At 72.4% G+C, this 56,412-nt stretch carries 51 protein-coding genes and 3 pseudogenes (2 of these 54 only partly in view); 20 read left to right on the top strand and 34 right to left on the bottom strand.

Features of this window, described 5'->3' with window-relative positions:
- The 7 genes in view from MOTC310_RS28855 to MOTC310_RS28825 are tightly spaced (at most 52 nt apart) and all read right to left on the bottom strand, a layout consistent with a single transcriptional unit that may run on beyond the window.
- Window positions 1-325: the beginning of a glycosyltransferase family 2 protein gene (locus tag MOTC310_RS28855; protein ID WP_331304249.1), read on the bottom strand. 629 nt of this gene lie to the left of the window's left edge; the window shows 325 of its 954 coding nt (coding positions 1-325); it begins with the start codon at window positions 323-325; its stop codon lies beyond the left edge, outside the window.
- Between the two features lie 52 nt (window positions 326-377).
- On the bottom strand, window positions 378-1,220 hold the full coding sequence (locus MOTC310_RS28850; RefSeq protein WP_331304248.1) for a polysaccharide deacetylase family protein: 843 nt from the start codon (window positions 1,218-1,220) through the stop codon (window positions 378-380).
- Window positions 1,220-2,389, bottom strand: a complete 1,170-nt coding sequence (locus MOTC310_RS28845; RefSeq protein WP_331304247.1) for a DegT/DnrJ/EryC1/StrS family aminotransferase — start codon at window positions 2,387-2,389, stop codon at window positions 1,220-1,222. The genes MOTC310_RS28850 and MOTC310_RS28845 overlap by 1 nt, the downstream gene beginning before the upstream one ends.
- Complete coding sequence (locus MOTC310_RS28840) at window positions 2,386-3,417, bottom strand: NAD-dependent epimerase/dehydratase family protein (protein ID WP_331304246.1); 1,032 nt, start codon at window positions 3,415-3,417, stop codon at window positions 2,386-2,388. Before MOTC310_RS28840 ends, MOTC310_RS28845 begins: the two co-directional genes overlap by 4 nt.
- On the bottom strand, window positions 3,401-4,516 hold the full coding sequence (locus MOTC310_RS28835; RefSeq protein WP_331304245.1) for a DegT/DnrJ/EryC1/StrS family aminotransferase: 1,116 nt from the start codon (window positions 4,514-4,516) through the stop codon (window positions 3,401-3,403). Before MOTC310_RS28835 ends, MOTC310_RS28840 begins: the two co-directional genes overlap by 17 nt.
- Window positions 4,513-5,541, bottom strand: a complete 1,029-nt coding sequence (locus MOTC310_RS28830; RefSeq protein ID WP_331304244.1) for a Gfo/Idh/MocA family protein — start codon at window positions 5,539-5,541, stop codon at window positions 4,513-4,515. Before MOTC310_RS28830 ends, MOTC310_RS28835 begins: the two co-directional genes overlap by 4 nt.
- Before the next feature lie 13 nt (window positions 5,542-5,554).
- Window positions 5,555-6,103: an acyltransferase gene (locus tag MOTC310_RS28825; protein WP_331291770.1), complete on the bottom strand. Its 549-nt coding sequence runs from the start codon at window positions 6,101-6,103 to the stop codon at window positions 5,555-5,557.
- A gap of 345 nt (window positions 6,104-6,448) precedes the next feature.
- Here MOTC310_RS28825 and MOTC310_RS28820 point away from each other — a divergent pair, with 345 nt between their 5' ends.
- The 3 genes from MOTC310_RS28820 (at window position 6,449) to MOTC310_RS28805 (ending at window position 13,000) form a co-directional block, all read left to right on the top strand.
- Window positions 6,449-7,747, top strand: a complete 1,299-nt coding sequence (locus MOTC310_RS28820) for a polysaccharide biosynthesis/export family protein (RefSeq protein ID WP_331291771.1) — start codon at window positions 6,449-6,451, stop codon at window positions 7,745-7,747.
- Between the two features lie 97 nt (window positions 7,748-7,844).
- Window positions 7,845-10,202, top strand: coding sequence for a GumC family protein (locus tag MOTC310_RS28815; protein ID WP_331304243.1), 2,358 nt, complete (start codon window positions 7,845-7,847; stop codon window positions 10,200-10,202).
- A 1,970-nt stretch (window positions 10,203-12,172) separates the two neighbouring features.
- Window positions 12,173-13,000 carry a response regulator transcription factor gene (locus tag MOTC310_RS28805; protein WP_331304241.1) on the top strand — a complete coding sequence of 276 codons (828 nt, stop codon included), beginning with the start codon at window positions 12,173-12,175 and terminating at the stop codon, window positions 12,998-13,000.
- Window positions 13,001-13,252: 252 nt separating this feature from the next.
- On the opposite strand, the pseudogene MOTC310_RS28800 reads toward MOTC310_RS28805, so the two are convergent.
- The 3 pseudogenes from MOTC310_RS28800 to MOTC310_RS28790 all read right to left on the bottom strand — a co-directional run.
- A pseudogene (locus MOTC310_RS28800) lies at window positions 13,253-13,885 on the bottom strand (UDP binding domain-containing protein); the annotation flags it as partial.
- A gap of 1 nt (window position 13,886) precedes the next feature.
- Window positions 13,887-14,022: pseudogene (locus MOTC310_RS28795) on the bottom strand (Holliday junction branch migration DNA helicase RuvB); the annotation flags it as partial.
- A pseudogene (locus tag MOTC310_RS28790) lies at window positions 14,013-14,939 on the bottom strand (UDP-glucose dehydrogenase family protein); the annotation flags it as partial. The pseudogenes MOTC310_RS28795 and MOTC310_RS28790, both read right to left, overlap by 10 nt.
- 395 nt (window positions 14,940-15,334) lie before the next feature.
- Between MOTC310_RS28790 and MOTC310_RS28785 the strand changes: the two are divergent.
- The 4 genes from MOTC310_RS28785 (at window position 15,335) to MOTC310_RS28770 (ending at window position 17,021) form a co-directional block, all read left to right on the top strand.
- A complete protein-coding gene (locus MOTC310_RS28785) occupies window positions 15,335-15,556 on the top strand; it encodes a DUF6894 family protein (RefSeq protein WP_331291776.1) in 222 nt (73 codons plus the stop codon).
- Between the two features lie 153 nt (window positions 15,557-15,709).
- Window positions 15,710-15,889: a hypothetical protein gene (locus tag MOTC310_RS28780; protein ID WP_331304240.1), complete on the top strand. Its 180-nt coding sequence runs from the start codon at window positions 15,710-15,712 to the stop codon at window positions 15,887-15,889.
- 346 nt (window positions 15,890-16,235) lie between these two features.
- Complete coding sequence (locus tag MOTC310_RS28775; protein ID WP_331291778.1) at window positions 16,236-16,541, top strand: hypothetical protein; 306 nt, start codon at window positions 16,236-16,238, stop codon at window positions 16,539-16,541.
- 171 nt (window positions 16,542-16,712) lie between these two features.
- A complete protein-coding gene (locus MOTC310_RS28770; RefSeq protein WP_331304239.1) occupies window positions 16,713-17,021 on the top strand; it encodes a hypothetical protein in 309 nt (102 codons plus the stop codon).
- A gap of 14 nt (window positions 17,022-17,035) precedes the next feature.
- Here MOTC310_RS28770 and MOTC310_RS28765 read toward each other — a convergent pair whose 3' ends face one another.
- Window positions 17,036-18,061 carry a glycosyltransferase family 2 protein gene (locus tag MOTC310_RS28765; protein WP_331304238.1) on the bottom strand — a complete coding sequence of 342 codons (1,026 nt, stop codon included), beginning with the start codon at window positions 18,059-18,061 and terminating at the stop codon, window positions 17,036-17,038.
- 205 nt (window positions 18,062-18,266) lie between these two features.
- Between MOTC310_RS28765 and MOTC310_RS28760 the strand changes: the two genes are divergently transcribed.
- Window positions 18,267-19,124 carry a glycoside hydrolase family 16 protein gene (locus MOTC310_RS28760; RefSeq protein ID WP_331304237.1) on the top strand — a complete coding sequence of 286 codons (858 nt, stop codon included), beginning with the start codon at window positions 18,267-18,269 and terminating at the stop codon, window positions 19,122-19,124.
- A gap of 314 nt (window positions 19,125-19,438) precedes the next feature.
- Here the strand turns inward: MOTC310_RS28760 and MOTC310_RS28755 are convergent, their stop codons facing one another.
- Both MOTC310_RS28755 and MOTC310_RS28750 read right to left on the bottom strand, forming a co-directional pair.
- Window positions 19,439-19,669 carry a hypothetical protein gene (locus MOTC310_RS28755; protein WP_020091201.1) on the bottom strand — a complete coding sequence of 77 codons (231 nt, stop codon included), beginning with the start codon at window positions 19,667-19,669 and terminating at the stop codon, window positions 19,439-19,441.
- A gap of 54 nt (window positions 19,670-19,723) precedes the next feature.
- Entirely contained in the window at window positions 19,724-20,461 is a 738-nt protein-coding gene (locus MOTC310_RS28750; RefSeq protein WP_331304236.1) for a sugar transferase, read from the bottom strand.
- 211 nt (window positions 20,462-20,672) lie between these two features.
- Between MOTC310_RS28750 and MOTC310_RS28745 the strand changes: the two genes are divergently transcribed.
- Entirely contained in the window at window positions 20,673-20,825 is a 153-nt protein-coding gene (locus MOTC310_RS28745; protein ID WP_331291884.1) for a hypothetical protein, read from the top strand.
- A 174-nt stretch (window positions 20,826-20,999) separates the two neighbouring features.
- The gene (locus tag MOTC310_RS28740) at window positions 21,000-22,106 is read left to right on the top strand and encodes an acyltransferase family protein (protein WP_331304235.1); all 1,107 of its coding nucleotides are present in this window, start codon (window positions 21,000-21,002) and stop codon (window positions 22,104-22,106) included.
- Here MOTC310_RS28740 and MOTC310_RS28735 read toward each other — a convergent pair.
- A complete protein-coding gene (locus MOTC310_RS28735) occupies window positions 22,096-22,317 on the bottom strand; it encodes a DUF6894 family protein (protein WP_331304234.1) in 222 nt (73 codons plus the stop codon). The genes MOTC310_RS28740 and MOTC310_RS28735 overlap by 11 nt on opposite strands.
- Before the next feature lie 540 nt (window positions 22,318-22,857).
- Between MOTC310_RS28735 and MOTC310_RS28730 the strand changes: the two genes are divergently transcribed.
- The gene (locus tag MOTC310_RS28730) at window positions 22,858-23,892 is read left to right on the top strand and encodes a glycosyltransferase family 2 protein (RefSeq protein ID WP_331304233.1); all 1,035 of its coding nucleotides are present in this window, start codon (window positions 22,858-22,860) and stop codon (window positions 23,890-23,892) included.
- 4 nt (window positions 23,893-23,896) lie between these two features.
- Complete coding sequence (locus MOTC310_RS28725) at window positions 23,897-24,829, top strand: glycosyltransferase family 2 protein (RefSeq protein ID WP_331304232.1); 933 nt, start codon at window positions 23,897-23,899, stop codon at window positions 24,827-24,829.
- A 6-nt stretch (window positions 24,830-24,835) separates the two neighbouring features.
- Here the strand turns inward: MOTC310_RS28725 and MOTC310_RS28720 are convergent, their stop codons facing one another.
- The 13 genes from MOTC310_RS28720 to MOTC310_RS28660 all read right to left on the bottom strand — a co-directional run bounded on the left by MOTC310_RS28720 (window position 24,836) and on the right by MOTC310_RS28660 (window position 40,267).
- Window positions 24,836-26,968, bottom strand: coding sequence for a TonB-dependent hemoglobin/transferrin/lactoferrin family receptor (locus MOTC310_RS28720; protein WP_331304231.1), 2,133 nt, complete (start codon window positions 26,966-26,968; stop codon window positions 24,836-24,838).
- 181 nt (window positions 26,969-27,149) lie between these two features.
- Window positions 27,150-27,986, bottom strand: a complete 837-nt coding sequence (locus MOTC310_RS28715) for a heme ABC transporter ATP-binding protein (protein WP_331304230.1) — start codon at window positions 27,984-27,986, stop codon at window positions 27,150-27,152.
- Window positions 27,987-27,998: 12 nt separating this feature from the next.
- Window positions 27,999-29,045 (bottom strand): FecCD family ABC transporter permease, encoded by a 1,047-nt coding sequence (locus MOTC310_RS28710; RefSeq protein ID WP_331304229.1) that lies wholly within the window; start codon window positions 29,043-29,045, stop codon window positions 27,999-28,001.
- Window positions 29,046-29,069: 24 nt separating this feature from the next.
- A complete protein-coding gene (locus MOTC310_RS28705) occupies window positions 29,070-29,948 on the bottom strand; it encodes a heme/hemin ABC transporter substrate-binding protein (protein ID WP_331304228.1) in 879 nt (292 codons plus the stop codon).
- The gene (locus tag MOTC310_RS28700) at window positions 29,945-30,154 is read right to left on the bottom strand and encodes a hemin uptake protein HemP (protein ID WP_331304227.1); all 210 of its coding nucleotides are present in this window, start codon (window positions 30,152-30,154) and stop codon (window positions 29,945-29,947) included. Before MOTC310_RS28700 ends, MOTC310_RS28705 begins: the two co-directional genes overlap by 4 nt.
- A 540-nt stretch (window positions 30,155-30,694) precedes the next feature.
- Window positions 30,695-32,293 (bottom strand): SpoIIE family protein phosphatase, encoded by a 1,599-nt coding sequence (locus tag MOTC310_RS28695; protein ID WP_331304226.1) that lies wholly within the window; start codon window positions 32,291-32,293, stop codon window positions 30,695-30,697.
- Between the two features lie 270 nt (window positions 32,294-32,563).
- The gene (locus MOTC310_RS28690; protein WP_331291787.1) at window positions 32,564-33,409 is read right to left on the bottom strand and encodes a GGDEF domain-containing protein; all 846 of its coding nucleotides are present in this window, start codon (window positions 33,407-33,409) and stop codon (window positions 32,564-32,566) included.
- Entirely contained in the window at window positions 33,406-33,795 is a 390-nt protein-coding gene (locus MOTC310_RS28685) for a DUF1987 domain-containing protein (RefSeq protein ID WP_331291788.1), read from the bottom strand. The genes MOTC310_RS28690 and MOTC310_RS28685 overlap by 4 nt, the downstream gene beginning before the upstream one ends.
- Before the next feature lie 13 nt (window positions 33,796-33,808).
- A complete protein-coding gene (locus MOTC310_RS28680; protein WP_331291789.1) occupies window positions 33,809-34,363 on the bottom strand; it encodes a SiaB family protein kinase in 555 nt (184 codons plus the stop codon).
- 186 nt (window positions 34,364-34,549) lie between these two features.
- Window positions 34,550-36,400 carry an ABC transporter ATP-binding protein gene (locus MOTC310_RS28675; RefSeq protein WP_331304225.1) on the bottom strand — a complete coding sequence of 617 codons (1,851 nt, stop codon included), beginning with the start codon at window positions 36,398-36,400 and terminating at the stop codon, window positions 34,550-34,552.
- Between the two features lie 202 nt (window positions 36,401-36,602).
- Window positions 36,603-37,535 carry an ABC transporter permease gene (locus MOTC310_RS28670; RefSeq protein WP_012321500.1) on the bottom strand — a complete coding sequence of 311 codons (933 nt, stop codon included), beginning with the start codon at window positions 37,533-37,535 and terminating at the stop codon, window positions 36,603-36,605.
- Window positions 37,501-38,460 carry an ABC transporter permease gene (locus MOTC310_RS28665; protein ID WP_331291792.1) on the bottom strand — a complete coding sequence of 320 codons (960 nt, stop codon included), beginning with the start codon at window positions 38,458-38,460 and terminating at the stop codon, window positions 37,501-37,503. The genes MOTC310_RS28670 and MOTC310_RS28665 overlap by 35 nt, the downstream gene beginning before the upstream one ends.
- Window positions 38,461-38,476: 16 nt before the next feature.
- Window positions 38,477-40,267, bottom strand: coding sequence for a peptide ABC transporter substrate-binding protein (locus tag MOTC310_RS28660; protein WP_331304224.1), 1,791 nt, complete (start codon window positions 40,265-40,267; stop codon window positions 38,477-38,479).
- A gap of 320 nt (window positions 40,268-40,587) precedes the next feature.
- Between MOTC310_RS28660 and MOTC310_RS28655 the strand changes: the two genes are divergently transcribed.
- Window positions 40,588-42,009, top strand: a complete 1,422-nt coding sequence (locus MOTC310_RS28655; protein WP_331304223.1) for a M20 family metallopeptidase — start codon at window positions 40,588-40,590, stop codon at window positions 42,007-42,009.
- Between the two features lie 12 nt (window positions 42,010-42,021).
- On the opposite strand, the gene phnE (MOTC310_RS28650) is transcribed toward MOTC310_RS28655, so the two are convergent.
- The 6 genes from phnE (MOTC310_RS28650) to MOTC310_RS28625 all read right to left on the bottom strand — a co-directional run bounded on the left by phnE (MOTC310_RS28650) (window position 42,022) and on the right by MOTC310_RS28625 (window position 47,317).
- On the bottom strand, window positions 42,022-42,837 hold the full coding sequence (gene phnE, locus MOTC310_RS28650) for a phosphonate ABC transporter, permease protein PhnE (RefSeq protein ID WP_042671111.1): 816 nt from the start codon (window positions 42,835-42,837) through the stop codon (window positions 42,022-42,024).
- On the bottom strand, window positions 42,834-43,643 hold the full coding sequence (gene phnE, locus MOTC310_RS28645) for a phosphonate ABC transporter, permease protein PhnE (RefSeq protein WP_331304222.1): 810 nt from the start codon (window positions 43,641-43,643) through the stop codon (window positions 42,834-42,836). Before phnE (MOTC310_RS28645) ends, phnE (MOTC310_RS28650) begins: the two co-directional genes overlap by 4 nt.
- Complete coding sequence (gene phnC / locus MOTC310_RS28640) at window positions 43,640-44,473, bottom strand: phosphonate ABC transporter ATP-binding protein (RefSeq protein WP_331304221.1); 834 nt, start codon at window positions 44,471-44,473, stop codon at window positions 43,640-43,642. The genes phnE (MOTC310_RS28645) and phnC overlap by 4 nt, the downstream gene beginning before the upstream one ends.
- Window positions 44,474-44,493: 20 nt before the next feature.
- Entirely contained in the window at window positions 44,494-45,516 is a 1,023-nt protein-coding gene (gene phnD / locus MOTC310_RS28635; protein WP_331291798.1) for a phosphate/phosphite/phosphonate ABC transporter substrate-binding protein, read from the bottom strand.
- Window positions 45,517-45,707: 191 nt separating this feature from the next.
- Window positions 45,708-46,220 (bottom strand): cytochrome P460 family protein, encoded by a 513-nt coding sequence (locus MOTC310_RS28630; RefSeq protein WP_331304220.1) that lies wholly within the window; start codon window positions 46,218-46,220, stop codon window positions 45,708-45,710.
- Window positions 46,221-46,285: 65 nt separating this feature from the next.
- Entirely contained in the window at window positions 46,286-47,317 is a 1,032-nt protein-coding gene (locus tag MOTC310_RS28625; RefSeq protein WP_331304219.1) for an alpha/beta fold hydrolase, read from the bottom strand.
- A 433-nt stretch (window positions 47,318-47,750) separates the two neighbouring features.
- Here MOTC310_RS28625 and MOTC310_RS28620 point away from each other — a divergent pair, with 433 nt between their 5' ends.
- Complete coding sequence (locus MOTC310_RS28620) at window positions 47,751-49,364, top strand: winged helix-turn-helix domain-containing protein (RefSeq protein WP_331304218.1); 1,614 nt, start codon at window positions 47,751-47,753, stop codon at window positions 49,362-49,364.
- Window positions 49,365-49,376: 12 nt separating this feature from the next.
- Here MOTC310_RS28620 and MOTC310_RS28615 read toward each other — a convergent pair whose 3' ends face one another.
- Window positions 49,377-50,273, bottom strand: a complete 897-nt coding sequence (locus MOTC310_RS28615) for a LysR family transcriptional regulator (RefSeq protein WP_331304217.1) — start codon at window positions 50,271-50,273, stop codon at window positions 49,377-49,379.
- A gap of 117 nt (window positions 50,274-50,390) precedes the next feature.
- Here MOTC310_RS28615 and MOTC310_RS28610 point away from each other — a divergent pair, with 117 nt between their 5' ends.
- The 6 genes from MOTC310_RS28610 to MOTC310_RS28585 form a co-directional block, all read left to right on the top strand.
- Window positions 50,391-51,341: an ABC transporter substrate-binding protein gene (locus MOTC310_RS28610; RefSeq protein WP_331304216.1), complete on the top strand. Its 951-nt coding sequence runs from the start codon at window positions 50,391-50,393 to the stop codon at window positions 51,339-51,341.
- The gene (locus tag MOTC310_RS28605) at window positions 51,338-52,210 is read left to right on the top strand and encodes an ABC transporter permease (RefSeq protein WP_331304215.1); all 873 of its coding nucleotides are present in this window, start codon (window positions 51,338-51,340) and stop codon (window positions 52,208-52,210) included. Before MOTC310_RS28610 ends, MOTC310_RS28605 begins: the two co-directional genes overlap by 4 nt.
- A complete protein-coding gene (locus tag MOTC310_RS28600; protein ID WP_012321486.1) occupies window positions 52,203-52,985 on the top strand; it encodes an ABC transporter ATP-binding protein in 783 nt (260 codons plus the stop codon). The genes MOTC310_RS28605 and MOTC310_RS28600 overlap by 8 nt, the downstream gene beginning before the upstream one ends.
- Window positions 52,985-53,899, top strand: a complete 915-nt coding sequence (locus MOTC310_RS28595; RefSeq protein WP_331304214.1) for a polysaccharide deacetylase family protein — start codon at window positions 52,985-52,987, stop codon at window positions 53,897-53,899. The genes MOTC310_RS28600 and MOTC310_RS28595 overlap by 1 nt, the downstream gene beginning before the upstream one ends.
- Before the next feature lie 15 nt (window positions 53,900-53,914).
- Entirely contained in the window at window positions 53,915-55,678 is a 1,764-nt protein-coding gene (gene atzF / locus MOTC310_RS28590) for an allophanate hydrolase (RefSeq protein ID WP_331304213.1), read from the top strand.
- A 115-nt stretch (window positions 55,679-55,793) separates the two neighbouring features.
- Window positions 55,794-56,412, top strand: the 5' portion of a protein-coding gene (locus MOTC310_RS28585) for a dienelactone hydrolase family protein (protein WP_331304212.1). 389 nt of this gene lie beyond the right edge of the window; only the first 619 of its 1,008 coding nucleotides appear in the window; its start codon is at window positions 55,794-55,796; the stop codon falls past the right edge of the window.

Below are 56,412 nucleotides of genomic sequence, written 5' to 3'. Positions count from 1 at the left end.
CCAGAAGGGCGAGCTGGGGCCGGATGTTCGAGGGCATCCACGCGTCGTCGTCGTCGAGGAACGCGATGAACTCGCCGGTCGCCGCCCGGAGGCCGGCATTGCGCGCCGCGCTCGCCCCGCGCTTGGTCACCTTCATGTAGACCGCGCCGAACTCGGCCGCGATGCGGGGTGTCTCCGGCGCGCTCCCGTTGTCGCCGACCAGGATCTCGAAGGTCAGGTCGGGCGCCTCGAGGTGGCGGATGCTCGCGAGCGCGACGCGGAGCAGCTGGGGTCTGTTGTAGGTCGGTACGATCACCGAGACGCGCGTCTGGCCTGTCCTGTCCATCGATCCCCTCAGCCCCATCCTGTATCCATCGCGGGTCGGGCGCAGAGGCGCCTCACACCCATTCCTCCCAGGCGTCGAAGCGGCCGCGGAGCAGCCCGCGGAAGACGATCGCGTCGTCGAAGCGGGTCACGAAGGTGCGGGCGACCGTCCCGGCCGGGCGCGTCTCCTCGGCCTGGGCGTAGACCGTCCGGTAGCCGGCCTCCCGGGCGAGGCGGCCGGCCGCGGTGCTCCAGTTCATCGACTGACCCAGCGGGATGGCGAAGCTCGTGGGCACGATCCCGAGCCGGCGGCCGATCGTCTCGCGCGACCGCACCAGCTCGTCGGCCGCCTGATCCGGCGCGAGCCTGCCGAAATCCGGGTGCGTGACGGAATGGCTCCCGATCCGCGCGCCCGCGGCCGCCAGCGCCTCGACCTCCTGCCAGGACAGGTAGGCGTCGGAGCGGCCGGTCCCGATCGCCTCGCACCAGCCGGACACGACGAACAGGGACCACGGCAGGCCGAGGGCGCTCAGGATCGGGGCTCCGACGGTCAGGACCGACTTGCAGGCGTCGTCGAAGGTGATCGCGAGGTCGTGCGGTGCCCCGCCCGTCTCCGCGATCACCTCGGCCGGCACGAACCGGTAGCCGGCGCGGAGCGCCGTCTCGATCTGCCGCCGGAAACGGGCCGGGCTGACGTCGTTGACGCCGTAGCTCGGCTCGCCGAGGGAATGGTAGCAGAGGATCCGCCCCCCGGGCCGCACCCGCGTCCGCCCGCCGACCGCGAGGGCGTAGCGCTCGGTGGCCATGCGGGCCGCCGCCGCGCGGCCGCGGGTGATCCCGACCGCGCGGGCCGTCCGCTTCAGCGCGCGCAGCGTGCCGCGTCCGGCCTCGGCGACGAGAGGGACGGACGGGCTCATCACGCGGCGTCGTGGAGGTTTTCGCGCAGAACTTCGCGCAGGACGTCGCGCAGGGCGTCGACGACCTGATCCTGCTCCGCCTCCGTCATCGCCGCGTAGAGCGGCAGCAGGATCGCGTGGTCGCGCGCCCGCTCGGATTCGGGCAGCGCGAACCGCCGCGGCGCCTCCGCGTAGGGCGGCTCCAGATGCGCGCACATGATGCCCCGGCGGGTGGCGATGCCGCGGTCGAGCATCGCCTGCATCACCGCCTGCTGGTCCGCGCCGTCCGGGAGGCGGACGCAGTAGCTCTGCCAGTTGCTGCGCAGCCCCATCGGCTCGGGCGGCGGCGTCACCCCGGGCAGGTCGGCCAGCCGCGCGCGGTAGCCGTCGGCGAGGGCGCGGCGCCGGGCGATCAGGTCGGGCAGCCGCTTCAGCTGCTCCCGGCCGATGGCCGCCTGCACGTCCGTCATGCGGTAGTTGAAGCCCGCGATGGAATACTCCTCGACCACGACCCGGGCGCTGCCGTGGCGGGCGATGTCCGAGACGCTCATCCCGTGCTGGCGCAGCAGCCGGAAGGTCCGGTCCCAGTCGGGATTGGCGGTGGTGATCATGCCGCCGTCGCCGGTGGTCAGCACCTTGCGCGGGTGGAACGAGAAGCAGGCGATGTCGCCGGCCGGGCTGCCGACCGGCCGCCAGACGTCGCCCTGGAGCCGCTCGGAGCCGATCGCGCAGGCCGCGTCCTCGATCACCGGGATGCCGGACCGGCGCCCGATCGCCACGATCGCCTCCAGGTCGCAGGGCATGCCCATCTGGTGGACGCAGACGATCGCCTTCGTCCTCTCGGTGATCGCCGCCGCGGCGGCGTCCGGGGCCATGTTGAAGGTCGCCGGGTCGATGTCGACGAAGATCGGCGTGGCCCCGCACTGGGCGATGGCGTTGGCGGTGGCGATGAAGCTGTGGCTCACCGTCACCACCTCGTCGCCGGGGCCGACCCCGACGGCGAGGAGCGCGAGATGCAGCGCGGTCGTGCAGTTCGAGACCGCGCAGGCGTGGGGCGCGCCGACGGTCGCGGCGAACTCCGCCTCGAAGGCCGCGACCTGCGGCCCCTGGGTCAGCCATCCGGAGCGGACGACGGCGGCGGCGGCCTCGGCCTCGGGTCCGCCGACTTCGGGCTTGGCGATCGGGATCATGCCATCGCCCGCCGCAGGTGCTCGGAGCGGGACTCGTCCTGCCACCAGGCGACGAGGTCGGCGAGGCCCTCGGCGGCCCCGATCTTCGCCTCGAAGCCGATCAGCTCCTTGGCGAGGCGCGTGTCGCAGAGGCGCCGGGGCACCGGGTTCACCGCCCGCTCGGCCTCGTGGATCAGCGGCGTGCCGTCCCGGCCCATGATCCGGGTGAGGTGGCCGGCGAGGTCGACCAACGAGGTCTCGACGCCGGTGCCGACGTTGAGCACCACGTCGGTGGCCGGCGAGATCGCCGACAGGATGTTGGCCCGGGCGATGTCGCGGACGTGGACGAGGTCCATGGTCTGCAGGCCGTCGCCGAAGACGATCGGCGACTGGCCCTCGGCCAGGCGCTGCATCCAGCGAACCATGACCTCGGTGTAGCGGCCGGTCAGGTCCATCCGCGGGCCGTAGGCGTTGAAGTACCGGAGCGCGACGTAGTCGAGCCCATGCATCTCGTTGAACGAGCGCAGCAGGCCCTCGCCGAAGGACTTGGCGGCGCCGTACAGGGTCCGGTTGTCGTAAGGGTGGTGCTTCTCGGTCGTCGGGAAGACTTCCGCCATCCCGTACACGGAGGCCGAGGAGGCCATCACCACCTTGGCGACGCCGGCCTCGACGCAGCTCTCCAGCAGGTTGAAGGTCGCGGCGGCCATCACCTCGAAGGCGTGGCGCGGCTCCGCGGCGCACTGCGTGATCCGGAGGGCCGCCTGGTGAAACACCACGTCGGTGCCCTTGATCAGCGTGTCCATCAGGGCGCGGTCGCGGATGTCGCCCTGGACGAGGCGGACGCGGCCGGAGCCGAGGGCGTCCCCGAGATTCTCGGGGCGGCCGCGGATCATGTTGTCGATGGCCACGATCTCGTCGCAGCCAGCCTCGACCAGCAGGTCGATGATGTGGGAGCCGATGAAGCCCGATCCGCCGGTGACCAGGATCCGGGCCCCGCGCAGGTCGCCGCTGAACCGGCTCCCCTTGGTGACCTCACGCAGCTTGGGCATCGGCGACCTCGCAGTAGCTGGCGACGGCCCGGCAGACGGTGTCGATCTGCGCGGACGTCATCTCGGGGAACATCGGGAGGGACAGGGTCCGGGCGGCCAGCCGCTCGGTGACCGGCAGGCGGCCGGCGCCGTCGTCGAGGTGGCTGTAGGCGGGCTGCCAGTGGACCGGGACGGGGTAGTGGATGCCGGTGGCGATGCCGGCCGCGTTGAGGTACTGGCGCAGCCCCTCGCGGTCCGCCGTCGACACGGCGTAGACGTGGAACACGTGGTCGAGCCCGGCGGGGGCCGGCAGCTCCAGGCCGAGTCCGGCGAGCCGGGCGCCGTACTCCGCCGCCACCGCCTGGCGGGCGCGGGTCCAGGCCTCGAGATGCGGGAGCTTGACCCCCAGCACCGCGCCCTGGACGCCGTCCATGCGCAGGTTGAAGCCGTGGCGGACGTGGTTGTACTTGCCCTGCTGACCCCAGTCGCGCAGGCAGCGGGCCGCCGCGGCGAGGTCGTCCCGGTCCGTGACGATGGCGCCGCCCTCGCCGTAGGCCCCGAGATTCTTGCCGGGATAGAAGCTGAAGCAGCCGAGATCCCCGATCGTGCCGGCCTTGCGCCCGCCGCGCTCGGCGAGGTGCGCCTGGGCGGCGTCCTCGACGAGGGCGATCCCGTGGCGGCGGGCGATGGCGCCGAGCGCGTCGAGATCGGCCATCCGGCCGTGGAGGTGCACCGGCAGGATCGCCTTGGTGCGGGGCGTGATCGCCGCCTCGACCAGGGCCGGGTCCATGGTCCAGTTCACCGGGTCGATATCGACCAGGACCGGGGTGGCGCCGGCGTACAGCACCGCCGCCACCGTCGCCACGAAGGTCGACGAGACCGTGATCACCTCGTCGCCCGAACCGATGTCGAGGGCGAGCAGGGCGAGGTGCAGCGCGGCGGTGCCGCTGCTGACGGCGACCGCGTGGCGGGCGCCGCAGGCCTCGGCGAAGGCCGCCTCGAAGGCGCTGACCGCCGGGCCGAGGACGAAGTCGCCGCTGCGCAGGACGTTGAGGACCGCGGTCTCGACGTCGCCGCCGATCGCGGCGTACTGCGCCTTGAGGTCGAGGAAGGGGATCACGAGGCCCTCGCAAGTGGCATGAGGTCGATGGGGGTGCCGTTCTGGCGCAGGGAGCGCATGGCGGCCTCGAGCATCTCGACGACGCGCAGGCCGCTGTGGCCGTCGGTCATGGGCGCGGTGCCGTTCTCGATGGAATCGGCGAAGTGCTCGATCTCGACGATCAGCGCCTCGCGGAAGGACAGGTGCGGCGACCACATGTCCCCGGTCCGGTAGGAGACCATCAGCTCGGTGATGTCGTCCGTGCCGCCGCCGACGGTGACGCCGCGGTCGTAGACCTTGACCTTCTCGATCGGGTCGAGGTCGTTGTAGACGATCATCTTCTTGCTGCCGCCGATCAGCGTCTGCCGCACCTTCACGGGCGCGAGCCAGTTGACGTTGATCTGCGCGACGACGCCGCGCGGGTAGAAGACGGTCAGGTGGGCCATGTTCTCGGGGCGGCCGCTGAAATGGCCGGTGCCGCTCGCCGAGATCGCCACCGGGGCGAGGTCCAGGATGTGGTCGAGGATGGCGAGGTCGTGGACCGCCAGGTCCCAGATCACGTTCACGTCGCGCTGGAACAGGCCGAGATTCACCCGGGTCGAGTCGTAGTAGAACACGTCGCCGATCGCGTCGGTCGTGACGAGCTCGTGGATCTTCTCGACCGCGCCCGTGTAGACGAAGGTGTGGTCGACCATCAGCGTCAGGTTGCGCTTGGCCGCCTCCTCGATCAGCAGCCGGGCCTCGAAGGCCGAGGGCGTGATCGGCTTCTCGATGAAGACGTGCTTGCCGGCCCGCAGCGCGTGGATGGCGATCTCGAAATGCGAGCTCACCGGCGTCGCCACCATGACGGCGTCGATCGCGGGATCGGCCACGAGGTCGCGCCAGTCCTGATGGAGCTGCACGGCGGGGTAGCGCTTGCCGGCCCGGGCGAGCGCGGCGGGCGACTGGTCGGCGATGGCCACCAGCTGGCAGCGCTCGCTCTCCGAGGTGCACCGGGCGAGGTTCGGCCCCCAGTAGCCGTATCCGACGATACCGATCGAGATCATGACTGCGTTCCCCTCAAGCAACCTGCAGAGGCTCGGCCGGCTCGGGCCGCGGCGACTGGACGGATCGGGCGCGCGCGGCGCTCTCGGCGCGCTTGGTGCGCGTGTCGCCGACGACCCGCGCGGGGCATCCGGCGACGATGGCGAAGGCCGGGACGTCCCGGGTCACGACGGCACCGGCGCCGACCAGGGCGCCCTCGCCGATGGTGATCCCCGCCACGATGGTGGCGTTGGAGCCGATGGAGGCGCGGGCCTCGACCACGGTCTCGACGAGCTCCCACTCGCCGTCCCGCTTCAGGCTCCCGTCCGCGTTGGTGGCTTCCGGGTAGAGCTCGTTGGTGAAGACCACGCCGTGGCCGACGAACACCTCGGCCCCGATCGAGACGCCCGCGCAGATGAAGCTGTGCGAGGAGATCTTGCAGCGCGGGCCGATCCGGCTGCCGCGCTGGATCTCGACGAAGGGGCCGATGCGCGAACCGCTTTCGATCCGACATCCATAAATATTGACTAGATCCGGGTAGAAGATACCCACATCCGGTCCAATATCCGCATCGGTAATCGGCATACCCGCCGCTCCTTCCGCCGAACTTCTGTGCGTCAAAACTGCACAGAGCCGCGGACGGACGGGAACCCAGGCTTTCGATGCGGTTCGTCCGTCGAAAGGCGAACGGCGCCCATCCGGGGTGGCCCCTCCCGGCCCCGGCGCGCCCTTCGGGTCACGGGGCCTACGCCGAAAGGCGAAGCCCCCGCCCCGGCATGGATGCGCGCGCCCGCCATTTGGAGGAGTCCCGGCTGGCTCGGCCGTTACGCATCATGCCGTCTCAGCCCTCATGAGCCCGTGAGGCCGGCGCGCGGTCCTGCCGCTCGATCGCCGCGCCCGGGCTCCGGGGGCGAGCCAAGGGGACGATGCGTGTCGAAGACGTCTACGAAGACCGCGGCCAACCGCGCCACCACCCGCGCCGCCCGCGCCGGACTCGCGGCGTGCCTGCTCGCCCTGTCGGCGCTGCCGGCGGCCGCGGAGTACCGCATCGGCCCCGGCGACACGATCGAGGTCACGGCCCTCAGCATCCCCAGCTTCAAGCAGGAGGCGACGGTCTCCACCGACGGCACCGTGATGGTCCCGCTGCTCGGGGACGTGCCGGCCGCCGGGCTGACCGTCGCGGAGCTGCGCCAGAGCCTGCAGAAGTCGCTGCCCGCCAAGGCGGTGCGGCAGCGCAACTCCGAGGGCAAGGAGTCGATCGCCGTGCTCGAGCCCGACGAGATCGGGGTACGGATCTCGAAGTACCAGCCGGTCTACCTGAGCGGCGACGTGACCAAGCAGGGCGAGCACCCGTTCCACCCGGGCATGACCGTGCGGCAGGCGATCGCCCTCGCGGGCGGCTACAACCTCCTGCGGTTCAGGATGGAGAACCCGGTCGTCGAGACGGCGAATCTGCGCGCCGAGTACGACAGCACCTGGGCGAGCATCCAGCGGGAATCCGCCACGATCTGGCGCCTGAAGGCGATCGTCGCCGCGTCGCGGGGCGACAAGTCCGCGCCGCCGCCGGACGCCGCTCCGGGCAGCCGCGCGACTCCCGCGCAGAAGCTCGCCGAGCAGCAGCTCCGGGTGCAGATGACCGACATCGCCAAGGAGAAGGACCACCTGCAGCGCTCCCTCGCCCGGACGCAGACGCAGTTCGCCAGCCTCAGCGAGCAGCAGAGCAAGGAGAAGGAGGGCGTCACCGCCGACGCCGAGGAGTACGACACGGTGCGCGCGCTGTTCCAGCGCGGCGCGGTGGTCACGACGCGCCTGACCGACGCGCGCCGCGCGGTCCTGCTCTCCTCGACCCGCGCCCTGCAGACGACGGTCCAGCTCACCCAGCTCGAGCGCGACAAGAGCGAGGTCGGCCGCAAGCTCGAGCGGGTCGACGACGTGCAGGCCATGGACGCCCTGGAGAAGCTCCAGGTCGCGGAGAACAACCTGGCGACGTTCCGGTCGCGCCTGAACAGCATCAACGACAAGCTGGTCTACACCGGCGCCCTCCGGGCCCAGCTCCTGTCCGGAAGCCGCGCGCGGGCGACGATCGCGGTCTTCCGGCAGAGCGGTCCGGCCAAGACGCAGATCGACGCCGCCGAGGACACGGAACTCCTGCCGGGCGACGTCGTGGAGATCGCGCTCAGGCCGGATCCCGCCATGCGGGGCGTCGGCGACGGGGCCGGCCAGAACTGACCCACCCGCCCCGGCTCGACGCGCCCATCGGGCCGAGTCGGCGTCCCCCTGACGGAGAGCGCCCCGAGGCGGTGACCGCCGCGGTGAGGAGAGAGCCATGAACCGACACTCGACCAGCGCGTCCTTCCTGCCGATCGGCGCGACCCGCCCCGGCGGGACCGGAGCCTGGCGCGGCCAGCACTTCTCGCCCGAGACGGAGGCCCAGGTCTCGATCCTGACCATCGCGCGCCAGAACTGGCGGTCGATCCTGGCCCTGGCCGCCGTCGGGCTGGTCTGCGCCGGGATCTACGTCGCGACCGCGCCGGCCATCTTCACGGCCCGGGCTCGCGTCTACATCGAGAGCCGCTCCAGCCCGGTGACGGCCCGCGACACGCCCAATGCCGGGACCCCGCTCGAGATCGCCGAGGTCGAGAGCCAGGTCGAGTACATCCGCTCGGAGAAGATCGCGCTCGCCGCCGTGCACAGGCTCGACGCGTCGGCCCTGCAGGATCTGGCGGTGCCGACGCACCCGCTCTTCGCGAAGGTCCGGGAGTTCGTGAAGGCCGCCAAGGCGCTTCCCCTCCGGCTGATCGGCGCCGAACGCCCGGTCCTGGACCCCGCCCCCGTCAGCCCGGACCTGCGTCAGGCGCGGACGCTGCGCGAGAACGTCGAGGCCAGCCGCATCGGCGCCGCCTACGTCATCGAGGTCGGCTACAGCGCCGACAATCCCGCCACGGCGGCTTCCGTCGCGAACGCGGTGGCCGAGGCCTATGTCAGCACCGAGCTGGAGAACCGGGCCCAGGTCTGGAAGGTCGCCGGCGAGTGGATGCTGCCGCGCCTGAAGGAACTCCAGCAGCGCGCCAGCCAGGCCTCGCGCGAGGCCCAGACCTACAAGGCCGAGCACACCATCATCGACCTGGGCAAGCGCGGCCTCGTGGGCGAGCAGCAGGTGGAGGAACTCAACACCGCCGTGGCGGCCGCCCGGTCCAAGACCGTCGATGCCCGCGCGGTGCGCGACCAGATCCGCGGTCTGCTCGATTCCGACATCGCCGATCCGGGGATCACCGAGGCCTTCAAGGACAGCGTGATCATCCAGCTGCGCCGGCAATATGTCGACCTCGTCCAGCGCGCCGACGACCTGAAGCGCCGCCTCGGCCCCGACCACGAGGCGGTCCAGGCGATCCAGCGGGACATCCAGGCGGCCAAGCAGTCGCTGCGCACCGAGCTCGAGCGCCTCGCCGTGTCCCTCGACCACGATTACGAGGTCGCCAAGGCGCGCGAGGACAGCATGACGGCGGCCTTCGACGCCCTGATCTCGAAGACGCTGATCATGAGCAACGCCCGAGTCAAGGCGAAGGAGCTCGACCGCACCGCCGAGACCTACGACCAGATCTACACGAACCTGCTCCAGCGCTACATCGACGCCGTCAACCAGCAATCCTATCCGCAGCCCTCCGCCCACGTGATCACGCCCGCGACCGTGCCGGAAGCCCCGAGCGCGCCCCGCGGCAGCCTGATCATGCTGCTCGGTCTCCTGGTCGGCACCGGGTTCGGCGTGAGCGGCGCCTTCGCGCGGCACTGGTTCGACCGGACGATCCGCACGCCCCGGCAGCTGACCGGCCACGGCCTGACCTGCCTCGCCGCCCTCCCCGAGCTGCGGCGCGAGCCCGGCTTCCGGGCGGCACTGGCGCTGGCGCAGGCCCATGCCAACGAGGCGCAGCGCCCGGCCAGCGTCGAGGCGTTCCGGGCGAGCGCCGTGCGGTTCATGCCGCAATCGGTGTTCGTCGAGCGCCTGCACAGCCTGAAGGCCCACGTCCTGGGCAGCGACCGCCGCGGCCCGGTCTTCGCGATCGGCGTCACCTCGGTGGGGGCGGGCGCGGGCAAGACCCTGTTCGCGAGCAATTTCGGCCAGCTCCTCGCCCGCGCCCGGTCGAGCTCCGGCCGGGTGCTGATGATCGACGCCGACGTGCGGCAGGCGACGCTCTCGCGGCTCAGCCAGGCCACCGAGCAGCGCGGCCTCCTCGACGTGCTCGCCGGCCGCTGCTGCGCCACCGAGGCGGTCCGCCCCCAGCCCGGCGAAGTCCGCCTGCTCGCCTGCGGCAACCGTCACCCGAACGATCCCCATTTCAGCGATCTGATGACCCCGGAGGGCGTCGCGGCGGTTGTCGGGGACGGACGCTCCGCCCTCGACCGCGTCGTCGTCGACCTGCCGCCGGTGGACGAGCTCCCCACCCTGCGGCCGCTCCTCGACGGGCTCGACGGCCTGATCATCGTGGTCGAGGCGGGCCGGACGAGCATCGACGACGTCGCCGCCGCCGTGCACGATCTGGAGTCGAGCGGCAGCACCGTGCTGGGCATCGTGCTCAACAAGACCAATGACGGGCCGGCGGTCCGGCGCGGCGGCTTCCGCAGCGCGCTGACCCGCTGGGCCACGGCCCGGCACAGCGCCCGCGGCGCCACCCGGGCGGCCTCGTGACCGGCCCNGTGACCGGCCCGCTCGCCGAGGGCCTCGACCCCGTGGCGGCCTTCGCGCCGGCCCCGGTCGCGCCGGCCCCGGCGCTCGGGGTCTCCGCGAACACCTCCGCGAACACCTCCGCGAGCACCTCAGCGGCCGCGCGCGGCCGCCGCGTCGCCTTCTTCGGACATGACAGGGCCGAGCCCACGGTCCGGAAGCGGATCGACGCCATCCGGGAAGCCGGGTGGTCGGTCATCGTGTACGCCTTCGAGCGGGACCGCCCGGGCGGGGTGCCGGCCGAGGCTCCGGTGGCGGACGACATCGTCCCGCTCGGCCTGACCGTCGACCGCAACTACGCCCGCCGCCTGCCGCGCCTCGCCGTCGGCATCGTGCGGGCGCTGCGCCGCCGGCGCGACCTGCGCGCGGCGGACGTGATCTACGTGCGCAACCTCGACATGGCCCTCGTGGCCTGGACCTCGGCGCGCCTCGCCGGGAGCCGGGCGCGCCTCGTCTACGAGGTGCTCGACATCCAGCGGCTGATGGTCCGGCCGGACGCTCCGGGGCGGGTCGCCCGCGCGATCGAGCGCTGGCTCCTCGGCCGGAGCGACCTCCTCGTCGTCAGCGCCCCGGACTTCATCGACCGGTATTTCCGGCCCGTCCAGGGCTTCGCCGGCGCGTGGCACCTGCTCGAGAACAAGGTCATGGGCCACCGGCTCGGGGAGGTGGCGACCCGGCTCGACCGCACCCGGACCGCGGAGCCGCCCTGGGTGATCGGCTGGTTCGGGACCCTGCGCTGCCGCCGGAGCCTGACGATTCTGGCCGCCATCGCCGACGCCCTCGGCGACTCGGTGCGGATCGTCCTGGCCGGGCGCCTCTCCGAGGAGGACATCTCACCGCGCACCCTGGCGGACACGCTGGACGGCCGCGCGAACATGTCGTTCCGCGGTCCTTACGCGAATCCCCGAGATCTTCCGGAGATTTACAGCGGGATCCACTTCAGTTGGGCAGTCGATTACCTCGATGACGGACTGAATTCGGACTGGCTCCTGCCGAACCGGCTCTATGAGGGCGGCCTGTGCGGCGCCCTGACGCTCGCGCGCGCCTCGACCGCCACGGGACGCTACACCGTGGCGGAGCGCCTGGGCTGGGCGTTTCCCGAGCCGCTCGCGGAATCGGTGACGGCGTTCCTGCGGACGCTGACGCCGGCGGCCTACGCGGAGCGACATGCCGGCCTGCTCGACCGCGACCTCGCCACGTTCGTCGATGTCGACGGCATGCGCGATCTCCTGCTCCGGCTGGACTAGCCCCTCGCCTCCGCGGCGGGTGCGGAGGCCGCGACGGACCCGCCGGTGATTCGCCCGCCGTGCGGGACGGCGCACCGGGCGCCTCTCCTCCCCCCGGCGGGTGCCGTTCGGTACAGCACCGCACCAACGAAATCAGTACTCGGACCCCAAAATGGTAAAAGGCCGTGTCCGCGCGTCGCCTTCTAGCGTCAGCCGCGTAATGTCACCCTGCACCTCTCGAATACTCTCTCCCCGAATACCTAAATCCCATCCAGGCCACCGAATTGCGGCCGAACCTTCAGCAAGACACCTTGGCAATAAGCGGCGGCAAACAGGACGACGTTTCCATATTCCTAAATCCGGACTTTGAGCGACTACATTCGGAAAGATCTTGAATCAATCCACCGACGGGCCGCGACTGACCTTGCGAATGCATCCCTCCATCAGCATCGCATCGCGCAATCAAACAAATTACCGTGTACGTACGTAGTGCGCGATGATTGTATTTAGCCCTGCAATTTAAGCGTTTAGATTCAGATAGGGTATTTACAGACGATTTTACGAAAGCTAGCATTGTATCCGTGGTCATCGGCAATCGCCTCAAGGCGACCGACGCCACCGCGTATCTCAGTGTCACGCCGTCGGCGAGCGCATTGGGTATCCCGTCATCGCTGACATTCGGCTTCCTTCGAAAGGAGGTAATTCTCTATGGCCAGTCTTGGTACTCGAGACGCGCTCACCGTCGTTGAGCGGGACACGGCCGAAAGCCGCGGCGGCTTTTCGGGTGCACATGCCGGAGACAACCCGGTCGTCGTCGAGCAACGGGACCAGTCCCGGGGCCGCTCCAGCCGCATCGTCATCATCGATCGACGGCAACTCGTCGGCCGATGCCTCGCCGCCTCTCTCAGTGAGGCCGACCGGCAGACTTCGTTCGAAGTCTTCGCGGACATCGAATCGTGGAAGCGGCAGAAGCCGTTCGTCCCGGCGAGCGTGGTCGTGCTCTGCCGGCCGGACGGCAACCTGACCGAGACCGAGTGGACCGAGATCACGCGGGAACTGGCGTTCCTGCAGGGCGAGGCCGGCGCTCCGCCGGTGGCCGTCATCTCGGACGGCGAGAATCTCGACCAGATCGTGCGGATCATCAAGCTCGGCGTCAAAGGCTACATCCCGACGACGACCTCCGTCGACATCGCCCTGCAGGCCCTCCAGCTCGTGCAGGCCGGCGGCGTCTACATCCCGGCCGAGTGCCTCCTGCCCCTGCTGGCCAACATCAAGGTGGACGAGCCGGTCGAGGCCGGGGACGAAGACATCTTCTCGCCGCGGCAGCTCTGCGTGGCGCGGGCACTCCGCAAGGGGACGCCGAACAAGATCATCGCGTACGAACTCAACATGTGCGAGAGCACCGTGAAGGTTCACGTCCGCAACATCATGAAGAAGCTTAAGGCCAAGAACCGGACCGAGGTCGCCTACCTGACCAACAAGTACTTCCTCCGGGAAGATTCGAGCCTGGCGGGCGTGAAGGCCCCGGCGGCCTGATCGCTCCGGCGTCGGCCCCGCCGCGGCGGGGCCGCCCTGGCAGAACCTCGTTCCGGCGCGGCCGGACGGAGCTTCGGGGTCTCCTCTCGGACCGCCTGTTCGGGCGGCCCGGGAGGGGACCCGTTTTTCGTCGGACACGCCGCGAGGCGGCGGACCGCCCGCATGGCGGCGCGGACTGCGCCGCCGGACAGGCCCGCGGACCGGATCCGATCCGGACCGGACCGGTCGTGCGAAGGATCGCCGGGCCGCGCCTCAGGCGGTCGCGGCGGCGGCGTCCGCAGCCGACAGGATCTCGGCCCCGTCCCCGGGCTCGGCCGGGCGGCCGACGCTGGTGTAGGCGAAGCCGTGAGCCCGGACGTCGCCGGCCCGGTAAACGTTGCGGAGATCCACGAGGACCGGTCGCTGCATGGCCGCCCGCAGCCGGTCGAGATCGAGCGCCCGGAAGGCGTTCCATTCGGTGACGATCACCACGGCGTCGGCGCCCTCGGCACAGTGATAGGCATCCTCCGCGAAGGCGACGCCGGGCATGAGCGGCCGCGCCTGCTCCATGCCCTCCGGATCGTAGGCGCGGACCACGGCGCCGGCATCCTGCAGGCCGGCCACGATCGCCAGCGAGGGCGCGTCGCGCATGTCGTCGGTGTTCGGCTTGAAGGTCAGCCCGAGCAGCGCCACCGTCCTGCCCCGCACCGAGCCGCCGCAGGCCCTGATCACCTTGCGCGCCATGGCGCGCTTCCGCTGGTCGTTGACCGCCACCACCGTCTCGACCAGCCGCAGCGGCGTGCCGGCATCCTGGGCGGTCTTGACCAGCGCCAGCGTGTCCTTGGGGAAGCACGAGCCGCCGTAGCCCGGCCCGGCATGCAGGAACTTCGACCCGATCCGGTTGTCCTCAGGCTCAGGTACTTGCGGTCCATCACGTCGAGCCCGGCCCCGTCCACGTCGAGCAGCTGCAGCGCCCGGTCGGCGATCGCCCGCGTCACCGTCTCGGCCTCCGCCACCACCGCGAAGTCCCGCACCCGCCGCAGGCCCTGATCACCTTGCGCGCCATGGCGCGCTTCCGCTGGTCGTTGACCGCCACCACCGTCTCGACCAGCCGCAGCGGCGTGCCGGCATCCTGGGCGGTCTTGACCAGCGCCAGCGTGTCCTTGGGGAAGCACGAGCCGCCGTAGCCCGGCCCGGCATGCAGGAACTTCGACCCGATCCGGTTGTCCAGGCCGATGCCCCGCGCCACCGCCTGCACGTCCGCGCCCACCGCCTCGCACAGGTCCGCGACCTCGTTGATGAACGTGATCTTGGCCGCCAGGAACGCGTTCGCCGCGTACTTGGTCAGCTCGGCCGTCCGGCGGCTCATCGCCACGATCGGCGCCTGGTTCAGGTAGAGCGGCCGGTAGATCTGCTCCATGACCGCCGCGGCCCGCGGCTCGTCGGTGCCGACGACGATGCGGTCGGGGCGCTTGAAGTCGGCGATGGCGGCGCCCTCGCGCAGGAATTCGGGGTTCGACACGACCGCGAACTGCGCCTCGGGATTGGTCTCGCGGATGATGCGCTCGACCTCGTCGCCGGTGCCCACCGGCACGGTCGACTTGGTGACCACCACGGTGAAGCCGCGCAGCGCGCGCGCGATGCTCCGGGCGGCCGCGTAGACGAAGCTCAGGTCGGCGAAGCCGTCGCCGCGGCGGGAGGGCGTGCCCACCGCGATGAACACGGCGTCGGCCTGCCCGACCGCCGCCTCCAGATCGGTGATGAAGGACAGGCGATCCTGGCGGACGTTCTCGGCGACGAGGACGTCGAGGCCCGGCTCATAGATCGGCATGCGGCCGGCATTCAGCGCGTCGATCCGGCCGCGGTTGCTGTCGACGCACACGACCGTGTGGCCGAAATCCGCAAGGCACGCGCCGGAGACCAGACCGACATAGCCCGATCCGACCATCGTGATGTTCATGGATCCCTCGCCGCGAGCGCACCGACGCTCGGGTCTACGGCGGGCCGACGGGGCCACCAACATCATATCTTAGGCGTACGCCACTCTGCCGATCCGGCGTAGCGGGGCGATTCGGCCCGGCCGGTCCGAACCCGGCGCGGCCCGACCCGCACCCGCGACCGGGCCGCGCCCGACATCGCCATCCGGCCATCGCGGCGGCGGGACGGCTACGCCCTTCGGCGTATCCGGGGCCGCGGGTCGACGATCCTGCGAACATTTCCCCGGCGCATCACCCGAATTGTCAAAGACAGGCTGCTTTTTCCCGACCGCTTCGTCCGGGAACGCGGACGGCTGAGATGCTAGCCTCGATCTATAGAACTGAACTCCCCGAAGAGTTCCGGCGGAGGAGAACACTGTTGGCGGCGCGTTTCTACTTCGAGATCGCAAATGCCGAGGAGACGATCCACGACCTGGTGGGGGTGGAGGCTGCCGGCCTCGAGGAAGCCCTGCTCGAGGCGCGCAGCGTGATCGCCGAGATGGCCGACGAGATTACGGGAAATGGCCGGGAGCCGCCCTGGACTCTCCTCGTGCGCAACGAGGACGGCTGGCTGGTCGGCCGGCTGCCCATCCGGAAGTGACGGCCGGCGCCGCGCGGCCAGCCGCGGGTCGCGGCCGTTAAGGTATCGTTAACGGATCGTCCGGAGGATCGGGTCAGCCCTCGAACCGTGGCAGCCATGGCCGGAATGCCCCTCTCCCAGAACGTCCCGCAGGCTGCTCGGCAGGCGGATGCGATGGCTGCCCAGATGGCGCTGGCCGCCCACGCCCTGCGGGTGCGCGGCGATGCCGGGACCGCGGAAGCGCTCCTCGCGATGGCGCGGCACAACCGGATCCTCGGGCTCAAGCTGCGGATCGAGCAGGGTCTGGCGTCGCGCGGGGATCGCGCCGAGCGTCACGCCAGCGCCGGCCGGTAGCGGCTCCGTCGCCGACGAGGCGGGACGGGCCGCGCGACGGATGGTCCGGACGGACTCGGCCGGCCGACGATCCGCCATCTGCCCGCGCCGGGGCCGCCCTCGCGGGCGCGGGCCGATCCCGGCGCGCGGGATCCCTCTCACCGCCGCCGCGGTCGCGCGGCGCGGCCGCGATCCGGCCGGGCCGCCGACCTGCACAACGGGCCGGACCTTCGGCCGGGCGGCGGGCCTGCCGGTGGCCGCCCGAATGCAGGACGGCGTCCACATCGTCGATAGGGCGTGTCGGTTGGCGCCGAACGCGGCGCGTGATAGAGTAATCAAATAACCTCCGACAGGAAATTCAGTCGTCGTGTCGACCCCGGACGCCGGACATTCTGAGGTCAGCACGACCCTGGCGCTGGACATGGTGGGGCGCGCCTATCTGGCCCTCGCGCTGCTCTACGAGACGGCCCATCCGGGCGAGTTCGGCGGCGTTCAGCAGAAGATCCGCACGTTCGTCGAGGACAATTTCCGCATCATCCAGGAAACAAGCCGCAACGAGAGCATGACAACCGGCACGGTCGACGGCGCCTTTCAACTTGTGAACAGCGTCCTCTCCGAGGTCGAGAACAAGATCGCCACAATGATCCGCCCGACGCGACAGATGCGCGGCTAGACGATACCTTGAACTGACGCCCTCTACTCAGCGACTGTTGCAGTCGAGCCATGGCCGCCGATAAACGGCCCCGCGCCATAGGGGAGCGAAAATTGCACTGCCTCCCAACATCGACAGTCTTCGGCGGGCATGTTACCCGGCGAGAGGGGCAGCAATAAATTATCAAGCACGATGATGGGCAGTGACAATTGCGATCGGGGGGCCCGCAGTGCGGATGTCGCGCTCGAGGTTCTCGTCCGAGCCTATCACGCCCTCGCGGTGGTCTACGAGTTGTCCAGCCCCGGCGCCTACGCGGCGCTCCACGGCAAGATGATGCCCTATCTGCTGGACAGTTTCCGGCACGGCACGGCGCCGGACGCGGTCGATCCGGATCTGGACGCGACGTTCTCGACCGCCCTGGAACGGGTCCGCAGCGCGCTGGACGACGTCCGGTCCGACGTGGCGGCCGTGCGCACGCGCAAGGAGGAGCGCGACCGCTGAGCCGACGCGCCGGCTCAGCGCGCCGGCTCGAGGCGGTGCTCCGGCCCGAGGAGCAGGCGCGGACCGGTCTCCCGATCCGGCGCGGGAGCCGGCACGAGGCGCGCCAGCTTGGCGGCCAGGGTCACCGACAGGATGTGGCGCCACGCCAGGGGCGTGCCGAGCAGCTCCCGCAGGGCCGCCGCGTAGCCCTGGGCGCGCCGCCGGTCGAGGACGCGCCGGTGCTGCCAGCGCTTCGCCGTGGCGGCGCGGTGGGCCCTGAGGGCCGCGCGGGCCTCCGGGGCGAGACCCGGCCGGGCCAGCATGGCGTCGTCGAAGGCCAGCATCGCCCCGAGGTCGTCCGTCCGGTGCTGCGCGCTCAGCGAGTCCGACCGCTCGACCGCCACGTAGCCGCAGGGCGCCGTCACGGCGAACACCGCCCCGGCCGCCAGCGCCTCGACGTAGAGGGCGTAATCCTCCCCGAGCCGCAGCCGCGCGTCGTAGCGCAGCCCCTGCCGGTCCAGGAAACCCCGCCGCATGATCGGCTTCAGGAAGCCGAGTTCGCGCCGGAACGCGCCGGGGCGGGCGATGTTGCCGGTCACGAAGGCCGCGAGGGTGAGCCGCTGCGGCCGCCCGGGGCCGGTGACGAGGCCGGCGGCGGAGGCCGCCTCGCCACCGCGGACCATGACGATGTCGTCGGCGATCAGATCCCAGGTCCGGGGCGCGGACAGGAGACGGCCGAGCCTGCCGTCGAGGAAGTAGTCGTCGGCGTCGAGGATGCACAGCAGCGGGGCGGTCGCGGCCGCGATGGCCCGGTTCCGGGCCTCGGCGGGCCCGACATTCTCGGCGAGCCGGATCACCTGCAGGCGGCCCGAGCCGTCGTCGGCCGACGCGGCGGCCGCGCCGGTCCGGTCCGCGGAGGCATCGTCCACCACGATGACCTCGGCGACCTCCGGCTGCCGGAGCGCCGAGGCGATGGCGATCGCGATCGTGTCCGCGGCGTCCCGGGCCGCGACGATGACGCAGACCTCCGGGACGGGGGACGAGGCCTCTAAGCTGCGCACCGGACGACTCCGCGACTCTCCGGCCGATCCGCGCCGCGGCCGGCCCGCCGGCACGGTAGGGCGACCTCGGCGCGGCGCGCGAGATCGTCCGAAAGGAGGGGGCCGCCCTCGGGCCGGATCGTCCGAATGATCCCCGGCCGGCGGCGCCCCCGTCGCTACGATGCGCGCCGCCGCGATCCTGCGGTGACTGGTTGAGGACGTGCGCATGACGATCTGGTCCGGCCCGGGCCGCCACCTCTGCGTGGCGGCGACGCTTCTCCTGCAGGCCTACCCCGCGAGCGCGGGCGAGACCGCCACGCCGCCGGCGGCGGCCCCGGCCGCCGCTCCGGCCCCCGCTCCGGCCCTGCAGGGCGGCGCATCCTTCGTGGAACTCTTCAGCACCCTGAACGACCGCCGCTGGTACGTCTCGGACGGCTGGGTCAACGGCGACTGGCAGGGCTGCACGTGGTCGAAGCACCGCGCCCGGATCGCGACGCCCGGCGAACTCTCCCTGTCCCTGACGGACATCACCTATAAGGAGCGTCCCTTCAGCTGCGCTGAGATTCAGACCCGCGAGCGCTACGGCTACGGCACCTACGAGGTCCGGATGCGGGCCGGGACCGGGTCCGGCATGGTCTCGGCGTTCTTCACCTACAACGCCCCCGAGAACGGCGACCGCAGCACGAACGACGAGATCGACTTCGAGTGGCTCGGCAAGGACACCAGCAAGGTCCAGCTCAACTACTTCGTCGGCGGCGTCGGCGAACATGTCAGCCTCGACGCGCTCGGCTTCGACGCCGCGACCACCACCGCGGACTACGCCTTCGAGTGGCTGCCGGACCGCCTGCGCTGGTACGTCAACGGACGCCTGCTGCGCGAGGTGCGCGGCACGCCCGACCGCCCGATCCCCTCGCATCCGAGCAAGATCATGCTCAGCGTCTGGTCCGGACAGGGGCCGGATTTCGCGTCCTGGCTCGGACCGACGGAATATTCGGGGCAGCCGGTCACCGCGCTGGTCGAGCGGGTCGCGTTCACCCGGATGGGCGATCCGTGCGGCTTCAAGGGGTCGATCGCCTGCCGATAGCCGCGCCGGCGGGCGGGGAGCGCGCCGGACACCGCTTCGCGCACGGCCCCGCAGATCGCCTCTCCCATCGCCCCGGACACCGGAACCGAGACTGGGCGGGGCTAAATCTTGGCGGGGCTAAATCTTAACGTCTCCGCGGCAGGCTGGGCCCTCGAATGAGCCCGGAGCCACGCGATGCATTGGTCGAGCCTCGTCATCGCCGCGTACGCCGCCGGCTTCGTGGAGTTCTGGCGCCTCTGCCGCGAGGCACCCGCCGCCGAGGAGGATCCGGCCTGACGTGTCCGCGTCGCCGGGCCGTACCGGGCCCGGGCGGTTCACCGCTCGTTGGCGATGGGCCGCAGCAGGGCGCCGAGCAGGAAGGCCAGCTGCCCGCAGACCAGCAGCGCCGTGCCGCGCCGCAGGCAGGCGCCGGCACTCAGGTTGTAGACGAGGAGGCCGTAGCCGACCTCGGCCGCCACGATCGGGACGAAGACCAGCAGCCGCCAGACCGAGCCGAAGCGGCCCAGCATCACGCCGAGCAGGGCGTTGAGCATCATGCCCTTCATCGGCGCGCTCCGGGGCGGGCGCGGCGAGCGCGGCGCGGCCGCCCTGTCATGACCCTAGCGGCTGCCGCGCTGGCTCAGCACGGCCGGGACCGTCTTGAGCAGGATGGCGATGTCGCGGCCGAGGCTCCACTGGCTGGCATAGGCGCAATCCAGGGCGACGCGCTCGGCGTAGCCCGTGTCGCTGCGCCCGGAGACCTGCCACAGGCCGGTCAGCCCCGGCGGGACGGAGAAGCAGGCGGTGAAGTCGGCGCCGTAGCGCACGACCTCCGCCTGGACGATCGGCCGCGGTCCGACGAGGCTCATCTCGCCGCGCAGCACGTTCCAGAGCTGCGGCAGCTCGTCGAGGGAGGTCTTGCGCAGGACGTGGCCCAGCGCCGTCACGCGGGGATCGTGGGTGAGCTTGAAGGAGGCCTCCCACTCGGCCCGGGCCTCGGGATTCTCGGCGAAGTGCCGCGCCAGCACCGCGTCGCCGTCCGGAACCATGGTCCGGAACTTCAGGCATCCGAAGGGGCGCCCGTACCGGCCGAGGCGCCTGTGGCGGAAGATCGGCGACCGGCCGTCGCTCCCCCAGATCAGCAGGGCGATGAAGAGCAGCAGGGGCAGCAGCAGGAACAGCGCCGTCAGCGCGATGGTCGCGTCGAGGACGCGCTTCATCGCCCAGCTCACCCGGAGGCCGGGACCAGCCTGCCGCGGGGCCGGCAACGTCTTGACCAACGCCTCGTTCAGCGTCTCGACCATTTCCTGCGGCGTCGACGGCTCGATCGGCGTCGGGGTCCCAGCCGGGCGCAACATGTCGGCTCCTTGACTCGGGGCGAGACGGGGTCGGAACTTGCGGAGCGACGCGCGCACCCGGCCGGTTCGGCCAGCGTCGCCGCGGCCGGCTTCGGCGGCTCTCGGCCGGTCCGAAGGGGCGTCGAGCGCAGGCGGAACCCTTGCGACAACACTGGGCCCACGACAGGTTCGGCAACAAGACGGCCGCCGATCCATCAATGGAGGTAAGTCGTTGCTGGTCGTGCTGGTCTTCGCTGCGCTGATTGGAGGAGCGACCGGCTTCGCGGTGGCGCTCTCGCAGGGATTCCTGGTCGCGCTGCTGGCCGCCCAGGTCGCGGCGGCCGCCTCCGTCGGCCTCGTCGTCCTGCTCGCCCGGCGCCGCTGACGGCCCCGCCGGGCAGCAGGACCGCTTTCGGGGAGGTCCGCTCCCCCGATCGAGGTAGGATCCCCCGCGCGAGGCCCGGTCTAGGGTGGGGTATCCGGCCCTCCCGGCCGGATCCGGCCGCGCGGGCGCGCTCTGCCCCGACGCGGCGCGGCCGATCATCGGACGGGACGCGCCTTGGCCCCTTCAGAGCGCCGCATCATCGGGTTCGACGGTCTGCGGGCCCTGGCGTTCCTGATGGTCTTCGTCAGCCACAAGGCGCCGAGCCCGAGGACCGAAGCCCTCGGCACGACCGGCGTGTGGCTGTTCTTCGTCCTGAGCGGCTTCCTGATCGTCCGGATCCTCGCCGCCGCCCGCACCGCGGTGGAGGCGGGCGCGTCGACGCCGCTCGGCAGCCTCGGCCTGTTCTACCGGAACCGCGTCGCCCGGATCGTGCCGGTCTACTACGTCTTCCTGCTCGCGCTCTACACGGTCCGCCCCGGCGACCCGGCCAGTCTCGGCAACGACGCATTCAAGCTCGCGACGTGGTTCTACGTCACGAACTTCTACATCGAGCAGAACGGCTGGGGGACCGAACTCGGCCACCTCTGGAGTCTCGCCGTCGAGCAGCAATTCTACCTGCTGTTCGCGCCGGCGGCCCTGTTCCTGCCGCGGCGCCGTCTCGGGGCGCTGTGCGGGATCCTGGTCGGGGTCAGCGTCCTGACGCACGGCGCCCTGTGGTGGGCGGGCGCCGGGCCGAGAGCCTTCGACGTCGACACGCTGGTCAATCTCGGGCTGATCGCGCTGGGCGGACTCGCCGGCCTGCGCACGCGGCCGCTCCCGGCCTGGCTCGCCCGCGACGCCGCCCTCGTGGGCGTGCTGGTGCTGTTCGTGACCCTGCCGCTCGTGATCGCGCCGACCGGCTGGTGGCTGGTTCTCGGCCGTCTCAGCGGCGTCCTGGCGGCGCTGCTGCTGCTGCAGGTGATGCAGGCGCGGGACGGTCGCGCGGTCGCCCTGCTGGAGAACCCGGTGCTGCGCCGGATCGGCGTGATCAGCTACGCCGCCTACCTGTTCCACGTTCCGCTCCACGCGGAGCGGGTGCTGGGGCTCGTCGGCATCGATGTCGCCGGACCGCGCTCGGTCTCCATGGCGCTCGACCTGCTGCTGACGCTGCTGCTGGCTGAGATGTCGTGGCGGCTCCTGGAGCGGCCCGCCCGCCGGCTCCTGCGGGCCCCGCGCCGATCAGCCCGCGCTCCTCTCCCGCGGCGGCGGTCACCGACCCGGGCGCCCCGATTCAGCCCTTGATCGGCAGCCGGCCGACCACCGCTCCGGTGGCGTCGCGCACGACGAGCGTCCACGCGCCGTCCGGCCCCGCGGCCTCCAGTTCACCCGCCATTTCGTCGATCACGCTGCGGGCCTCCGCCAGCGCCTCGGCCAAGTCCTCGGCTTCCACGCCCTGCGCGTCGCGGATCGTCTCCTCGCCGTTCTCGATGTCGAAATAGAAGCGACTGGGCACTCATCTCCTCCCTGAATGCTGCCCTCGGGAGGGCCCTTGGATACTACCTACGTAGTTCGCCCACGTCCGACAATGCTCAGTAGGAGACATAAACCTTAACAAATATCAAAACTGTTTTCGGCAGTTGCGTTGCAATAATGCCGAGATTCCAGCCAAATAATCCATTATAGGTATCGCCGATCACCCTTCCGGCCGCGTCGGCAATGGCGACGCGCGGTGACGGGCCTCAGGGGCGTTCGACATGGCAGCCTCCGGCGATTCGGGCCTCGAAAAAGATTCTCCCGCCACGGCGGAGAGAAAACAAAAATTGCGCCTCCATGTCCGGACGATCCTGGCGAAGGGCCTGACCCTCCGGAATCCTCGTCCCGCCGGCGACACGCCCTCCGACACGCACTGAGAGCTGCCGGCCGTCGGCACCATCCCCCGCAATGGGAGGGGATGGCCGCCGCCCTACGCCCTTTGAGCGTCGTGCGCGCCGATGGCTTCCGGCCAAAATCGGGGGCGGTCTCGGAGGCCGCGCCCTGCGGCCCAGGAAGCGCGATGGCGGATCAACTCTTGTCCGATGCCCGGGGCACGTTCGTGGATGTCTCGTTCATCATGGCCGCGCACGACGCGGCGCCCTGGATCGAGACCGCCGTCCGGTCCGCCCTGGCCCAGACCGGGGTCGCCGTGGAGGTCGTGGCGGTCGACGACGGCTCGCGGGACGGGACAGCCTCCGCGCTGGCGCGCTTGGCGGAGGCCGATCCGCGCGTCCGCGTGATCCCCCTCGCCGGGGCCGGACCGGGTGCCCCCCGGGGCCCGTCGAGCGCCCGGAACGCGGCCCTGAACGCCGCGCGGGGCCGGTGGATCGCGATCCTCGACGCCGACGACCTGATCCTGCCCGACCGCACCCGGACCCTGCTCGACCTCGCCCTGGCGGCGGATGCCGACATCGTCGCCGACAACCCGATCCCGTTCACCGACATGTTCGACCCGCAGGGGCCGGGCATGCTGGAAGGGGGCCGGGAGCCGTACCTGTTCGAGATCGACCTCGCCAAGTACATCGCCTGCAACCAGCTGCTCAGCCGGGTGACCAAGCTCGGCTACCTCAAGCCCATGATGCGGGCCGAGATCCTGCGCCGGCACGGGATCCGGTACGACGAGGGCGTCCGGATCGGCGAGGATTTCCTGCTGTGCCTGGAAGCCCTCGCGGCCGGGGCGCGATTCGTGGTCACCACCTACGCGGGCTACGGCTATCGGCGCGGGCCGAGCTCCCTGTCGCACCGGCTGCGCCAGGCCGACATCGCGCGCCTCGACGCGGCCTTCGCGGCCCGGGCCGAGCACGGCCGCCTCGCGGAGGCCAGGGCGCGGTCCGCCGAGATCCGCCACGGCAGCCGCGCCTATCGCGACGGCCTCGCGACGACGCGGCGGATCGCCCAGGTCATCGAGGCGGCCCAGGCCGGGCGGTGGCTGGAGGGCGCGGCGCTGGCGCTCCGGCATCCCCGGACCTGGCGGTTCCTGGCCGCGACGCTGCTGGCGGCGGCCGGCAAGCGCCTGCGGCCCAGGCCGCACGCCCTCCCGATCGGACAGAGGTAAGACGATGCGCCTGTGCATCTGCATCTGCACCTGCGAGCGGCCGGTGGGGCTGGCGCGCCTGCTCAAGGCCCTGGACCAGCAGCGGCTCGGCAGCCTCGCCGAGACCGCCCTGCGCATCCTGATCATCGATAACGGGCGCAGCCGCGCCGCCGTCCCGGTGGTGGAGGCCTACCGGGCGACAGGCCGCTTCCCCGTCACCTACGCCCGGGAGGAGACCCGCGGCCTCGCCGCGGTCCGCAACCGCAGCCTCGCTGAGGCCTCCGCGACCGGCGCGGACTGGGTCGCGCTGATCGACGACGACGAGTTTCCCGACCGGGACTGGCTCCACAACCTGCTCGAGACCGCCCTCGCCTCGGGCGTCGCGGCCTGCATCGGGCCGGTCGTGCCGTTCTTCGACCGGGTTCCGCCCGCCTGGGCCGCCGCCGGAGGCTTCTTCGCCAAGCGCCTGCCGGTCCGCGACGGCTTCGTGGAGGACGGCTACACCGCCAACGCGCTCCTGGACCTGCGGGTGATCCGGGCGCTGGGCCTGTCCTTCGACATGCGCTTCAACACCCTCGGCGGCGAGGACACGTTCTTCTTCCGGTCCCTGCTGCTCGCCGGGCACCGGATCGCCTGGGCCGAGACGGCCCTGGTCTACGACAGCATCCCGACGCACCGGATGCGGGTGCGCTGGCTGCTGGCCCGCTGGTACCGCAGCGGCAGCGTCGAGGCCTATCTCGGCCGTCTCCGCCCGGAAACGGTGAGCGGCCGGCTCGCCAACGCGGGCCGCGGCTTCGCGCGCCTCGGCGGCGGCCTGCTGCGACTCGGGATCGCCGGCCTGTCGCTCAGGCCGGCGACCCTGATCGGCGGCGGCTACACGCTGTGCCGGGGCGCCGGGCTGCTCGCGGCCGTGATCGGCCTGAGCTACCGGGAGTACCACCCGTCGCGCTACCGCTAGCCGCGCCTACCGGGTCACGAACGCGACGCTGAGCGACGCCTTGGCGACGAGGCCCGGGCCCGCCAACGCGTCGCGGTAAGCGCGGTAGCGCCGGTCGAGGGCGTTCTGGACGACGAGATCCGCGGTGATCCGTTCGGTGGCCGCGTAGGTGGCGAAAAGGTCCACCAGCCCGTAGGCCCTGGTGGCCCGGCTCCGGGCGGCGGGCAGGTCGGAGCGGGCCTCCACCAGGGTCAGGCGCGTGCCCACGACCAGCCGGTCGGCGAGGAAGCGCAGGCCCAGCGTCGCGCCGATCCGGTCCGGCGGCACCGTGAGCAGGCTCTCGCGGCTGGCGCGGTCGCGGCCGTCGACATGGGTGGCGGCGAGCGACACGAAGCCCCTGCCCCAGTCGTAGACCCCCTCCAGCTCCGCGCCCGACAGGTCGGCCCGGGCGACGTTGCGGTACTGGTAGGATCGCGCCGGGATCACGCAGGGGAAGCGCCCGGGCCGGGCGGCGCAGATCGAGGCCGGGACGCCCGGAATCACCGGGACGTAGTAGGCGGGCCCGACGGCCTGCACGTCGATGAAGCCGTCGACCGCCGTGTCGAACACGGCGAGCTTGGCCCGCAGCGCGTCCTCCGGCCCCCGCACCCGGTCGGCGCGCAGGTTGGCGCCGCCCTCGACGGTGCGGGCCACCTCCGGCCGCAAGGCCGGGTTCGGCAGGATCGCGAAGGCCGGGAACGGGTGGATGCCCCGCATCAGCGTCTCGGTGATCGTCGGGGCGCGGTAGCCCTCGGCGTAGGTCCCGTAGATCTCGAGGCCGTCGAGCGGCGCGACGCCGACCGTGATCTTCGGCGAGATCCGCGCGCCGCTGGCGCGATAGGCCCCGCCGTCGAGCCGGTAGCCGTCGTGCCGGAGCGCGCCGACGATCCGAAGCCACGGCGCGGCGCGGATCTCGTCCTGGAGGAAGGCGCCGGCCAGCGCCCGTCGCCCCGACGGCGTGAAGGCCGCGCCGAAGCCGCCGGCCTGGTCGGCGGTCCGGACGCGATTCGCCACGCCGTCGCCGCCGAGCGTGAGCGCGTGCGCGACCGGACCGGTCTCGAACCGGGCGGTGTTGTGGGCGTCGAAGCCCGCGGTGGCGAGGTCGTAGGTCAGGCGGTCGCCGGCCCGGGTGCCGAGCCGGCCGTAGAGGCCCCGCGGAGAGTCCTGCAGGAAGGTCAGCGCGTCGCGGGTCGTGGTCGCGTAGCCGTCGAGGCTGAGATCGACGAGCGGCACGTCCGGCCGGGCGAACCGGTAGCCGAACGTGTAGGTGTCCGCCTGCACGGCGTTGGCGAACCGGGCCCCCGCGCCGGTATCGCCGCCGTTGACGAAGGCGAATCGCTGCAGCAGCGCCGTGGCGTGGAGCGCGTGACCCTCCGCCGGCCGGAGGGTGAGCTTGGCGATGCCCGCGTTCAGGTCGCTGCCGGTGTCGGGCACCGGCAGGCCGGCACCGTCGCGATAGGGCGCGGTGTCGCGGAAGACGAACTGCCCGAACAGGTCCGCGACGGTGCCGATGCGGGCGCCGAGCGCCGAGCTGTTCACGAAGCGCTGGCCGTTCGTGCCGAAGCCCTGCTTCTGCACGGAGCCGGCGCTTTCGCCGGGGGCCAGGATGTCGTCGATCGACCGGGTGCGGAACGCCGCGACGCCCCCGATGGCGCCGGAGCCGTAGACCGTCGCGGCCGGCCCGCGGGTGATGTCGACGCCGCCGACGAGCTCGGGATCGAGGTAGAACACGCCGTCGGCCCCGTGGCCCGAGACCTGGAAATCCTGCCGGGCGCCGTCGATCAGGACGTTCACCCGGCCGAAATCCTGCAGGCCGCGGATGTTGATCGCCTGCGCCGGGTCGTTCCGGTTCTCCTGGGTGGTCACGCCGGGCACGTCGCGCAGCACCTCGGACAGGCGCCCGGGCTGGAGACGGTCGAGCGCGGCCCGCGGGATCACGCTCGTGCCCGCCAGGGCGTCGACGGCCGGGACGGCGGTCTTCGTCGCGGTGACCGACAGGGTGTCGAGGCCGGTCTCGGGCTCGGCGCGCGCGGCCGGGCCGGCCTCCTCCGCCCCGGCACCCGGCAGGGTCGCCAGCGCGACGCCGAGGGCGACGAGCGCCCGGTGGAAAGTATAAGCCATGATGACAGCCGCCCGCGCACAGTCTTTCCCGAGAGCTGGCTGGCGTATGGCTGGCTTGCTGAAGCTTTTCTCACCGATCGCGACAGAGATGCGCAACAGGCGTTTCCGGGATTGCTGGCCCGCGCGCCGCGCAGGGCGCCGCCGCGCGGGCCGGACGCCCTCCGGGACCTGCCAAGTCCGGTCAGTCCCGCGCGGGACCGGACGCGTCGCGGTCCGCATCCCTGTGCGGCAGCAGGAAGGGCTGGCCGCCCGCGGGCACCCGGCCGACCGGCCAGCGGACGCCGAAGACCCCCGCGATCAGGTCGTCCGTCAGGACCTCGACCGGCCGCCCGCCGGCGACCAGCCGGCCCCGGTCGAGGACCAGCAGCCGGTCGGCATAGGCGGCCGCGAGGTTGAGGTCGTGGAGGATCGCCACGACGGCGACGCCGGTCGCCGCCAGCCCGGCCGCGGCGTCGAGCAGCGCGCCCTGGTGCCGGAGGTCGAGGCTCGCGGTCGGCTCGTCGAGGAACAGCACCTGCCGGTCCGCGACCGTGCGGCCGGCCTCCAGCTGGCAGAGCACGCGGGCGAACTGCACCCGCGCCTGCTCCCCGCCCGAGAGGGTCGGGTAGGCGCGGTCGGCGAGATGGGCCACGTCGGCCCGCGCGAGGGCGCGCGCCAGGATCGCCGACCGGTCGCGGGCGCCGAGGCCCCGGCCGATACCGTCGAGGCCGATCCGGGCGACCTCGGCCGCCGCGAACGGGAAGGCGAGGCGCGCCGCCTGCGGCAGCACGGCCCGCAGCGCGGCGAGCCGCCAGGGCGGGATCGTCTCCACCGGCGCGCCGCCATAGGCGACGCTGCCCTGGGTCGGGCGCAGCGCCCCGCTGAGGAGACGCACGAGAGTCGACTTGCCGGCCCCGTTCGGGCCGACGATCACCTGCAGGGTGCCGGCCTCCACCGCGAGGGAGACGTCGCGCACGAGGTCGCGCCCCGCCACCGTGACGGTCAGGCCGCGGGCCGTGAGCGGGGCCGGATCAGGCATCGTCAGGCATCGTCAGATCTCGTCCCCCTGCCCGCGGCCGAGGAGCAGCCACAGGAAGACCGGCGCGCCGACCAGCGCGGTGACGATCCCGATCGGCAGCTCGGCGGGCGCGGCGACGAGGCGCGCCACCGCGTCGGCGAGGACCAGGAAGGCGCCCCCGAGGAGGGCCGAGGCCGGCAGCAGCAGCCGGTGCCCCGGGCCGATCAGGAGCCGCAGGGCGTGCGGCACCACGAGGCCCACGAAGCCGATCACCCCGGCAGCGGCCACGCTGGCGCCGACCGCGACCGCCACCAGCACGATGCAGGCGCGCTTCAACCGCTCCACCGGGACGCCGAGATGGAACGCCTCGGCCTCGCCGAGGACGAGCGCGTTGAGGCCGCGGCCCAGGAACGGGACCGCGATCAGGACCGGCAGGATCAGCGGCGCCGAGGCCGCGACCTTGGCCCAGGTGGCGCCGCCGAGGCTGCCCAGGGACCAGAAGGCGAGATCGCGCAGCTGCCGGTCGTCGCTCACGAAGGTCAGCAGGCCGGTCAGCGCGCCGCTCAGCGCCCCGAGGGCGATCCCCGCGAGCAGCATCGTCGCCACCGCGGTGCGCCCGGACCGGGTGGCGAGGGCGTAGAGGAGAAGGGTCGCGCAGAGGCCGCCGAGGAAGGCCCCGGCGGGCAGCGCGGCGTAGGGCAGCGGCCCCGGAAGCCCCAGGGCGGCGAGGATCCGGTCGCCGAGCACGATGATCACGGCTGCGGCGAGCCCCGCCCCGGACGAGACTCCGACCAGCGCCGGGTCGGCCAGGGGATTGCGGAACAGCCCCTGCATCAGCGCCCCCGAGACCGCCAGCACGGCCCCGACCATCAGCCCCAGCAGGGTGCGGGGCAGGCGGATCGAGAGGATCACGAGCCCGTCACGGGCGCGGGCCGGGTCGCTCCCCTCCCCGATCAGGACCGCGAGGACCCGCTCCGCCGGGATGCGGATCGCCCCGAGGCTCACGGAGAGCAGGGCGGCGGCCAGCGCCAGGGCCGCCAGGATCCCCAGCACCCAGGGCGCGGCGGACCGCCGGCTCACGCGCCCCGCCCGCCGGCGCGCGGCTCAGTCACGCGGCAGGTCCGGGTAGAGCGCCCGCATCAGGTCGGTGGCGGCCTCGGGCGTGCGCGGCCCGAAGCCGAGGAGGTAGAGGCCGTCCATGGCCACCAGCCGGCCCCGCGCCGCCGCCGGCGTCTCGCCGAGGGCCGTGCCGGGGGCGAAGATGCTCTCGGCCCTCGGCGGCTCGGGGCCGTTCTGCATCATCACCACCGCGTCGGGGGCGGCGGCCACGATGGCCTCGTCGGTCATCGGCTTGAAGCCCTCCAGCCCCGCGGCCGCGTTGGCGATGCCCGCCAGGGTCAGGATGCCGTCCGCCGAGGAGCCGGCGCCGCCGACCACGGTCCGGCCGCCCTGGACCGACAGGACGACGAGGGCCCGGGCCGCCCGGGCGATCCGGGCGCGCCGCGCCGCGAGGTCGGCGAAATGGGCGCGGACCTCGGCCTCGAGGACCTCGGCCTCCCGCTCCAGGCCCGCGAGGCGCCCGACCGTCTCGATCTTGTCCAGCACCCCCTCGGGGCTCGGCGGCTCCGTCACCGTCTCGACGCGCAGCCCGGCCTCGCGCAGCTGCGCCAGGACCGCGGGCGGCCCGGCGCCCTCGGCGGCGATGATCAGATCGGGCTGCTGCGCCAGCAGGCCCTCGGCCGAGAGCGCCCGCAGGTATCCGACATTCGGCTTCTCGCGCAGCGCCTCGGGCGGGTAGAGGCTGGTCGTGTCGACCGCCACGATCCGGCCGCCGGCGCCGAGCCGGTAGAGGATCTCGGTGACGGCCCCGCCCAGGGCGGCGATTCGGGTGGCCGCCTGCGCGGCGGCGGCGCGCGGGGCGAGCGCCCCGGCAGCGGCGGCGGCTAGGAGCGCGCGGCGGGACAGAAGGCCGGGGGCGCTCATTTGGTCAGGATCAGCTTGTCGCTCGCGGTCACGCGCAGGCGATACGCGTGGCCGGCGTGGCGGATGACGATCTCGCGGCGCCCCTGCAGGAGGTGCGCGGAGCCGATCTCGCCCGCCGCCTCGGAACGCGGAACGGGCTGCGCCGCGCCGGGCCCGGCGCGGGTGCCGCCCGGAACGCTCTGCCCTTCTCCTTCGGCACACAACATGGACCGGTCGCTCCAGATCTGCTCTCTGTAAATTTTCAAATGAGAGAATGGTATCGACAGAAAAGCAGCCTAACGGCAATCGATCGCGCGCGCCACCCCGCCGCAAGAGCGCCGTTTTACTTGAGAAATCGGCAGCCAACGGCGGACGATCTCGCTACTTGGTTCCGGAAATCGTCGCACGCGCGTCTGTGGCCGGTTCCAGGCGGCGGACATTGGTACAGGCGGCGTCCGCGGCGCAGGCGGGCCGCCCGAGGCCGGAACCGGAATGAGAGGGGCTTCGAAGCGCCTGTTCGCGCCCGGCGCGGCACGACAGAGGGACGCCTCTCATCCTGAGAATCCGCACAGCGGCCTCGACGGCGGGCTCCAGGGACCGCGCGGCCGGCCGGACGGCTCCTTCGAGGCGCCCGCTGCGCGACCGCGACGGCTGTCCCGGGCCCAGGAGTGGCGCAGGCCGGATCGCCTGCCCGACGTCGATGCTGGATCGATCGATGCGCCGCCGGCGTCGTCGGCCCCGGCGCGGCGCCGGGATGACCGGGCGCCTCAGGCGGCCGCCGCTCCGTCCGGAGGAAGCCGGAACGCCACCAGGGTCATGTCGTCCCGCCGGGCCTCGGCGCCGCGATAGGCGTCGAGATCGGCCTCGAGGGCGGCGGCCTGGGCGGCGAGGGGCAGGTCGGCGTGGCGCAGGAGGCTGTCGGCCACGCCCCGCTGGCCGAGGAGCCGCGGCGCCCGGTCCGGCGCCGCGCGGCCCATCTGGTCGGTGATGCCGTCCGTCATCAGGTAGAAGGTGGCGCCCGCCACCGGCACGGCGATGTCCGCGAAGATGTCCTCCGGCTGCACCGCCCGGGCGGTGCGCGGGTAGCCGAGGCCCCGGCGGCCGCCGCGGACGCGCTCGGCCACGCCGTCCCGGACCACCGTGAGGGACAGGCCGGCGCCGGCGAAGTGCAGGGTGCGGGCCGTCCGGTCCCAGACGCAGAGACCGCAATCGAGCCCGTCATCCGATTCGGCGCCGCGGCCGTCCTGGCGGAGCTGCGTGCGGACCATCGCGTCGAGCCCGGCCAGAATCGCGGACGGCGCGCGCAGGCCGCGCTCGTGCAGCAGCCGGTCGAGGGCGGTCGCGACGATCAGGGTCAGGAACGCGCCGGGCACGCCGTGGCCGGTGCAGTCCGCCACCGCGATGACGCAGAGGCCGTCGATCTCCTCCAGCCAGAAATAGTCGCCGCCGACGACGTGGAGCGGCTCCCACAGCACCGCGACCTCGACCCCGGCGCCCGCCAGGGCGTTCCGGTCCGGCAGCACCGAATCCTGGATGCGCCGCGCGTAGCCGATGCTCTCGATCACTTGGCGGTTGGCGCGCTCCAGCCTGTCGTGGGCGCGCTCCAGCTCGACGAGGAGCTGCTTGGCGGCGTCGCCGCTCCGCAGGCCCTCGACCATGCGGTTGAAGGCCTGACTGATGACGTCGATCTCGTTGCTCGGCCGGTAGGCGCCGCCGAGCTCCACGGTCGTCCAGCGCTTGTGCTCGATCTCCCGCATGGCGAGGAGCAGCCGCATCAGCGGCGCCATGACGTGGCGGCGCACGGTGGCGTGCAGGGTGATCACGAAGGCGATCATCAGGCCGACGCTGGCGCCGAGGGCGAGCATCACCTGCCACGCCGCGCTGTCCCGCAGGGCCTTCGTGGAGACCGTGACGGTCAGGCTGCCCGCCGGGCCGGCGGGGCCGGGCACCGACAGCTCGGCCTGGGCCGAGAGGGTGGTCCAGTCCCGCCCGGAAGGCGCCGCGCCCGCCGTCCCGACGACGTGGCCCGCGGCGTCGCGCAGGACGGCGTGGCGGACATCGGGCTCGGCGGCCAGGGCCTTCAGCGGCCCGTCATAGGCGTCCGGGTCGTGCGCCCAGCCGGGCCGCGCGATCGCCGCGGCGGTGAGGCGGGCGAGGAGCTGCGCCCGGTCGTCGTACAGGCGCAGCTGGTCGGTATAGGTCACCCAGGCGATCCCGAGCTGGGTCAGCAGCAGGAGTGCGCCGATCACCGGGTAGATGCGCAGGAACAGGGTGTGGGACAGGCTGTCGAGGTCGCGGCCCCGGGCCGCCCCGCGCAGGGCGCCGGGCTTCATCAGCTCGTCCGCGGGCGCGCCCGCGGCCAGCACGTCGGCGAAGCCGCGCTTCGACAGGGGGTCGCCCCGGCGGATCGGGCCGGCCCCGCGCAGGCCGCCCGCCCGCGCGCCCGGCGGCGCCGGCGGCCGGGCCGGGATCGATGTCGGCGAAGCCGAGCTGCGCCAGGGCGTCCCCGGTCCTGAGCGGTCGCGCGCCGCGGATTCCCCCGGCGGGGCGCGGGTTGTCCAGGGCCGTGTCAGGTCCGCTCACGCGACGTCACTCCGTGTCACAGCGGTTCCGCGCCTGAGCCGGGCGGCGGCGCCTCAGGCCAGGGACGCGCCCGGCTCGGCCGCGCAGCGCACGCAGTCGCGGCCGGCATGCTTGGCGGCGTATAGCGCCGCGTCGGCCCGCCGGAGCGTGGCCGACATCGACTCGCTCGGGCCGAATGCCGCGAGGCCGATGCTCACCGAGATCGGCAGCGGCCCGTGCTCCAGGCGCACCGGCCGCTGCGCCACCGCCACGCGGAGCTGCTCGGCGATGGCCTGCGCCTCGGCCTGCACGGTGCCGGTGACGAGGATGGCGAATTCCTCGCCGCCCATGCGGCCGATCACGTCGACCGCGCGCAGGCTGTCGCGGCAGGTCTCGACGAAGGCCTTGAGGACCGTGTCGCCCGCGCTGTGGCCGTAGCGGTCGTTGATCAGCTTGAAGCGGTCGAGGTCGAGCATCAGCACGCTGGAGGGCGTGTCGCCCGACTGGGTCCGGGCCCAGACCTCCTCGCAGATCTGCAGGAAGCGGCGGCGCGACAGGGCGTCGGTGAGGTGGTCGGTGTCGGCGAGGCGGCGGAGCTCGGCCTCGAGGCGCGCCCGGTGCTCGATCTCCGCCGAGAGGGCGTCGTTGAGGTGCCGCAGGGCGCGCTGCTGCTCGGCGAGCCGCTGGTTGGCGCGGTGCAGGTCGAGCTGCATCCGGTCGCTCAGCCGCACCAGCCGGCGCTGCTCGTGGTAGCTGCGCCGATAGGCGCCGGCGAGCTCCCGCACCCCGTCGCCGACCTCGGCGAGGCGGGCCAGCATCACCTCGGAGCGGCCGAGGACGGCCTCCTCGGTGTCGAACAGGCTGAAGGCGTCCGCCGGCTCGGACAGGAGATCGTGGGCCGGCGCCCGATGCGCGCTCACGCGGGGACGCTCGCGATCATCTCGAACCGGGCATGCGCGAAATCGGCCGCGAAATCCTCGCCGGCCTCCTGGATCACGTCGTCGTCGGCGCCGAACATCCAGCGGATCGTCACCGGGCGACCCTCGGCGGCAGCGTCCTCCAGGGGCATGAACAGGTTCATCAGCGCCTTGGCGCTCGACGAGTTGAAGTAGGCGAGCTCGACGTCGAAGGTGATCGGGCTCGCCTCGGTCGCCGCGAGGTGGCCGCGCAGGGCCTGCAGCAGCGGGCCGAAGAACGCGGCGGCGTCCTCCGGGTAGGATTCGCCGCGCAGGACGAGGCGCCCCGACGCGAAGTCGAAATCGACCTCGGGCGATCGCTCGGTCCGGGTCAGCGTGATGCGGTCCATGTCCGTGCGGTCCTCAGATGAAGGCCTTGAGGCAGAACAGGCTGCGCTCCGCGCCCAGATCCTGGAAGTCGTACTCGACAGGGGCGCTCGACCGGCGGGCGATCTCGATCAGTCCGATGCTCCCGCCGAGGCTGCCCTCGTCCGGCGGCTGGCGCAGCTTCTCGCGGTAGACCTTCTTGAGTTCGTCGTTCGACAGGCCGGAGATCTCGTCGAGCCGCTCGCGCAGGCGCGGGACCTCGGTCTTGCCGACCTCGTTGCCGCAGACCACGAAGAACCGGCCCTCCTCGGTGCCGACCGCGATCATCCCGGCGCTGACCCGGGCGGGGCCCGGCGGCTCCGCGGGCGCGACCTTGTCGGCGGAGTAGCGGATGACGTTCTGGGCCTGCTCGACGAAGATCGAGAAGACGCGCTTGGCGACCGCGGCGTCGGTCTCCTCGTGCCGCATGCGCAGCTTCAGCACTTCCCCGAGCGAGAACAGGATGTTCTCCGACAGGTCTCCGCCGAACGACAGGATCACGCCGCTGCGCTTCGACGCCTCGTGGAAGGACCTGAAATCGCTCGCGCGCAAGGAAGCCTCTCGACCGCTTCATCGCGGCAACACACCGCGTGTGTAGCGCCCACATTAATGTGGAAATAATCAATGATTTCTTACCGGTACTGATCGCTTTCTGAGCAAGACTGCTCGTATATCGAGCAGCGCCGCAAGCTTTACGCTGCGATCCGTCCCGTTGCCGCGCGACGCCCGAAGAAGGGCTCAGGCGGCCGCGCCTCGGAGCGTGCTTGCGTCCCAGTCGGCGCCCCAATCCTGCACGACGTGGCCGGGCGCGACCTCCCGGTAGAGCCGCTCCGGCGCCACGTAGTCGGGGGCCCGGATCGGGCTGCGGATCTCGTCGTCCGGCAGGGCGTGCCGCTCGCCCCGGCGGGCCGGGTCCGGGACCGGCACGGCGGCCAAGAGCTTCTTGGTGTAGGGGTGCTGCGGGTCGCCGAAGATCGCGGCCCGGGGGCCGATCTCCACGATCTCGCCGAGATACATCACCGCCACCCGGTGGCTCACCCGCTCCACCACCGCCATGTCGTGCGAGATGAACAGGTAGGCGAGGCCGAACTCCGCCTGGAGGTCGAGCATCAGGTTCACGACCTGCGCCTTCACCGAGACGTCCAGCGCCGAGACCGCCTCGTCGGCGACGATCAGGCGGGGGTTCAGGGCGAGCGCCCGGGCGATGCAGATGCGCTGGCGCTGGCCGCCGGAGAACTCGTGCGGGAAGCGCCCGGCGGTCTCCGGGGGGAGCCCGACCCGCGCCAGCAGGTCCTCGGCCCGCCGCCGCGCCTCGCGGGGCGTCGCGAGGCGGTTGATCAGCAGCGGCTCCGCCACCGCCGCGCCGACGCTCAGGCGCGGGTCGAGGCTGGCGAACGGGTCCTGGAAGATCATCTGCATGCGCTGGCGGCGGGCGCGCAGGGTCTTCGGGTCGAGGCCGGTGACGTCCTCGCCGTCGAGCAGGACCGAGCCCGACAGCGGCTCGACGAGGCGCAGGATCGCGCGGCCGGTGGTGGACTTGCCGCAGCCGGATTCGCCGACGAGCGCCAGGGTCTCGCCGGCCGCGAGGCTGAACGAGACCCGCTCCACCGCGTGGACGCGGCCGGTCACGCGGCCGAGGAGCCCGGAGCGGATGTCGAACCGGGTGGTCAGGTCGCGCACCTCCAGCACCGGGCGCTCGGCGCCCCGGACGGTGTCGGGGGTCTCGGGCGTCGGCGCCGCCAGGCCGGTGGCCCGGTCGACCACCGGGAAGCGCATCGGGCGCGGGCGGCCCGCCATGGTGCCGAGGCGCGGGACCGCGGCCAGCAGCGCCCGCGTGTAGGGCTCTGCGGGCGCGTCGAAGATCCGCGCGGTCGGGCCGGCCTCCACGGCGCGGCCCCGGTACATCACCACGGTGCGGTCGGCGATCTCGGCGACCACGCCCATGTCGTGGGTGATGAACAGGACCGACATGCCCTCCTCGTCCTGCAGGCTCTTGATGAGGTCGAGGATCTGGGCCTGGATCGTGACGTCGAGCGCCGTGGTCGGCTCGTCGGCGATGAGGAGCTTCGGCCGGCAGGCGAGCGCCATGGCGATCATCACCCGCTGGCGCATGCCGCCGGAGAAGCGGTGCGGGTACTCGTGCAGGCGCGACCGGGCGGCCGGGATCCGGACCTTGTCGAGGAGCCGGAGCGCCTCCGCCTCGGCGGCGGACCGCGACAGGCCCCGGTGCCGGATCAGCGCCTCGGCGATCTGGAAGCCGATGGTCAGGACCGGGTTCAGGGAGGTCATCGGCTCCTGAAAGATCATGGCGATGGAATCGCCGCGCACCCGGCGCATCTCGGCCTCGGGGGCGGCCAGGAGCTCGCGGCCTTCGAAGCGCACGCGGCCGCCGATGCGGCTCGCGTCCCGCGGCAGGAGGCGCAGGATCGACAGGGCGCTGACGCTCTTGCCGGAGCCGGATTCGCCGACGAGCGCCACGGTCTCGCGCGGGCCCACGTCGAACGAGACGCCGTGCACGACCTCGCGCCAGCGCCCGTCCGAGCGGAAGGACACGGTGAGGTCGGAGACCGAGAGGATCGGGTCGGTCACGGGCTTCACTCCTGATCCATCCTGGTTTGGCCCCGGGAGGGTCCTCCCGGCAGCGCCCTCATCCTGAGGTGCCGGAGCGCAGCGGAGGCCTCGAAGGAGCCCTCCAGCCGGCCGCGCGATCCCTGGAGCCCTCCTTCGAGGCGGCTGCGCCGCACCTCAGGATGAGGGGCTTGAATGGGAGATCCCATGGCGGACAGGCCTCCTACAGAACCCGCCGCGGATCGAGGGCGTCGCGCAGGCCGTCGCCGATAAAGTTGATCGACAGCACCGTCAGGAAGATCGCCCCCCCCGGGAACAGCGCCCAGTGCGGCGCGACGTCGAGGTGGTCCTTGGCGTCGAACAGGAGCCGCCCCCAGGTCGGGATGTCGGGCGGGAAGCCGAGCCCCAGGAAGGACAGGGTCGATTCCGCGATGATCGCGGACGAGACCTCGATGGAGGCCGCCACGATCACCGGACCCAGCGCGTTCGGCAGGATGTGGCGGCGCACGAGGTGCCCGGTCGTCGCGCCCTGCGAGCGGGCCGCCTCCACGAACTCCTTCTCGCGCAAGGACAGGAACTGCGCCCGCACCAGCCGGGCGACCGGCATCCAGCGCAGGCCGCCGATCACCGCGACGATCATCAGGAACACGCCGCCCTGGCTGCCGAACACGGCCTTCAGGCTGTCGCGGAACAGGTAGATCACGAGGAGCAGCAGCGGCAGCTGCGGCAGCGACAGGAACAGGTCGGTCAGCCACATCAGCACCGGGTCGAGGAACCGGCGCGACATGCCGGCGAGCGCGCCGACCAGCACGCCGATCAGGCTCGCCACCGCCATGGCGGCGAAGCCGACCGCGAGCGAGATCCGGCCGCCGTAGATCATCCGGGCGAGCAGGTCCTGACCGAGATCGTCGGTGCCGAACGGGTGGTCCCAGGACGGGCCCTGGAGCTGGGCCGCGAAGTCGATGTCGTCGATGGCGACCGGCCAGAGCAGGCCGCCGAACACCACGCCGGCGACGAGGAGCGCCAGCACGCCGACGCTGGCGAGCGCCAGCCGGTGCCGCCGGAAGCGCCGCCACGTCTCCCGCCCCGGCGAGGCCGGCGCGCGGGCGACGGGCACCGCCTCATCGGAGGGCGATGCGAGGGTCGAGCCAGCCATAGAGCAGGTCCGCGACGAGGTTGAACAGGATGACGAGGCCGGCGAACACGAAGGTCACCGCCATCACCACCGGCGTGTCGTTGGCCAGCATGGCGTCGATCAGCAGCGAGCCGATGCCGGGGATCCGGAAGATCTGCTCGGTGACGATGGCGCCGCCGAACACCGCCGGGATCTGCAGGGCGACGAGCGTCACCACCGGGATCAGCGCGTTGCGGGCGATGTGCCGGCGGGTCACCGTGCCCTCGGTCAGGCCCTTGGCCCGGGCCGTGGTGACGTAGTCGAGGCGGGCGACGTCCAGCGCCGAGGCGCGAACGTAGCGCGTGTAGGAGGCGGCCTGGAAGAAGCCCAGCACCGCCACCGGCATGATCGCCTGCCGGACATTCGCCCAGACCCAGGGCAGGCCGGAGCCCGGCAGGTCGGCCTGGTAGACGAAGGGCAGCCAGCCGAGCTTGATCGAGAACAGCAGGATGAACAGCAGGCCGGTGAAGAAGGTCGGCAGCGAGAAGCCCACGAAGGCCAGCGTGTTGGCGACCTGGTCGGCGAGCGAGTAGGGCCGGCGCGCCGCGGTGAGGCCCACCGGCACGGCGATCAGCAGCGCCAGCACCTGGGAGGAGCCAACGATGAACAGGGTCGTCGGCAGCCGCTGCAGGATCAGCGTGTCGACATTCACCCGGCTCGCGAACGAGAAGCCCCAGTCCCCCTGCAGCATGGCGGTGAGCCAGTGCAGGTAGCGGGTGAGGATCGGGTCATCGAGGCCGAACTTGACGCGCAAAGCCGCGCGCACCTCCGGGGGCACGTTCGGATTGCTGGCGAGTTCGCCGAACGGGTCGCCCGGCGCGAGCGCCAGGACGGTGAACAGGATCAGGCTGATGCCGAGCAGGCTCGGGATCGCGATCAGGAGGCGTCGCAGGATGTAGGCGCCCATGGCGCGGCGCTCCCGCTCAGGCCTCCCGGTACCAGTCGGGCAGGAACGACAGGTCGTTGTCCCAGCCGCTGCGGGGCGCCGTGAGCGTGGCGCCCACCGCCGAGACCTCGGCGCGGTGGATCAGCGGCAGCACGTTCTCGGAGACCGCGAGGTCGTTGCAGGTGATCAGCAGCGCCGCGCGCTTGACCGGGTCGAGCTCGCTCTGGGCGGCGTTGTAAGCCTTGTCGTAGGCGTCGTTGCGCCAGCGCACGACGTTGCGGCCCTGCCACTTGTTGGCCTTCTGGGCCACCTCCCAGGAGGCGTACATGAGCAGCCAGATCGCCGGATCGGCCTGGGTCATGCTGTAGGCGTACATCTCCATGTCGGCGTAGAAATGCGTGCAGGTGTCGGGGTTGGCCGGGTCGGAGGAGAAGAACACCGAGCCGGTCACCGATTTCAGCTCGATCTCGATGCCGGCCTTGGCGGCCGCCTGCTTGATGATCGCCTGCGTCTTCTGGCGCGGCGCGTTGATCGAGGTCTGGAAGACCAGCTTGAGCTTCTTGCCGTCCTTGGCGCGGATGCCGTCGGAGCCCTTCTTCCAGCCGGCCTCGTCGAGGAGCGCGTTGGCCTTGGCCGGGTCGAAGGTGAAGCTCGTGTTCTTGGAGACGAAGCGCTCCGGGCCGTTGACCGTGTTGGCGGTGGGCTTGCCGGTGCGGCCGTAGATGTAGGTCTGGATCGACTTGCGGTCGACCAGCAGGTTCATCGCCTGGCACACCTTCGGGTCAGAGAAGGCGGGGTGCTTGGTGGTGATCGAGGCGCGCTCGCCGTCGACCTCGACGTTCGGGTCGGTGGCGTTGAGGAGCAGGAACTCGAGCTTGCCGCCGTAGACGACGTCGACCCGGCCCTTGCCGCCGGTCTCCAGGCGCTTGAGCACCTCGTCCTCGATCAGCATGTTCCAGGCGTAGTCGTACTCGCCGGTCTGGAGCACGGCCCGGGCGGCCGAGACCGCGTCGCCGCCGCCCTTCATCTCGATCGTGTCGAAATACGGCCGGTTGGGCAGGTGGTAGTTGGGGTTTCGCTCCCCGCGGACGATGTCGCCGGGCCGGAACTCCACGAATCGGTACGGGCCGGTGCCCACGGGGGCGAGGTTCTGCGGCGCGTCCCGGGACTTGGCGCCGCTGTAGGGTCCGAACAGGTGCTTCGGCAGCACCATCCCGACGATGCCCACGAAGGCGTCGCACCAGTAGGGCGTCGGCTTGTCGAACAGAACCCGGACGCTGAGGTCATCGACCTTCTCGACCTTGCAATCCTTGTAGGAGCCGGCCGTCACCGCCGCCGTGGCGGGGTCGCGAGCGTATTCCCAGGTGAAGACGAGGTCGTCGGCGGTGAGCGGCTTGCCGTCGTGCCACGTCACGCCGGGCTTGAGCGTCCAGACCACCGAGCGTCCGTCGGCGGCGAGCGCGCCGTTCTCCTTCGACGGGATCGCGGCGGCCAGAACCGGCACGAGGTTGCCGTCCGGGTCCCAGGCGGCGAGCGGCTCGTAGAAGATCCGCGAGGCGTCCTGGTCCTTGGTGCCGATGGCGAAATGCGGGTTGATCAGGGTCGGCGCCTGCCACCAGAGCAGCTTGAGCGCGCCGCCGCCTCCGGCCTTGGTCGGCTTGTAGCCGGAGCGGATATCGGCCGCCATCGCGACCCCGTTGCCGGCCAGCATCAGACCGGCCATGGGCGCGGTGAGGCCGACAGCCACCATCCGCTGCACGAAGGCCCGCCGCGACAGGCGGCCGTCCTTCACCCGCCCGATGAGGCCGCGCAGATCCCGCTCGTCCATGTACGCATCCCGTTTACCGCCACGCGCGGCACAGCAACATTGCGGTGGCGGCCTTGGCAAGGGGCGGGCCAGTGACGGTTCAATCGGAACGTGTGCGGGATGCGCGTTTCGCACAGCCGCGTGGCCCCAACCGTGCATACGAGCGGGCGGACGAAGGGCTCGCGCCGTATCCGTCCCTGCGAGCACAGCGAAGCGGTCCAGCGGCGCCACGCTTCCCGAGGGCGCGCAACCCTGGGTCGCTTCGCTGCGCTCGCGATGACGGCGTGGCAACCGCTATGGTGCCCCGGACCCCGATCAGCGCAACGCCCGGAGACGACACGATGGACAACCGCAACGCCGTGTGGCGCCACGTCGACGCGCAGACGGAGCGGCTGATCGCCCTGTCCGACCGGGTCTGGGGCATGCCGGAGGTCTGCTACACGGAAGCCCGCTCCTGCGCCGAGCACGTCGCCGAGCTGCGCCACCAGGGTTTTCGCGTCACCGAGCAGGTCGCCGGCATCCCCACCGCCGTGATGGGCGAGGCTGGGGACGGAGGGCCGGTCATCGCCTTCCTCGGCGAGTACGACGCCCTGCCGGGCCTGTCGCAGGAGGCGGGCGTCGCCGAGCACCGGCCGGTGGAGGCGGGGGGCCACGGCCACGGCTGCGGCCACAACCTCCTCGGCTCGGCGGCTCTGCTCGCCGCCACCGCCCTGAAGGACTGGCTCGCCGAGACGGGCACGCCCGGCCGCGTGCGCTACTACGGCTGCCCCGCCGAGGAGGGCGGCGCCGCCAAGGCCTTCATGGTCCGCGCCGGCGCCTTCGCGGATGCCGACATCGCGATCTCCTGGCATCCCGGCAGCTTCTGGGAGGTGGCGCCGCCGGTGGCGCTCGCCAACACCCGGGCCGACTTCGTCTTCACCGGGCGCACCGCCCACGCGGCGGCCGCCCCGCATCTCGGGCGCTCGGCGCTGGACGCCGTCGAGCTGATGAGCGTCGGCGTGAACTACATGCGCGAGCACATGCCGTCGGACGCGCGGGTCCACTACGCCTATCTCGACGCCGGCGGCATCGCCCCGAACGTCGTCCAGGCCGGCGCGACGGTGCGCTACTCGATCCGGGCCCGCGACCTCCCGGGCATGTTGGCGCTGGTCGAGCGGGTGAAGAAGATCGCGGAGGGCGCCGCCCTGATGACCGAGACGAAGGTCGAGGTGCGGATCGTCAGCGCGGTGTCGAACCTGCTGGGCAACGATCCGCTGGAGCGGGCGCTGCACGGCGTGATGGAGGAGCTCGGGCCGCCGCATTTCGACGATTCCGACCGGGATTTCGCCGGGAAGATCCGCGCGACGCTCACCGACGGCGACATCGATGCCGTGTTTCGCGCCATCGGGCTGCCGCGCACCGAGGCACCGCTCGCCGATTTCCTCGTGCCCCTCGACGCGCCGCGCAACCCGGCGGTGGGCTCCACCGATGTCGGCGACGTCAGCTGGGTGGTGCCGACCGTCCAGGCCCACGCGCCCACGGTGGCGATCGGCACGCCGTTCCACACCTGGCAGGTGGTGGCGCAGGGCAAGACCCCGGCGGCCCACAAGGCGATGGTGCAGGTCGCCAAGGCCATGGCCGCCACCGGCGCCCGGGCGGTGACCGACGCCGCCCTGCGCGACGCCGCCAAGGCGGATCTCGCCCGCCGGGTCGGCGCGGCGGGCTACGTCTCGCCGCTGCCGCCGGAGGTCGAGCCGCCGCTCGGCATGTCGCTGGGGCGCTGACTGGGGCTCGTCTCAGAGCGTCCGGGCGCGGAGCGCCGTCACGACGATCTCGGCCAGGATGACGACGCCGAAGATCGCGGCGAGCACCACGGCGACCTGGTCCCAGTAGAGCAGGTTCAGGGCGGTATCGAGCGCGACGCCGATGCCGCCCGCGCCGACCAGCCCGAGCACGGCGGATTCGCGGATGTTGATGTCCCAGCGGAACAGCGCGATCGACCAGAAGGCCGGCTTCACCTGCGGCCAGTAGCCGAGCAGCAAAGTCGACATCCGGCCGGCACCCGCGGCCTGCAGGGCCTCGATCGAGCCGCGATTGGCCTCCTCCAGCGCCTCGGCGAACAGCTTTCCGGTGAAGCCGACGGAGCGGAGCGCGATCGCCAGGGTCCCGGCCAGCGGCCCCGGGCCGAACACCGCCACGAACAGCAGCGCCCAGACCAGGGAGTTCACCGAGCGCGAGGTCACGAACACGAACTTGGCGAAGAGGTTCAGCGCGCGGTTGGGCGTGACGTTGCGGGCCGCCATCAGCCCGATCGGCACCGCGATCGCGATGGCGATCAGGGTGCCGAGCGTCGCGATGTGGAGCGTCTCCACCAGCGCCCGCAGGGTCGGCCCGACATAGCCGGCATCCATCGGCCACATCCGGCCGAACAGGTCGGCGAGCTGGTCGGGGGCGTCGTAGAGGAATTCCGGGATCACCTCGATCGTGCGCAGGCTCGCCACGAAGGCCGCCACCGCGCAGAGCGTGAAGGCGAGCCGCGCCAGCCGCTTCCACAGGGGAAAGCGCTGCCAGCGGCGCGGGCCGGCGGACGCGGGCGCGAGGGCGACGCTCACTGGAACACCTTGCGGGCCCAGCCGGAGACGATCTCGGCCACCATGATCAGGGCGACGATGACGATCAGGATCGCCAGCACCACGTCGAAGTCGAAGCGCTGGTAGGCGGTGAACAGCGTCGCTCCGATGCCGCCGCCGCCGACGATGCCCACCATGGTCGAGTTCCGCAGGTTGGAATCGAGCTGGTAGGTGGCGAACCCGATGAAGCGCGGCAGCACCTGCGGCTGCACGCCCATGATCAGCGTCGACAGGAAGCCGGCGCCGGTCGCGCGCACCGCCTCGACCTGCTTCAGCGAGATCTCCTCGATCGCCTCGGCGAACAGCTTGGCGATGAAGCCCACCGAGGCGACGATCAGCGCCATGACGCCGGCGAGCGCCCCGAAGCCGATCGCCTTCACGAACAGGATCGCCACGATGATCGGGTGGAACGACCGGCAGAGCGCGATCAGGATGCGGGTCGGCCACGTCACCCAGGGCGGCATCAGGTTGCGGGCCGCCAGGAAGCCGATCGGCAGGGCGACCGCGATGCCGACCACCGTGGCGATCACGGCGATCTGCAGGCTCTCGAGGATCCCCGACTGGATCAGCTCCCAGCGGGAGAAGTTCGGCGGGAACATCCGGGCCAGGAACTGCTGCCCGTGGGCGAGGCCGCCGGCGAAGCGCTCGGGCGAGAAGCCGAGCTGGGTCGCCGCGTAGACCGCGTAGAGGGCGAGGAGCGCCCAGCCGGCGCGCGCGGTCCAGTTGGGCCGGAACGCGACGCGGCCGGGGGAAGCGTCGGGGGAGGCCGGGCGGGCGGGCGCGCTCATTCGAGCCAGTTCTCGCCGCCGTAGATGCCGCGCAGGTCGGCCTCGCTCAGCCGGTCCGGCGGCCCGTCATAGACCACGTGCCCGCCCGACATGCCGACGATCCGCGCGGCGAAGCGCTGGGCGAGCGCCACGTTGTGGATGTTGACCACCACCGGCACGCCGCGCTCGGCCGCGAGCCGGGACAGGATCTCCATGATCTCCACGGAGCTCTTCGGATCGAGGGACGAGGTCGGCTCGTCGGCGAGCACGATCTCGGGCTCCTGCATAATCGCCCGGGCGATGCCGACGCGCTGGCGCTGCCCGCCCGACAGGGCGTCGGCCCGGCGGGTGGCGAAGCCCGACAGGCCGACCGCGTCGAGGAGGTCGAAGGCGCGGGCGATGTCCGCCTCGGGGAAGCGCCGCAGCCACGCGCGCCAGGCCGGCACGTAGCCGAGGCGGCCGCAGAGCAGGTTCTCCATCACCGAGAGGCGCTCGACCAGGTTGTACTCCTGGAACACCATCCCGATCCGGCGGCGCGCCCGGCGCAGGGCGGGGCCGGAGAGCCGGGCGAGGTCCTCGCCCCGGAACAGGATCTCCCCCGAGGTCGGCTGGACCAGCCGGTTGATGCAGCGGATCAGGGTGCTCTTGCCGGTGCCGGACGGCCCGATGATCGCCGTGAGCCCGGTGCCGGGCACCACGAGGTCGATGCCCTTCAGGACCGGCTGGCCGGGCCGGTACGCCTTGGTCAGCCCGCGGATCACCAGCGCGCGGGGATCCTCCGCGCGGGGATCGCCGTCGGGTCCGGCCGCGACCGCGCGCGCCGCGCTCCCCGCCGTCACGGCTTGCGTCACGGCTTGCGTCACGGCTTGCGTCACGGCTTGGGCGCGCCCGCGGCCTTCTTGCGGGCCGCCTCGGCCTCGCGGGCGGCCTCGCGCTCGTAGGCGGCCTTGTTGTACGGCGTGCCCGATTCCTCCGCGACCTTGCGGACGATCGCCCAGTCCTTGAGGTAGGTGATCGGCGCGAACCGGTCGTCGCCCTCGAAATCCTTGACCATGTCGGGCGGGAAGCGGAAATCGTAGAAGCACTGCTTCAGCTTCTCGGCGAGTTCCGGCTTGAGATCGTGCGCGTAGGCGAAGCCGGAGGTCGGGAACTTCTCGCTCGTGTAGATCACCCGGTAATCGTCGCCCTTGATCGTGCCGCGGGCGACCATCCGGTAGAACACGTCCGAGGCCACCGGGGCGGCGTCGTAGTCGCCGGTGCCGACGCCCAGCGCCGACTTGTCGTGGCCGCCCGAGTAGATGAGCTTGTAGTCCTCGCCGGGCTTCAGCCCCTGCTCGGGGAAGAGGGCCTTCGGGGCGAGATTGCCGGAATTCGAGGACGGCGCCGTGTGGGCCACGCGCTTGCCCTTCAGGTCGGCCAGCGTCTTGTACGGGCTGCTCGCCTTCACCACGACGATGAGGTTGTAGCCCTCAGGCCCCTTCTCGGTGCCCTTGGCGGCGAACGGCACCGCGCCCGCCATGTTGACGGCGAAGCCGAGCGGGCCGGTCGAGAAGCCCGCAACCGTGAGCCGGCCGGAGCGCATCGCCTCGATCTCGGCCGAGTTCGACTGGACCGGGTAGTAGACGACGCGCTTGCCCGTGCACTGGCTCAGGTAGGTCGTGAACGGCTTGAACGAATTCTCGTAGACGGCGGGATCCTCCACCGGCGTGTAGGCGAAGACGATGACGCTCGGGTCGCGGGTCTTGGCCGGGACGTCGGCGACGAGATCCTTGTTGGCGTCGCAGTAGGCGTCGTCGAGCTGGCCGCGGTTGGGGCACTCGTCGGCCCTGAGGGGCGACAGGAAACCGAAGCCGCAGAGCAGCGCCAGGGCTGCGCCGTGTCGGGCGATCGTCACGCGATGTCCTCCCCGCGGGGCCGTGCCTCGGGCCGGCGCCGTCATGTCCCCGCCCGGTCCGGGCCAAGCTTTAGTCGGCAAATGTTTAGGCGCCCGCTGGCGGGAGACGCAAGGCGAGACATCGAGCGGAAGTTGAGGGAAGCGGCGCGCTGACAGGGGCGCCGGCACGGCCGTCCGGGCGGCGGCCCGCGTCAGGGTGCGAGCCGCGTGAAGACGAAGTCGTGGTCCCGGACATTGGCGCTGTGGCAGGCGAAGCAGGTCTCGTGCTGGGCCGCGTCCGCGGGCGCACCGTCGACGAAACGGCCGAACCCCCAGCCCCCTGTCGCCGCGTAGCGCCGCGAATCCTTCACCATGACCTGGATCGTCGTGGCGCCGCCGGGCACGAAGGCCGGGGCGAATTCCGCCGACGGCACCCGCGTCCAGGCGCGCTTCACCAGCACCGTCCCGTCCGGGAACGGCAGGGTGCCGGACCGGTAGGCGTCCAGCGCCCGCGCGTTGCCGACCACCGCGCGCAGCTCGTCGAGGGCCCCGGTCTCCTGCGCGACGCCGGCGAGCGGCCAGTCGCGATACCCATCCGGGACGGTGACGCCGTAGATCGGCGAGGCCGCCGGGGCAGTCCCCACATCCCCGGCGCGCACCGCGAAGCCGCCCGGGATCAGGCCCGCACAGAGCAGGGCCGGCAGCACGACAGGCAGGAACCGCATGGCAACCTCCGTCATCGTCTCGGGCTGGTCCTGTTTCCGGGATTGATCCGGTCGCGCCGGCGCGGTCAGGCCGCGGCCGCGTCGATCACGGCCTGCGCGAAGGCCCGCGGGGCCTCCTGGGGGAGGTTGTGGCCGATCCCGCCGGTGATCAGCCGGTGCGCGTAGCGCCCGGTGAACTTGGCCGCGTAGCTTCCGGGCTCCGGATGGGGCGCGCCGTTCGCGTCGCCTTCCAGGGTGATGGTCGGCACGCCGATCGTGGGCGCCTGCGCGAGGCGGCGCTCCAGCGCGTCGTACTGGCGCTCGCCCTCGGCGAGGTCCATCCGCCAGCGGTAATTGTGGATAACGATGCTGACGTGGTCCGGGTTGTCGAGGGCCGCCGCGCTCCGCGCGAAGGTGGCGTCGTCGAAGCGCCAGCGCGGCGAGGCGGTCTGCCAGATCAGCTTGGCGAAGTCGGCGCGGTGGGCCTCGTAGCCGGCCCGCCCCCGGCTGGTGGCGAAGTAGAACTGGTACCACCAGGACAGCTCGGCCCGCGGCGGGAGCGGCTTCTTGCCGGACTCCTGGTTGCCGATCAGGTAACCGCTGACCGCCACCAGCGCCCGGCACCGCTCCGGCCACAGCGCCGCGACGATGTCGGCCGTCCGCGCACCCCAGTCGAAGCCGCCCAGGACGGCCTGGGGGAGCTTGAGGGCGTCCATCAGGGCGATGACGTCCACCGCGAGCGCGGCCTGCTCGCCGTTCCGAACCGCGTCCGGGGCCAGGAAGCGGGTGCTGCCGTAGCCGCGCAGGTACGGCACGATCACCCGGTACCCGGCCGCGACGAGGATCGGCACGACCTCCGCGAAGGCGTGAATGTCGTAGGGCCAGCCGTGGAGCAGGATGACCGCCGGCCCGTCGGCGGGACCGGCCTCGACGTAGCCGACGTTGAGCACGCCGGCGTCGACCTGCTTCAGGACGCCCGGCATGGCGTGGGGGATCGGGGCGCCGGAGGCCGCGGCGCCCTGCGCCCGCGCGGCGCCGCCGAGACCGAGCTCGGCGAGGGCGGCCTGGTCGAGGACGCGATCGCCCGCCTGGATAACGTGCTGCTGGGCAACTACCATGACTACGCCTGAGGCCTCCGCCCTCGGGCTGCCCGGGGCGAGCCCGGGCGATCTGGCCCACGCGGATCTGGTCGGGCGCCTCGCCCGGGAGATCTACGGGCAGGGGCAGGAAGCGAGCCAGCCCGTCGCCCCGCGGCGAGGGCGGCGCTGGAGGCCGCGCTCCCCAGCGCGCTCGCCAGGAGGCGGCGGCGGCTCCAGCCGGCGGTGTCGGGACCGGTCTCGCGGGCCATGGACGGCTCCTCCGAAAAGTCTTCGATGAACCAAGACCTATCCCGATGCCCGGCACGGCGCTTTGAGAGGGTGTTGAGGACACCTTCAGAGGCTCATGATTTATGCCTGCCCGGGCCCGTGCTAGAGCGCCTTCCGCCGCTGCGGAGGCCGGTCCGGCGAACAGGGCGCGGAACGAGGACGTGGCCCCGCCCAGGAACGCCCCGTGATCTACCGGTTCGGATCCTTCACCCTCGACACCGGCCGGCGCGAGCTCAGCCGGGACGGCGCGGAGATCGCCGTCGAGCCGCAGGTCTTCGACCTCCTGCGCGTGCTCATCGAGCGGCGCGACCGGGTGGTCAGCCGCGACGACCTGCTGGACGCGGTCTGGAACGGGCGCATCGTCTCCGAGGCGACCCTCGGCAGCCGGATCAACGCCGCCCGGTCGGCGATCGGGGACACCGGTGCCGACCAGCGCTGGATCCGGACGCTGCCGCGCAAGGGCGTGCGCTTCGTCGGCGCCGTTCAAGAGAGTGGGCAAGAGGGCGTGCGCGCGGCCGCGGCTGAGCCCTCACCGGGGCCCGGACCCGGGGCTGCTTCGGCAGACGCGCCCGGGCCGGGGCCCGCGTGGCGCACCGGGCCGCGCCTGCCCGCCGTGGCGGTCCTGCCCTTCACCAACCTGAGCGCGGATCCGGAGCAGGATTACTTCGCCGACGGGATGACCGAGGAGATCATCACGGCCCTGTCCCGCGTCAGCGGCCTGTTCGTGATCGCGCGCAGCTCGACCTTCACCTACCGGGGCGCGGCGATCGACGTGCGCCGGGTCGGGCGGGAACTCGGCGTCGGCTACGTGGTCGCGGGCAGCGTGCGCCGCGGCGGCTCGCGCCTGCGGATCACCGGCCAGCTGATCGATGCCGGGACCGGCGCCCATCTCTGGGCCGACAGCTTCGACGGCGGGCTCGACGACGTCTTCGCCCTGCAGGAGCGGGTCGCCGCGCGCGCCGCCGCCGCGATCGAGCCCACCCTCCAGCTGGCGGAGATCGGCCGGCTCGGCCGCGACGCGCCGGCCCATCCGGACGCCTACGACCGGCTGCTCCGGGCCAATGCCCGGCTCGCCGACTTCACCGCCGCCGGCATGGCGGCGGCCCTCGGCCATCTGGACGAGGCCCTGGCGCTCGATCCGGGCTACGCCCCGGCGATGGCCGCGGCGGCCTATTGCCGGGCGCAGTGCCATTTCCAGGGCTGGATCGCGCAAAGCGAGGCGGAGCGCGCGGCGGCCGTGCGGCTGGCCTGGGCTGCGGTCGAGCGCGCGCCGGGGGACGCGCAGGTGCTGTTCATGGCGGCCTTCGCGGTCTGGAACATGTCGGAGACCGGGCGGGACCGGGCGCGCGACCTGTTCGGCCGCGCGCTGCTCCTCAACCCGAACTCCGCCCTGGCGCTCACCCTCGCGGGCTGGATCGAGACGATGTGCGGGCGCGCCGAGGCGGGGCGCGCCATGGTCGAGCGGGCGCTGCAGCTCAACCCGCGGGACCCGCGCGGCTGGCTGATGGCGGGGGTGATGGCGGTAGCGGCCGTGAGCGAGGCCGACTACCCCGAGGCGGTCCGGTGGGCCGAGCGCGCGCTGGCGCAGAACCGGCGCTTCGCCGTCGCCCTGCGGGCGCTCGCCGTGGCCCATGCCGGGCTCGGCCAGCCGGAGCGCGCCCGGCAGGCGGTCGACGAGCTCTTGGAGATCGAGCCCGAACTGACGGTCTCGGGCTTCCTGGCGCGGATCCCCTTCCCGGTCGCGGCCCTGGCGCACCGGTACGCCGAGGCGCTGGCCGAAGCCGGCCTGCCGGCCTGAGCGGATCTCCGGTCAGGCCCCTTCCCGATTGAGCCGGACGACGAGCTGGTCGGCGAACTTTGCGGCGGCCACCGAGAGGGAGCGCCCGCGCAGCTGCGCCAGGACCAGCGTCATCGGCGTGAGGTCGCGGGTGTCGATCGGCCGGCTGTGCAGGCGCGGATCCTGCGGGATGCCGCTGGGGACCTGCAAGCTGACCACGTCCTCCCGCAGCGCGAGGTTGCGCAGGAATTCCAGGGAGCCCGACTCGACGACCGGCCGCAACTCCACCCCGCGGCGGGCCAGCGCGTGCTCGATGTGGTGGCGGATGGCCAGCGAGCGGTCGGGCAGCGCCAGGGCGTGCGCGAGGCAGTCGCGCAGCCGCACCGGCCCGCTCTCCGCCGCCAGCGCGTGGCCCCGGCGCATCAGCGCGCACAGGGTCTGGTGGCCGGCATAGAGCGGGTGCAGCTCCGCCGAGGGCGGCGGCTGCAGGATCAGGGCGAGGTCGGCCTCGAAAGCCGCGAGCGCGGTCACCGCCTGGGCGTGGTCGCGGACCTGCACGGTGAACCCGACCTGGGGAAACCGGGCGCGGTAGGCCTCGACCTCCTCGGGCACGACCTGGGTGACGAAGGCCTGGCTGCAGGCCAGCGCCACGTGCCCCCGGCGCACGCCCGACAGGTCGGCGATCTGCGAGCGGACCCGGTCGAGATCGGCGGCCTGGTCGCGGATGTGCCGGGCGAAGAGCTCGCCGGCCGCGTTGAGCCGCATCCCCTGCGGCAGGCGCTCGAAGATCGGCGTGCCGAGCTCGTATTCGAGATCCTGGATCTGCCGGGTCAGGGCCGAGGGCGTGAGGTTCAGGCGCTCCGCGGCGCGCCGGATCGAGCCGGCGCGGGCGACCTCGGCGACGTAGGTGACGGTGCGCAGATGCTTCACGCCCGCACCCTGCCCTGCCGTTGCCCGTAAGGCAACGGCACGCTCAGAAAATAGCACTTCCTCGCAACAGGCGCCGCCCGTAGCGTCGGCACATCGGGACCCTTCAGGAGCCGTTCGATGATCCGCCGCCGCACCCTCCTGGCCGGTCTCGGGGCCGGCCTCGCCCTTGGTCCGCTCTCGGGCGCCCGCGCCCAGGGCGCACCTGTGACGATCCGGATGGGCTCGCTCAAGCTGATCCACTCGATCGCGCCGAGCTTCTACGAGCGCTTCACCCCCGCGGGCGTGACGGTCGAGGTGGTGCCCTTCGAGAGCCCGACCGAGTGCAAGAACGCCGTCGTCACCAAGTCGGTGGATTTCGGCACCTTCGGCATCGCCGCCGCGACGCTGGGCGCCGCGGCCGGCGAGCCGATCGTGGTGATCGCCTCGACCTGCAACCGCGGGATGGCGGTGATCGCCAAGAAGGGGTCCGATATCCGCGCCATCAAGGACCTGCGCGGCAAGCGCGTCGCGATCTGGCCCGGCAGCACCCAGGAGGTCTTCGTCCTGGAGCGGATGCGCATGGAGGGCCTCTCCGTGAAGGACATAACCCCCGTGCGGGTCTCCTTCTCGGAGATGCACATCGCGCTGGCCCGCGGCGACGTCGACGCCTATGTCGGCGCCGAGCCGGGGCCCGGCGTCAGCCTCGCCTCGGGCGTCGGCCAGCTCGTCGAGTATCCCTACGGCACCGAGATGGGCGCGCTGAACATGGTGTTCGGCGCCCACCGCGACACGCTGGCCGAGCGGCCGGACCTCGTCCGGACCATGCTGGAGATCCACCGCAAGGCGACGGACTTCGCCGCCCGCGACCGCGACGCGATGATCGCCATGGCGGTGGCCAAGCTCGGCCAGAAGCGCGAGGCCCTGGAGCTCTCGGCCCCGAACGTCGAGCTGACCTGGCGCCTCGGGCCGGACGAGGTCCGGCAGGCGCAGGCCTACGCGCAGCACATGCTGACGCTCAAGCAGATCAAGCGGCTGCCGGAGTCCGGCTTCATCGACACCCGCTTCGTCGACGCGATGGGGCGGGCGTGAGCACCGGGATCGAGGCCGGCGCCCTGCCGGCGGCGGTGACACCGGCCCCCGCACGCCGGGCCGGGCCTGGGCTCGGGCTCGGGCTCGGGCTCGCCCACCTGCGCCGGCTGGCTCTGGCCTGCGTGGTGCCGGCCGCGCTCGTGGCGATCTGGCAGGTCACCACCGCGGGCCGGCCCTACAGCCTGATCCCGCCGCCCGCGGAGGTCTGGGCCGAGTTGCGGGACCTCGCGGTCGGCGGCGTCAACGACGACGCGTTCAGCGGCACGCTCTGGACGCATCTCGCGGCCTCGCTGAGCCGGGTCTACGGCGGCTTCGCGCTCGCGGCCGCGGCCGCCCTGCCGCTCGGCCTCTTTATCGGCCGCGTGCCGCTGATCCGGGCGCTCCTCGATCCCGTCCTGCAGGTCCTGCGGCCGGTGCCGGTCACCGCGTGGCTGCCGCTGGCGATGATCCTGTTCGGCCTCGGGCCGCGCTCGGCCTTCTTCCTCGTGTTCCTCGGGGCGTTCTACCCGATCCTGGTCAACACCGTGTTCGGGGTCCGCTCGGTGGAGCCGCGCCTGTTCGAGGCGGCAGCGATGCTGGGCTGCACCGGTCCGGCGCAGTTCGCCCGGGTGGTGCTGCCGGCGGCGCTGCCGTCGATCTTCACCGGGCTGCGGCTCGGCCTCGGCTTCGCCTGGGTGGTGATCGTGGTCGGCGAGATGACCGGGGTCCAGACCGGCCTCGGCGCGATCATCATGGAGGCGCGCCAGCTCTCGCGCACCGAGATCGTGATCTGCGGCATGGCGGTGATCGGGGTCGCGGGCTTCGTCTCCGACTGGCTGGTCATGCAGCTCGGCCGCCGGCTGCTCGCCTGGAGTCCCAATCATGGCTGACCCGACGATCCCGATCCTCGACATGCGCGCGGTCTCCAAGACCTACGCGGCGGGCGGGCGCCGGACCGAGGCCCTGCGCGAGGCGAACCTCACGGTGTCCCGAGGCGAGTTCGTCTGCCTGCTCGGCGCCTCGGGCTGCGGGAAGTCGACGCTGCTGCGGGTCGCGGCCGGCTTCGAGGCCCCGAGTTCCGGGCAGGCCCTGATGTGGGGCAAGCCGATCGCGGGGCCGGGACCGAGCCGCGGCATGGTCTTCCAGGATTACGGCCTGTTCCCGTGGCTCACCGTGCGCGACAATATCGGCTTCGGGCCGAAGGCGCGCGGGCGGCCCGCCGCCGAGGTGCGCGACACCGCCGAGCGCTACATCGCCCTCGTCGGCCTCCAGGCCTTCGCCGACGCCTACCCGCACCAGCTCTCGGGCGGGATGAAGCAGCGGGTCGCCATCGCGCGGGTGCTCGCCAACGAGGCCGAGGTGGTGCTGATGGACGAGCCCTTCGGGGCGCTCGACGCCATGACCCGCGAGCGGCTGCAGGACGAGCTGCTCGACCTGTGGTCGCGCACCGGGCTGACGATCCTGTTCGTCACCCACGCCATCGAGGAGGCGATTTTTCTCGCCGACCGCATCGTGATGATGTCGCCCGGCCCGGGCCGGATCGAGGCGATCCATCCGGTCGAGCTGCCGCGGCGGCGCGACGTGTCGAGCCCGGCCTTCAACGACCTGCGCCGGATGCTGGCCGCGCAGCTCCACAGCCACCACGCCCCGCGGGCGGCCGCCTGATGGACACCGCGCCCGACGATCCCCGCCGGCCCGAGAACCGCCTCGCCTACCGCGCCGCCGTGGACCGGCCGCGCCTGACGCTGCCGGGCGGCAAGCACGTCGCCGTCTGGCCGGTGGTCAACGTCGAGCACTGGCTGATCGACCACCCGATGCCGCGCCAGATCCTGGTGCCGCCGACCGCGGCCAGCCTGCTGCCGGACATCCCGAACTGGGCGTGGCACGAGTACGGCATGCGGGTCGGCTTCTGGCGCTTCCTCGAAGCGTTCGAGCGCCGCGGCATCCGCCCGACGCTGTCGATCAACGGCTCGGTCTGCACGGCCTATCCCCGCATCGCCGAGGCCGCCCACGCGGCCGGCTGGGAGTTCATGGCCCACGGCTTCCACCAGGTCCCGATCCACCGGGTCGCCGACCAGCCGGAGATGATCGCCCGCACCGTCGCGGCCATCACCGCGGTGACCGGGCGCCCGCCGCGCGGCTGGCTCGGACCGGGCCTCACCGAGACCCTCGACACGCCCGACCACCTGCGCGCGGCCGGCCTCGAGTATGTCGGCGACTTCGTGGTCGACGACCGCCCCTGCCGCGTCGCGACGCGCACGGGCGACCTCGTCGCCCTCCCCTACTCCGTCGAGCTGAACGACATCCCGCTGCTCGCCATCCAGCACCACCGGGCCGACGAGTTCGTGGAGCGGGCGCTCGCCCATCTCGACCGGCTCGCGGCCGAGGCCGCCGGCTCCGGCCCCCTCGGCGGGGCCAAGGTGATGGGCTTCGCGATCCACCCCTACATCACCGGCGTGCCGCACCGGATCGGCCTGCTGGAGCGGCTGCTCGACGCCGTCCTGGCGCGCAGCGACGCGGTGTTCATGCAGGGGGGCGAGATCCTCGACTGGTACCGCGCCACCGGCGATGAATCCTGAGCCTCGCTGCGAGGAATGACCGTGCCCCCCTTCCCGACGATCCCGCTCCTGCACGCGGCCTACGCCGACGGCCTCGACCCGCGCGCGGTCGTGGCCGAGGCCTACCGGCGGCTCGCCGCGGTCGACGATCCCGGCATCTTCCTCGCGCTCGTCCCGGAGGCGGAGGCCCGGGACGCCGCGGCGGCGCTCCCGCCCTTCGACCCCGCGGCGATGCCGCTCTGGGGCGTGCCCTTCGCCGTGAAGGACAACATCGACGTGGCCGGCCTGCCGACCACCGCGGCCTGCCCGGACTTCGCCCACACCCCCGCCGAGACCGCGCCCGCGGTGGCGCGGCTCCGCGCGGCGGGCGCGATCCTGATCGGCAAGACCAACCTCGACCAGTTCGCCACCGGGCTCGTCGGCCTGCGCACGCCCTACCCGGCCCCGCGCAACGCGATCGATCCAGCCTACGTGCCCGGGGGCTCCAGCAGCGGCTCGGCCGTGGCGGTGGCCCACGGGATCGTGTCGTTCGCCCTCGGCACCGACACCGCGGGCTCGGGCCGGGTGCCGGCGGCGCTCAACAACGTCGTCGGGCTGAAGCCCTCCCTCGGGGCAGTCTCCAGCCGCGGGATGCTGCCGGCCTGCCGGACCCTCGACACGCTCTCGGTCTTCGCCGGCACCGTCGCGGACGCCGACGCGGCCTTCCGGGTCATGCTGGGCTTCGACGGCGCCGACCCCTGGTCGCGGGCCCTGCCGGTGCCGCCCGCCCCGGCCGCCCTGCCGCCGGGCCTGCGCCTGGGGCTCCCGGACGCGGCGAGCCTCCGCTTCTGCGGCGACGGGCTCTCGGAAGCGGCCTTCGCGGCGGCGGCCGCGGATCTCGAAGGTCTCGCCGGAGCGGCGGTGCCGGTCGATCTCGCGCCGATGTTCGCCGTCGCGGCCCTGCTCTACGACGGTCCGTGGGTCGCCGAGCGCTACGCGGCGATCCGTTCGGTGATGGAGACGCACCCCGACATCCTCCACCCGACGACGCGGGCGGTCATCGCCGCCGCCGAGCGCTACAGCGCCGCGGACGCCTTCGCGGGCCTCTACCGCCTCGCGGCGCTGCGGCGGTCCGCCGACGCGATCTGGGACCGGGTCGACGTGCTCGCCGTGCCGACCTACCCGCGCCCGCAGACCTGCGCGGCCCTGGCGGCCGACCCGATCGGGCCGAACAGCGAGCTCGGGACCTACACCAACTTCGTCAACCTGCTCGACTGGTGCGCCCTGGCGGTGCCGGGCCGGCCCCGCGCCGACGGCTTCCCCGCCGGGATCACCCTGCTGGCGCCGCGCGGCTCGGACGGGCTGCTGGCCGCCCTGGGCGCGCGCCTGCACGCGGCATCNGGACCGGCCGCGGCCGGACCCGACGCGATCGAGCTGGCGGTCGTCGGCGCGCATCTCTCGGGGCTGCCGCTGAACCGCGAACTCGCCGGGTGCGGCGCGCGCTTCCTGCGGGCGGTGCCGACCGCGCGGGACTATCGCCTCTACGCCCTGCCGGGCGGCCCGCCGCAGCGCCCGGGCCTGCTCCGGGTGGGGGCCGGGGAAGGCGCCGCCATCGAGACCGAGGTGTGGGCCCTGTCGCCCGCCGCGTTCGGACGCTTCGTCGCCGCCATTCCGGCGCCGCTCGGCATCGGCACCCTGCGGCTCGCCGACAGCACGGCGCCGAAGGGTTTCCTGGTCGAGCCGGCCGGCCTCGACGGGGCCGCCGAGATCACGCGCTTCGGCGGCTGGCGCGCCTATCTGGCCGATCGCGCGGCCGCGTAGCCCCCGCCCCCGGGGACTGACATCGGCCCCCGATGGGAAACCGGTTCCGGCCCGTGACGCGGCGACAGGGCGCCCGCGCCGCTGCTAGGCTGGCGGAAGGTGGCGGAGGGTTCCGATGCGTCGATCGATCCTGTTCCTGGCGGCCTGCCTGTTGGCCGGCATCGCGCGGGCGGCCGCCGCCGAGCCCGCGCCGGACGGCGTCGCCGATCTCGGCAGCTATGCCGCCCGCGTGGAGGTTCACCCGTTCGAGAGCCTGACGCTGACCGACCGGCAGTTCCTCACCGGCACGTCCGAAGGGGCGAAGCCGGTCACGGTCGCGGGGCTCCTGCGCGTCGCCAAGGCGGGGACGGAGCGCCTGCCGACCGTGATCCTGATGCACGGCTCCGGGGGCCTGGGCGGCAACATCGAGTTCTGGCAGCGGGCGCTGGCGGCGCGCGGGATCTCGACCTTCGCCATCGACGGGTTCACCGGGCGCGGCCTGACCAGCGTCAACACCGACCAGAGCCTCCTGGCGCGCACGAACCTGATCCTCGACATCTACCGGTCGCTGGGGGTGCTGGCCCGGCATCCGCGGGTCGACCCGGCGCGAATCGCCGTGATGGGCTTCTCGCGCGGCGGACAGGCCGCGCTGTACGCGAGCCTCAAGCGCTTCGACGCGGCCTGGAACCGCTCCGGCGTCGCCCCCGCCCTCTACCTGCCGGTCTATCCGGACTGCTCGATCCGGTTCCGGGACG

The sequence above is a fragment of the Methylobacterium oryzae genome (assembly GCF_036441375.1).
GTDB lineage: Bacteria > Pseudomonadota > Alphaproteobacteria > Rhizobiales > Beijerinckiaceae > Methylobacterium > Methylobacterium oryzae_A.
Note: the sequence above shows the minus strand (reverse complement) of the source record. Positions and strands in the feature narration are given on the sequence as shown.

Coding starts and splice junctions, on each gene's coding strand:
- MOTC310_RS28660 (WP_331304224.1), bottom strand. CDS start 40,267: ATGGACGAGCGGGATCTGCGCGGCCTCATCGGGCGGGTGAAGGACGGC.
- MOTC310_RS28665 (WP_331291792.1), bottom strand. CDS start 38,460: ATGGGCGCCTACATCCTGCGACGCCTCCTGATCGCGATCCCGAGCCTG.
- MOTC310_RS28630 (WP_331304220.1), bottom strand. CDS start 46,220: ATGCGGTTCCTGCCTGTCGTGCTGCCGGCCCTGCTCTGTGCGGGCCTG.
- phnE (WP_331304222.1), bottom strand. CDS start 43,643: ATGAGCGCGCCCGCCCGCCCGGCCTCCCCCGACGCTTCCCCCGGCCGC.
- MOTC310_RS28755 (WP_020091201.1), bottom strand. CDS start 19,669: ATGAAGGGCATGATGCTCAACGCCCTGCTCGGCGTGATGCTGGGCCGC.
- MOTC310_RS28655 (WP_331304223.1), top strand. CDS start 40,588: ATGGACAACCGCAACGCCGTGTGGCGCCACGTCGACGCGCAGACGGAG.
- MOTC310_RS28850 (WP_331304248.1), bottom strand. CDS start 1,220: ATGAGCCCGTCCGTCCCTCTCGTCGCCGAGGCCGGACGCGGCACGCTG.
- MOTC310_RS28705 (WP_331304228.1), bottom strand. CDS start 29,948: ATGAGCGCCCCCGGCCTTCTGTCCCGCCGCGCGCTCCTAGCCGCCGCC.
- MOTC310_RS28610 (WP_331304216.1), top strand. CDS start 50,391: ATGATCCGCCGCCGCACCCTCCTGGCCGGTCTCGGGGCCGGCCTCGCC.
- MOTC310_RS28600 (WP_012321486.1), top strand. CDS start 52,203: ATGGCTGACCCGACGATCCCGATCCTCGACATGCGCGCGGTCTCCAAG.
- MOTC310_RS28720 (WP_331304231.1), bottom strand. CDS start 26,968: ATGGCTTATACTTTCCACCGGGCGCTCGTCGCCCTCGGCGTCGCGCTG.
- MOTC310_RS28725 (WP_331304232.1), top strand. CDS start 23,897: ATGCGCCTGTGCATCTGCATCTGCACCTGCGAGCGGCCGGTGGGGCTG.
- MOTC310_RS28670 (WP_012321500.1), bottom strand. CDS start 37,535: ATGGCTGGCTCGACCCTCGCATCGCCCTCCGATGAGGCGGTGCCCGTC.
- MOTC310_RS28730 (WP_331304233.1), top strand. CDS start 22,858: ATGGCGGATCAACTCTTGTCCGATGCCCGGGGCACGTTCGTGGATGTC.
- MOTC310_RS28840 (WP_331304246.1), bottom strand. CDS start 3,417: ATGCCCAAGCTGCGTGAGGTCACCAAGGGGAGCCGGTTCAGCGGCGAC.
- MOTC310_RS28625 (WP_331304219.1), bottom strand. CDS start 47,317: ATGGTAGTTGCCCAGCAGCACGTTATCCAGGCGGGCGATCGCGTCCTC.
- MOTC310_RS28830 (WP_331304244.1), bottom strand. CDS start 5,541: ATGATCTCGATCGGTATCGTCGGATACGGCTACTGGGGGCCGAACCTC.
- MOTC310_RS28760 (WP_331304237.1), top strand. CDS start 18,267: ATGACGATCTGGTCCGGCCCGGGCCGCCACCTCTGCGTGGCGGCGACG.
- MOTC310_RS28780 (WP_331304240.1), top strand. CDS start 15,710: ATGGCTGCCCAGATGGCGCTGGCCGCCCACGCCCTGCGGGTGCGCGGC.
- MOTC310_RS28845 (WP_331304247.1), bottom strand. CDS start 2,389: ATGATCCCGATCGCCAAGCCCGAAGTCGGCGGACCCGAGGCCGAGGCC.
- MOTC310_RS28700 (WP_331304227.1), bottom strand. CDS start 30,154: ATGTTGTGTGCCGAAGGAGAAGGGCAGAGCGTTCCGGGCGGCACCCGC.
- MOTC310_RS28595 (WP_331304214.1), top strand. CDS start 52,985: ATGGACACCGCGCCCGACGATCCCCGCCGGCCCGAGAACCGCCTCGCC.
- MOTC310_RS28805 (WP_331304241.1), top strand. CDS start 12,173: ATGGCCAGTCTTGGTACTCGAGACGCGCTCACCGTCGTTGAGCGGGAC.
- MOTC310_RS28815 (WP_331304243.1), top strand. CDS start 7,845: ATGAACCGACACTCGACCAGCGCGTCCTTCCTGCCGATCGGCGCGACC.
- MOTC310_RS28715 (WP_331304230.1), bottom strand. CDS start 27,986: ATGCCTGATCCGGCCCCGCTCACGGCCCGCGGCCTGACCGTCACGGTG.
- MOTC310_RS28750 (WP_331304236.1), bottom strand. CDS start 20,461: ATGTTGCGCCCGGCTGGGACCCCGACGCCGATCGAGCCGTCGACGCCG.
- MOTC310_RS28825 (WP_331291770.1), bottom strand. CDS start 6,103: ATGCCGATTACCGATGCGGATATTGGACCGGATGTGGGTATCTTCTAC.
- MOTC310_RS28770 (WP_331304239.1), top strand. CDS start 16,713: ATGATGGGCAGTGACAATTGCGATCGGGGGGCCCGCAGTGCGGATGTC.
- MOTC310_RS28685 (WP_331291788.1), bottom strand. CDS start 33,795: ATGGACCGCATCACGCTGACCCGGACCGAGCGATCGCCCGAGGTCGAT.